This is a genomic window from Bacillus sp. CH_70 (genome assembly GCF_038007045.1).
GTDB lineage: Bacteria > Bacillota > Bacilli > Bacillales > Bacillaceae_G > Bacillus_A > Bacillus_A cereus.
The window spans coordinates 2,073,286-2,130,956 of the sequence record NZ_JBBOWL010000001.1 but is presented as its reverse complement, the minus strand read 5'-3'; the positions used below and the strand labels follow the sequence as shown (position 1 = coordinate 2,130,956).

Below are 57,671 nucleotides of genomic sequence, written 5' to 3'. Positions count from 1 at the left end.
TCTTAATTGCCAAATTAATAGAGTCATCTCTTGTAATGCTTCTTGTGATAATTCTCCAATATAACTTAACATCTCTTGCAATTCTCTATCTTGCGTCATATTCAGAGTACCTTTCGCTGTTAGCATAATAGAAAATAACAATTGTTTTACTGAATCATGTAAATCACGTGCAAGTCGATTTCTTTCCGCTACCACTACATATTTACGTTCTTTCTCAACTAACTGAATACGTTGTATTGTCGTTCCAATTTGAAATGCAATTGATTCTAATAATGCTAACTCTTCCTCTGAAAAGTGAGTCTTATGAGGCGCAGCCACATTTAGTAGACCAAATTTTTCTGATCCAGACCTAAGCGGAATTGTCGCATGATGTGTAACATCTTCTGTCTCTCCCCAATTACATTCAATTGCATCTTCTATTCGCTTACATTCAATAATATTAGTCGCTTTTTCTAATCTCCCATTCACAAACCGTTCTACACACCAACAGTTTCCTTCACACATCGGCTTCTTCTCTTGCCACGTAAGAGCCTCTGGTAAATTTTCGTCTACAAGCATGCTATGCTTTCCACTTTCATCAATAAAGAATATCCACCCTGTTTGTAAATTCATTACTTGTAACAATGTATGCAACACTTTTTCTAACATATCCTGCAAGTTTGTTGCTTCATTTAATAATTCAGCAATTTCTTTTAATGCTTCTAAACGATGCATCTCTTTTTCTTCAAAGTTCATTCTCATCACCAACTACAATTATAACATTAAGAAATTTCTAAATTCTATAAATAAAAAAGAACCAAATCTCTTCAGCCCTTTCTTTATATCAATCATTTTATTATTGTTATTCTATCCAATGTTGGAATCAGAATTTTTGTTAACAAACGATTCTACTTTAGCTGTCCGATAAAGATTTTCCACCATGGATATGCTGTAAATTTTCAGTAGTAACAACCATATTCGCTGCTGGCATTTGCACTTGATTCTTATGAAACATAGACATTAATTCAAATCTTACTTGTCTAGAAGTTTCAAAATAATCTTCTGGCTTTATTAAACCTGTAATACAAAATTCATAGCCAACATATTTCAAGTTAGGATTTAAGTCTGTAACACCGACGTATTTAAATGGTTCAACAGCGTCATCCTCTACTCTATAAAGAGTTTGATCCAATTTTTCATTGCATATAACACATACTTCTTCTAACAATTCCTTCACTCTTGTTGGATCTTCCTGATAACTTACCGTGATGCGTTCAATTACACGCATCCATCCTTTATTAAAATTTTGTATCGTTCTAATCTCTCCGTGCGGGATGGTAAGTAGTTTTCCTGACCATTCACGTATTTGCATAAAACGAATACTAATCTCTTCAATAGTTCCTGAATTTGTTCCGTTAAAAGTTACAAAATCACCAACTCGAAACTCTTTGTCCGCTAATCTTGCAAAGCCTAATATTACATCTTTTAGCATCTGTTGTGCTGCAAAACCGATGACAACTCCAGCTATCCCTGCACCTGCAATAATACTTTTTATATCTACAAATTGGCTAATTAAATATATGATAAGACTGATGATAATGATATATCTAAAAATAGATCGAATTACACTTTGAATCGTCTGCTCTACCTCTTCATCAAAAAAGCTTGATTTCCTAAAAAACCAATCAATAATACGGTTTATTACAAACGAAATAATGATTAAAACTAAAGCAAATAGTAAAAATCTTAAAAGTAAAAACTCCCTTACATAATTAAAAAATTCTTCAGTATACGTTAATAAACTCATCCATCCACTTCCTTAACTAATAAAAATTCTATACAAAGCTGCTATATTTTTAAAATTCATTAGACATTCTTCTATAAATATACCCTTTTTCATAACCTAAAGGGAGCTAGCAATTGAATTTTTTTATGACTTCACTTTAAGACTACACAACCCACCCTAATAAAAGGGAAATATTTACACGATATCGAATAGTTCATTTGAAAATATTATTACTCACGAGGGTTACAAGCAATGGGATATATTGAAGAACTAAGAGAAGTTGTTGGATCAAGACCGCTTAATTTAGCAGGCGTTGCGGTAGCTGTTTTCAATGAACAAGGACAAATACTACTACAACAAAGGTGAAATGGCATGTGGGGCGTTCCAGGAGGTTTTGTAGAACTTGGTGAATCTATAGAAGCAGCTGGAAGACGAGAAGTACTTGAAGAAACCGGAATCGAAATTGGTACACTTCAGCTAGCAACTGTGTTTTCAGGTAAAGAATGTTTTGTGAAATTACCGAACGGAGATGAATTTTACCCTATAACAATTGCTTACCTTTGCAAAGATATTACAGGTGGCTTGCTAAAAGCTGATGGAGTCGAATCATTACATGTACAATTTTTTAATGTAAATGAGCTACCACAAAATATTAGCCCATTCATAAAAAAATTAATTGAACAAAATGTCGTCTCAGTTTAAACGCAAAAAAGAGACCTTTTTAAAGGCCTCTTTTTCATTTCACTTCTGCATGTAAACAAGATTTAAAATGTCCAAGTGCAAATTCATGCCCTTGCGCATTAAAAGATGCAACTGCCTTTTCATAAACAACAATTTTAAATCCTTTATTATAAGCGTCTACTGCTGTGTGAAGAACACAAATATCAGTACAAACACCTACAAGATGAACTTCTTCTATTCCTCTTTCTCTTAACTTCATTTCTAAGTCGGTTCCTGCAAATGCACTATATCGTGTTTTATCCATGTAATATACATTTTCAGCATTTTTATATGTTTCGTATACATCTTGTAATTCCCCAAACAAATCTCTTCCACTTGTACCAGCTATATTATGGGGTGGGAATAATTTTGACTCTGGATGATATACATCATTTTTTTCATGTTTATCAATCGCAAAGACAACGTAATCTCCATTTTCAATATATTGCGTCGTTATATGTACAATTTCCTTCTCAATTTCTTGACCGGGTTTTCCGCAAGTTAAAGCACCTTTTTCCGCTACAAAATCATATGTATAATCAATATTAATAAGAGCTCGTTTCATAACTACTATCTCTCCTTCTTCTGTTTCACAGTAAACAATAGAAAATTTGTTATTACGACATCGTATGTACTATTCGACATTTCAAATGAAATACCTACATTTTTCTTGTAAAACTTACCTTAATTCGAGTTTATCATAAAGTGAAACTTTAATCATTGGAGAGTTTGTTCATCTCCAATGATTATTAGTTAAACCAATCGGACAGTTGATCTCCCACCTAATCTCCTCACATATACCGATTTTTAAGGCGAGGTCTTACTGCCCATTAATGCGGGATATAATAGATACACAATGGTAAAACAACTAGCTCCTATTACTAAGTCATGAATTTGGTAATTAAACGTAATTTGAATCACCTCTTGTATCGTAAACCAAATTACTGCCATCATTATACTAATCAAGACGATACGAATACACCGATTTACATCTTCAACCTCTTTCTCTGTCATAGTAGTAGCAAGTGATTTCTTCCTATTTAATCGTATTAGAAAACGAAACAAGTTATTTACTCTTGCACACTCTAGTCCAAATAAAAAAGCACACTACTTTTTTGAGTAATGTACTTTTTATTCTTATTAAGACGCAGGCTTTGTCTCAAATGTTGCTTGATTAAAACTAATAACCTTTCCTTTCGGGTCATTGTTTTCATACTGAACTGCAGTAATCGTATGACTACCTGTTTCAAGCGTCTTTTCTTTTAATTGTACTGTTGTCTGCGTTGTACTAGTTACTTGATGTCTATCTGTATACATTTGATCTACAAATATGAAGGTTTCTTTATCACTTTGAAAATTAGAAAGTTCTAATTCAACTTGCTGAATTAAAGTATCCTTTTTAATGAATACAGTCGGTATATTGCCATTTTCAGAAGTACCATCTGGAGTAATAACTTTTACTTTCCCTTCTCCAATTGACATTGCACCTTCAGGAAATACAACCATATTCTCATCACTTGCGTTTACAACTTGTTCTTCCTGTTTTGATTGCGCGTCCTCTTTTTCCTGTGGAGCACCGCAACCTACTAATAACAATACAGACAATCCAGTGATTATGAATTTTTTCAAAATTCATCCCCCCTGTCATTTGATTATAATTTATTATACAAAAATAACTTTTAAATTTTAAGACAACTTTTAAAACTTTTATGAACATATAGAAGCTTGCTCACGATTAATGTATCATACTTTCCTTAATAGAACATTAATTTTTTTTATGAAATAAATAGTAATTCCTTCTTATTTATCATTTTAGCCCAACAAATCGATATAATACCCGCTCAAAAATAAAAAGACATTGATATGTCCAATGTCTTTTCTATGTAGCACTTTAAAAAACAAATGTTGTGATTTCTTCTACTTCTTTTCTTGGAAGTTTTTTTGGCTTATCTTTCGGAAATCCTAGTGAAATAACCATATTTATTTGTTTTTCAGGCTCAATTTGTAAATATTGGCGCAGTTCATCTTGAGCTAGCAATACTGGCCCTGTCATTGGACAAGTACCAAGTCCCTTTGCATGTGCAGCTAACATTAAGTTTTGTGCCGCTAAACAGCTACTCTTAATCCCTTCTTCTTCCCAAACTGAATCTGGAACAAAAGCAATTGGATCAAATATCTTTTCACGGAACTTTGATTCATATGGTGTTGCCAAACATACGATTAATACTGGTGCCTCCGAGAAAGCTGTTGCATATGGTCCGAAAGAACGTGTAAGTAATTTCCCTGCTTTCTCTTCTCCATTTTCTGCTGCTTTTGCCGCAAGTTTATGTAATGCATCCCATGTCATTTGTTCAATTTCTTTGATCTTCTCTCGATTCATGATAACTAAGAATTCCCACGTTTGCGAATTCGTATCACTCGGTGCGTAACGCGCACAATCAATTATTTCTTTTATATCATTAGTAGATACTTCTTGATCTTTAAACTTTCTAACACTTCGTCTTCCGTGAATTACTTCTTTAAAATCTTCATAATTCATATATTAAATCCCCTTTTTACAGCGTTTTCAAAACTTGTCCTATGCTTGAATTATATCATGAAAAAAAGCCGGAAGAATACCAGCTTTTTTCTTCATGATTAATTTGTCACTTTAAACAAACGAATACTCTCTTCATATGCAGCTTGTAATTTTTTCGTAATTGGTCCTCTTTCACCAGCTCCAAACTGTTCATCACCAATTTGAACGACTGGGAATATTTCAAGTGGCGTCGCTGTAAAGAAGCACTCATCAGCTTCATATACTTCTTGTAATGAAAACTCTCGTTCTTCTACTTCGATATGTAACTCTGTCGCTAATGTAATCACGTAGTGACGTGTAATACCATGTAAAATAAAATGATCCGCTGGATGTGTAATTAACTTATTATTTTTCACGATAAAGAAATTGGAATGACACCCTTCAGTCACAATGCCATCCCGTACTAATATTGCTTCTTGATACCCTTGTTCATTTATTTTGTTTTTGATCATGATATTAGGAAGCAAATTTAAAGATTTTATATGGCAAAACTTCCACCTGATGTCCTCTTCTACTGTTACCTTAATCCCTGCCTCCATTGAAGCAACTGGTCTTGGGAACGAAACAAGATTTGCAAAATATGTCGGTTGTAAATCTGATTCATATACATGATTGCGCGGTTGTATACCTCTTGATATTTGTAAATATACATTCCCATCTTCTTGAAATTGATTTTTTTCAATCATTTGATATAACTCTTCTACTAATTCTTCCTTCGTAAATGGTGGAATTAGTTTTATTTCTACCATAGAGTTAAAGAATCGTTCTAAATGTAAATCTAATAAATGAGGCTTGCCATCGTATAGTCTAAATACTTCATAAATACCATCACCAAATTGGAAACCGCGCTCTTCTAATGCGACCATCGGCTGTTCTTCCTTCGTATTAATCATTCTCCCATTAAACAAGATCCAATCTTTATGAGTAGCTTTCATTCTTCCCCACTCCTTTATCACATGATTGATTTTATTGTACAACTTATGCCACCCCGAAAGAAGGAATTTTCTGTATTTTCACAAACAAAAAATACATCACTTCGTAAAAGTGATGTATTTTATCATTTATTTAAGGAAATATTTTTCAATATCATCTAACATAAGGTTCGCAGCTTTAATACCGCCTGCTGTATTCCAGATTACCTCATCTACTTGGAATACTTTATTATTTTTAGAAGCCTGTAGTTGCTTAAAGAGTGGATCTTCTGTCCATTCCTTTGCTAACGAATTTCCTTCATTATTCTTATCTGCATCTTTATCAGACGTGAAATAGAATAAGTAGTCTCCGTCCATATTTGGAATTTGCTCTTTTGTAATTCCTTTTATCGCAAAATCATCTTTATCTTGTAATGGTGGTCGTTTAAACCCAATATCATTTAACACAACTCCCGAGAATGAGTTTTTTTGATAAATACGAACATCACCTGGCACGAAACGAATAATAGAAACTTTAGAATTCAATTTATCGCCTAACTTCTCTTTCATTCCTTCAATACGTTTTTTATAATCATCAAGAGCTTTTTGCCCTTCTTTTTCTCTATTTACAGCTTTTGTATAAAGCGTAAAGTTTTCTTTCCAATCACCGCGTAATGTTTCTGCATAAACAGTTGGTGCGATTTCTTTTAGCTGATCATATATTTTTTCGTGACGCATTTTATTTCCGATAATTAAATCTGGCTTAAGCTTCATTACAGCCTCTAAATTAATATCACGTTCAGTTCCTACAACTTCCGTATTTTTTAACTCTTTCGCTACATGAGGATACCATTCATCACCAGCACGTGGTTTTGTAGTCCCCACTGGAGTTACGCCCACAGCTAGTAGAGCCTCTGCACCTTCATTCGTTAAAACAACAACTTTTTTAGGTGTACCATTTACTGTCGTTTCGCCCATTGCATGCTTTACCGTATATGAATCTTTTGCTTTCGCTGATATATCATTTTCCTTTTTCTCTTCTTTACTACATCCTGCAATTACAACCATGAGTATCATAATGCAGAACATAATTAGTTTTTTAGTATGTATCATATGTCCTCCCTAGATGAAATCGATTATCATTAACAATTAAAGATTAATGTATCCTACATACATTGTCAATGTATATCAGAAAACTTTTTTAATATATACTATTTAGATTCTATCCGCTTTTCTAATGTTTCTTTTTAAAACATAGTGCATAAGTATGAAAATAAATGTTGTTATTAAAATGCGTACCCTTGTTATACATAACAAAGATACGCATCCATATTGCATTATCATTTTAATTGCTAATATTGAGTATACTTAATATACGATGGATCATTATATACCCACTGCTTTCCACCAAGGTTTAACCAACCATTTTCATTTATATATACTAAATAAGATTCTGGAGAATTTAATTGGCGGATAACTGCAGATGTAGTTGATGGACCACTTCTTAAATTTACATTCATCCCTTGTATATATGCAACCCCAATCGGACTTCCATCACTATTACTTGTCTTTACAAAATTAATGTAAGAAGGATCATTATACACCCATTGTCCATTCCCCAAATCTAACCATCCGTTACTTTCCTGATATACAACGTAAGATTCTGGAGAATTTAATTGACGAATAACTGAGGAAGAAGTTGATGGACCATTTCTTAAATTTACATTTTTCCCAAGGATATAGGCGATTCCCTTCGTTTGAGGTGTCGGTTGTGGGTTAGGAGGTTGTGGATTTGGAGCTACTCCAAAAATAGCCGCTATTCCATTCGCATACGCTTGACTTAGATCTTCAATAAATTGTGGATTTTTTAATAAATTTGCATCAAACGTTGTATCAATAAAGGCAGTCTCAGTTAAAATTGCATCCATTGTGGTTTCTCTTAATACCGCATAATTTTCTTTTTTTGCTCCTCGATCACGAAGACCGTATTTTGTTAATACAGGATTTACTGCTGTATGCATCTTTTGTTGCTTTGCATATGCAGTGCTGCTGTTGGATAACGCATTATAAATATAGCTTTCAAAACCTGTACCCCCGCCGCTATTAATATGAAATGAAATAAAATAATCCGCACCAAAAGCATTGGCAATATTAGCACGTTCCGATAAAGAAATAAACACATCACTATCACGTGTCATTTTAATTGTAATTGGGTAATTTACCGTTAAAATGTCTCGAACGCGTCTAGCAATTTGAAGTGTTAAGTTTTTTTCTACTAAACCATTACCAACAGCACCAGAATCATATCCACCGTGCCCTGCGTCTATAACAAGTTTCATTTTATTGCCCCGCCCCTTTCTTGTAATATGTTTGCATTGCTACTCGTCCTATTTTATGTGAAATGTACAAGTTCTGTTACAATTACAAATAAAAAAAACGCCTTATGTAAGGCGTTTTCTATCATCTTGCTTTAACCAATTTAAAATAAATATATACGATTGATAGTGAACATAACGTATGCAAAATAAAATAAATAAAAGTGTTATTCCAGCACCACTATAAAGTAAACCGAACTTTAAAAAAACATTCACAAGTGGTGGAAAGTTCATTAGATTTTGTAATGTACTAAGCATACAAAACATAATGAAAAAGACAGGGACGTATTGTAATTCATACGGCTTTTTTTGCTTACTCATTCTTTTCCGAATGAGTATATGACATAATTCTGCTACTATAAAGCACCCTCCAATTAATACAAGACCAGAAGTCATCGTCATACATCCACCTGCCTTATATTTATTTTATCGCATAAGTAATCATCGTTATATTTTCTTTACATACTCTCCATCTTCTGAAGTAAAACCAAAACTCTCTATGAAAGACTTCGCCTTTTCTGTTAATTCCTCTTGTAGCACTTTTATTTCTTTCACATTTCTTTGTTTCATCATTTCTTCAAATGTAAAATACGTATTTGCACCATAACCGTAACCTTGGTAATCAAAATGAATAATTAGCTGTGATAAAACAGCTCGTTCCTCTTGAACACTATAATCTATTACACCAATATATGTATCATCAACTTTCACACAGTACTGTACCTTTTTCTCACCTAAACTATGCGATTTAAACATTTCTTTAACAACGCTTTCATTTTCTACATTAACTTTCTCAAACGTAATCATATGTTGTCCATCCTTTTACTATTATTGTATCAATAATACTTCCTATTTATGAAAAAAACCTTAAGACCGTATGCGATCTTAAGGTTTTTTTAATTAAACTAAGCTATACGCACGTTTTGTTTCTTCATGGAACTTATTCGTATCGTATTTATGCTCAACATAAATTTGGTGCCATACCATAAACGCAAGGACAGTCCAAATTTTACGGCTATAATCGCCTTTATCTGCACAATGTGCTTCCAGTAAGTTTAATACATACTGTTTGTCGATTAAATGCTCTGTTTTACTCTCGTTTATAATATTGATAGCCCAATCATGCATTTCGTCTTTTAACCAGTGACGAATTGGTACTGGGAATCCAAGTTTTTTACGATCTAATACGTGATCTGGAACGATTCCGCGTGCTGCTTCACGTAAAATAGCTTTCGTAGTTCCGTTAGCAATCTTAAATTCAGTTGGAATTTTAGATGCAACATCGAATACTTCTTTATCTAAGAACGGTACACGAAGTTCTAATGAGTTTGCCATTGTCATTTTATCAGCTTTTAATAAAATGTCACCACGTAACCATGTGAACATGTCAATGTACTGCATTTTGCTTACATCATCATAATCTTTAATCTCGTTATACAATGGTTTCGTGATATCCATATAGTTAACACTTTCATTGTAATACTTCATTAATTCAACTTTCTCTTCTTCACGGAAGATTTTCGCGTTTCCATAGTAACGCTCTTCAATTGGCGTACATCCACGCTCTAGGAAGCTCTTACCTTTAAATCCTTCTTTAAGAGCACCACTTAATGCTTTTAGAACGCTCTTACCTGGGCTAGGAATGTAAGAGAACATTTTTAGTGAGTTTGGCTCACGATAAATGTTATAACCACCAAATAGCTCGTCTGCACCTTCACCTGAAAGAACAACTGTTACATGCTTACGTGCTTCTTTTGCAACGAAGTACAATGGTACAGCTGCTGGATCTGCTAAAGGATCATCCATATGCCAAATGATTTTTGGGAACTCATCCATAAACTCTTTCGCTGAAATGAATACGTTATGGTTTTTAACGCCTAATTTCTCAGCAGTTTCTTTGGCAACATCAACTTCACTGAAACCACGTTGTTCAAAACCAATAGAGAATGTTAAAAGATTTGGATTCATTTCTCTTGCGATAGAAGCGATAATAGATGAATCGATACCACCAGATAAGAATGAACCTACTGGTACATCACTGCGCATATGCACTTTTACTGAATCGTATAACACATCACGAATTGCTTGGATATGCTCCTCTTTCGTTGCGCTTGAAGCATTGAAATAAGGTTTCCAGTAGCGATGGATCTCCATCTCTTTACCGATTTCTTTTACGAAATAATGACCAGGCTCGATTTTATTAACATCAATTGTTAATGTTTCTGGCTCTGGACCATATTGATACGTAAAGTAATGTTGTAGTGACGTTGGATTAACTCCTTTATCTTCCATCACATGCATAATACTTTTCTTCTCAGATGCGAAGAATGTAGTATCACCTTGTTGTGCGACGTATAAAGGTTTAATACCGAAGTGGTCACGTGCACCGAAAAGTTTCTTCTCTTCACGATCCCAAATCATAAATGCAAACATACCACGAAGATAGTCTACACATTTTTCTTTCATATGTGCATACAATGCAATGATAACTTCTGTATCAGATTGTGTTGCAAACGTTGCACCTTTTTCAAGTAACATTTCACGTAATTCTACATAGTTGTAAATTTCACCATTAAAAATAATTACATATCGATCATTTTCATAAGTTAGCGGCTGATGTCCTGCCTCTAAGTCAATGATACTTAAACGGCGGAAGCCAAATTGTACATGTTCATCACGAAAATATCCTTCGTCATCTGGACCACGGTGGAAAATCATCGTGTTCATATTTTCAAATTGATGTTTTTCTGTTTCTGAAAACTCTCTAGGGTTTTCACATAAACATCCTACAAAACCACACATACTTCTTACCCTCTTTCGGTTTTCATTCTGTTTCTATACTACTATATCAACCCTATTTATACTAGCATAATCAACTGAATATGGCGACCAAAAACTATAAAAAAATCACTCCATTTCACATTTTTAACAATTTTTTATGAAAACATGAAAACTAGGCACTCACCTTTCTCCGCTTTTGTCATATGATATTGCAAATTGATTTCTAGGAGGGAATACCATGAGTGAAGAAAAAAAAGATTCTTCTCGCCCACCGGTTCGTAATTACTTAAAGCAAATTGATGATTTCTTCGAGCAAACACCTCTTCGCAATGTAATCGCTGATTTAAATCATTTTTTCCAAAAAGGAAACCGTTTATTAACATTCCCTGTAGATTTATATGAAGTTGGTGAAGAACTCGTTGTTACAGCTGAACTACCAGGTATACAAAAAGAGCAAATTCAAATTGAAATACAAAGTGAATACTTAAAAGTCTCTGTAAAAGAAGAGATACTCGAAGAAGAAGAAGAAGAAACATCCCATAACTATTATCGCCGGGAACGTTCCATTTCAGAAGCATCAAGATTGATTAAGTTGCCGTATTCAATTAATAAAAAAGCAGCAAAAGCTTCTTATCAAAACGGCGTATTAGAAATTCGGGCGCCGAAACTTCCCCAACAACATGACATTTTATCCATAGACTAATGCAAAAAAATAAGGGTGCTATGCACCCTTATTTTTAATCCACTAATCGCTTCATATCACGTATAATGTCTTCGTATGGCGTATTACTAATGCCACTATACTTTTTCATTACTTTTCCGTTTTGATCAATTAAATAAAATGATGTACCATGCATGACCTGACCATTCTCCGGCTTATCTACAAGTGATTGGAAATTATCTTTTGAAAACTTCGTGATATCTTCTAACGAATATCCCGTTAATAAATTCCAGTTACTAGTATCCTCTGTAAACTTTTGAATAAAAGCTTTCAGATTTTCTGGTTTATCAAGGTCTGGATCTACACTAAATGAAACAAACTGAACGTCTATCTTCTCTTCTTTTGCCATCTTTTGCAGCTTGGCCATATTTGCAGTCATTGGTGGACAAACTGTTTGACAATTTGTGAACATAAAATCTGCAACCCAAACTTTCCCTTTTAAATCTTTTGTACCAAATTGCTTTCCATCTTGATTTGTAAATTGGAAAGTTTCTAAATCCCAATTTAATGGTTTACGAAGCTTTGAACCTGATTCACTACATCCAGCAAGTACAAAGAGACAAAATACAACCATAAGACCAATTATTTTTTGATAACGCTTCATTTATAAACCTCTTTTCTCTATCCTAAATTTAAATAGGTTATGTTTATAATAACAAAAGTTAACACTACGAGAAAATTGTTTACTACATTTGTTCACGAAATCGTACGAATTTACGTATGTTACTTCTTTATTTCAAGCGAATTACTAGACAAAATATATTTTTTTACTATTATTTCTATAAATAGAATTGATAAAACTAATTTTATTGTTACTTTTGTAAATATCTCTCCCTATTTTTTAACAATTCCTTAAACATTAATCCATGTTTTACACTGTATTCCTTAACAACATTTCGGTACAATACAAATACAACGATTGTAAATGAGGTGATGTTCATGGCAAAGCGCTATGAAAATATGGATAATGTTAGTACAAAAAAATCAATTCGCTCTTTTTTACGCTGGCGTAAAGAACGAAAGCAAAACAAAAAGGATTTTTCTTTCTTAGTAGAACAATCACCCGTTAAACAAAGTGCATTTTTGCAAAGTAATGTTGAAAAAACGACTATCACGTGGATTGGGCATTCTACTTTTCTTATCCAAACGAATGGACTTAATATATTAACAGATCCAGTATGGGCCAATAAATTAAAGCTAGTTACAAGACTTACAGAACCTGGACTCTCTATAGAAGCACTGCCTAAAATTGATATTGTCCTTATTTCACATGGTCATTATGATCATTTAGATTTTTCAACTCTTCGTCAGTTGAATGATGATGTTCTATATCTTGTACCTATCGGATTAAAAAAATTATTTACTCGTAAGAAATTTAAACATGTAGAAGAGTATAAATGGTGGGAAAGTACGATAATTAACGAAGTTTCTTTTCACTTCGTACCTGCTCAGCACTGGACGAGAAGATTCTTATTTGATATGAATACGTCTCACTGGGGCGGATGGATTATCGATAATGAAACGACTATGGAAACCATATATTTTTGTGGCGACAGTGGCTATTTCCAAGGTTTCAAAGAAATCGGTGAACGCTTTTTAATTGATATTGCTCTTATGCCCATTGGCGCTTATGAACCAGAATGGTTTATGAAAGTATCTCATGTTTCACCTGAAGAAGCTGTGCAAGCTTATTTAGATTTAAACGCTACGCATTTTATACCGATGCATTACGGAGCTTTTGCACTCGCCGATGAAACACCTCGTGAAGCAATAACTAGACTTCGAAATAATTGGAATTTGCGCATGTTACCATGGGAACAACTGCATGTACTCTTTTTAGGCCAAACTTTTATTTATAGTAACGCAACAAATGATAAGCAAGTAAATGAAAAAATTGAAACTTTACATGTGTAACGTAACGACTGATTTTCTATATCCAACATATAATATAGAAAATCCTATAATGAAATTTTAATCAGTGGGAGTTTCTTTATCCCCACTGATTATTAACCTTCACCAATCGGGCTTTTACGGACAGCCCGCCACCTAACCTCTTTGCTCCAGCTAAATTTTGAGGTGGGAGTTTTACTGTCCGCAAATAGCAGGATAAAGGGTGTTATCTATGAATGAATATTTACAGACTCGCTATATCATTAGCGGTAGTGCCTGTATAGCTCTTCTTATTTCTTACTTTCTATTTACATAAAAAAGCTACTTGAAATATATTTTCAAGTAGCTTTTTTATTACTCTGCTAAATACATAAATCCGATTGCACCTGGACCTGTATGAGTACTAATTATAGGCGTTGTATAGAAAATTTCTGATTGAGCAAACCCACTCACTTTTTCAACCGCCGCTTTCATACTTTCAGCTAAAGGAATTGCTTTCGCATGCGGAATTGCAACAGCCTTTACAACTTTTCCAGCTGTATCTTGCTCAAATAACTTAGCTAATGTTTTTACAATTTGGCCTTGGCTACGAACTTTCGTTACAGGATTATAAACACCATCTTCAAGACTAGCAATTGGCTTTATATTAAGCAGCGAACCGATAAACGCCTTTCCTTTACCGATACGTCCACCCTTCACTAAGTTTTCTAATGTATCTACTACTACATATAAACGAGTATTCTTTCTTACTTCATCTACACGTTTTAAAATTTCTTCTAGTGAGCGTCCTTCATTTGCCATTTTTGCAGCTTCAATCACTTGATATGCTAAAGCATGTGTAATAAATTGAGAATCAACAACTGTTACTTTTGTATCGGTCATTGATGCAGCACTATTTGCAGTTGCTACAGTACCACTCATTCCACTTGTCATATGAATGGAAAGTACTTCACTTCCATCTTCACCTAACTTGTCGTACATTTCTACAAATGTACCCATTGCAGGTTGTGATGTTTTTGGTAGTTCCTCTGATTTAATCATTTCTTCAATAAATTCATCTGGTTGTAGATCAACGCGATCTAAATATGTTTGTCCATTTACAGAGATTGATAATGGTAGAACATGAATGTCATACTTCTCGATTACCTCTTGTGATAAATCTGCCGTTGAATCTGTTACAATTTTAATTTTTTGCATATTATATTCTTCCCTTTCCAATACGCTCTCCTTGTTATTATACTAGTATTCCCACTGCTTTCAACAATTTGGAACGAAATTTCATCAAATTAATTATATTTTTATATCTAAAATGAAAAAGACAGAGCTCCTAACCCTGTCTCTACTCTATATCATGCATTTTTTTCAAGAGTATTTGTTTTATATACATTTAAATAATCATTCCACTTCAAACAATTTTGTAAATATTCACGGAAAGAATATGAAAATCTTGGATGTTTTTGTTTTTGAATTTTTGCAATAAATAATTGAAGACGAGACTGAATTAGAAACGATAATGGATGCTGTGCCTGTAGGACAGGGATTTCGAATATTTTAATACAATCCCCTGTTGAATGAGTGAAATAAAAACTTTTCGTAATCACAATATCAATCCTCTTTTTCATTGGATTTTTGAACTTCCTCTACTTTGCGCTGTAAGACGTTGTTTAAAGTGGAGTAAAATCAGACTTATATGATTTCTGTAGTCCTTATGGCTAGAAGATTTATACTCTATTCATCTCCACCTAATCCATCTTCCCGTCCTAAATATCTCTGAGACGGGAATCTCATTATCCATCAATTGTTTAATACATTTAGTATAAGCTTATAAAAGCGCAAAGTTTGTCTAAATTTTGGAGATTCTATAATTTTTTTCTTCTATATATTGTATACGTTTATAGCTATAGTATAACAAATAAATAAAAAAGTGCCTTTATAACGAGGCACTTTTCGACTGCATTTCTTCTCTTTTCTTTTTCCTCTTACTTACAACCTTTGATAAAGCAATACTTACTTCATAAATACAAATAAGCGGCACCGCAACTAAACTATGAGATAAAAAGTCAGGCGGTGATATACAAGATGCAATGATAATTAATGCTACGTAAGCATACCTTCTTATTTTTATTAAAAATTCCGCCGTAAGTATTCCAATACTAGTTAAAAACATTACAACGACTGGCAATTCAAAAATCACAGCAAATGGAACTGTTAAATTAAGTACAAAATGAAAATACTTTTCTGTCGTAAACATCGTATTAAACATTTCATTACCTATCGTAGTTAAAAAGTGAAATAGAAACGGCATTACAATAAAGTATCCAAAACATAAACCTGCGATAAATAATATAGACAATACCGGTATATACATTATTGTCATCTTTTGTTCATTTGGATGTAAACCCGGTTTTACAAATAACCAAATTTGTATAGCAGCAAAAGGAATTGTACAAACGATAGCAAATACTGTAGCAATCGAGAAAAAAATCCACAATACATCACTTGGACCGAGAACAGTTAATTTCATTGGTAAATCTTTTACAAGCCAAAAATAAATATCCTTTGTAAAAGTAAATCCAATAATTAAAAATAGTACAAAGGATAACACTGTATATATTACTCTTTTTCGAAGTTCAACAATATGTTCTACTACGCTCATTTCCCGATCTTCCATCTCGTTCACCACACTTTATTTATCCATTACAAGGAAAATACATTACAGTTTTTCTTTCTTTTCCTTTTCTTGAAATGCGTCATCTGTCAATTCTTTCGTTGATTTTTTAAACTCTTTTAACGTTTCCCCTAAAGCCTTCCCGATTTCCGGCAATTTTTTAGGTCCAAATAAAATGAGTACTGCTACTAAAATTAAAATTAACCCTGGAAAGCCAATATTTGAAAACATTTCCCCATCCCCTTTATTAGTAGTTTCCTTGTCCTACTATTACATAATTTTATTTTGTCAAAAAAGTTTGAAAACGTCAACAAATCCATTGCCTTTTGTCAAAAAAATTCAAAAATATAATCAATTATACAAATTTCATTTTCTATTGCTCTTGTGTATGATATGGTAAGGGAAATGACATATTATTTTATGATAGTAGAAAGGATTTGCATTATGACTGAAAAAATGACACGAATGACCCAATTTGTAAAAGAAGAAATTGCAAATGCAATTACACATGGTATCGGTGCCATTTTAAGCATCCCTGCCTTAATCATATTGATTATTCATGCTTCTAAGCACGGTACCGCATCAGCTGTAGTCGCATTTACTGTTTATGGTGTAAGCATGTTCTTACTGTACTTGTTTTCAACATTGCTACATAGCATTCATCATCCTAAAGTAGAAAAAATATTTACTATTTTAGATCATTCAGCCATTTACTTATTGATTGCTGGCACGTATACTCCTTTTCTACTTATTACACTTCGTGGCCCATTAGGATGGACGTTGCTTGCTATAATTTGGACACTTGCAATCGGAGGTATCGTCTTCAAAATCTTCTTTGTACGTCGCTTTATAAAGGCATCAACTTTATGTTACATCATTATGGGCTGGCTCATAATCGTTGCCATTAAACCACTTTATGAAAATCTAACTGGACATGGTTTTTCACTACTTTTAGCAGGTGGAATTTTATATTCTGTCGGAGCTATATTCTTCCTTTGGGAAAAGCTACCTTTCAACCATGCCATATGGCACCTGTTCGTTTTAGGTGGTAGTACGATGATGTTCTTCTGTGTACTCTTTTACGTCTTACCTACAGCATAATAAAAAAGGTTTCAGCTTACTATAAGCTGAAACCTTTTTTATTACTTATGTAATTGTGATGCGATAACTTCCTGTGTATGCTTCGTTAATTCTTTAATATCCATATTCGCATACTCTTCAGGTGTAATCGGCTTAGAAATTGTTACTGTTGCATGAGCTGACTTCATACGATTTCCATTCGCTTCAAACATCTTATATGTACCATCTAACGTTACAGGTAAAATTGCTACACCTGATTTTACTGCAAGATGGAAACTACCAGCCTTAAACTCTCCAACTTCGCCACCTTTACTTCTCGTTCCTTCTGGGAAAATTACGATAGAATGTCCATTCTTTAATAGTTCGATTCCATCTTTAATTGCTTTAAGAGATTGACGACGATCGCTACGATCCATAAATACACAATTCATAAGTTCCATCCAAGTTGGTACAACTGGGAACTTTTTAATCTCTGCTTTTGACACGAATCCAATTGGTTTATTTAAGTAACCTAGTAAAACAGGGATATCCATATTACTTTGGTGATTACTTACAACTAGTACCGGCTTGTCTTTCGGAACATTTTCAAGCCCTTTCACTTCTACTGTCCCTCCAGCTACACGTACCATTTTCTTACCAAACCAATTTGTCGTTTTATACACAGCATTATCTTTTTCTTTTGGCGCCATCGTATTTACTTGTCTTTTAAGACGCCACATTCTCGGTGTAATCGCAATTACAATTAAAATTAAATAAAAGATTTTAAAAAACGTTTGAATCATACAGAACCCCCACCTATTATCATTCCGACCTTCATTATACTAGACAAACGAAGGAAAAAGAAGAAAAAAAGTCCAAACAGCAAGTGTTTGGACTTTTTAAGCATTCTATATTAGAAACGTTTTGCTAATTCACGAGCATTAGCAATTGCCGCTTCTTTAATTTCTTGTGCTTTTTCAGGGTTTGCATTCATACCCTCAACTGCAATATAATCAGTATCATTTACACCGACAAATCCTAATACAGTTTTTAAATGATTGCGTCCGAAGTCTACAGCTGCGTATGCTCCTTCAGAATATACGCCACCTGTTGCTTGAATGTGAAGTGCTTTTTTACCTTCTAATAAGCCGACTGGACCATTTTCAGTATATTTGAATGTTTTACCTGCGATTGCTACGTTATCTAAGTATGCTTTTACTACTGGTGGATAGCTAAAGTTCCACATTGGAGTTACGAATACATAACGATCTGCATGCATAAATGTTTCTAAGTTTGTGTTCATTGCTGCTACTTTTTGTTGTTGAGCTTCCGTTAAAGTTTCAAAGCCTTCACCTGCTGCAAATTTACCCCAAGCAGCAAATACATCTGCATCGATTGCTGGTACAGTAGTATTGAATAGATCAATTGTTACAACTTCGTCTTGTGGATGCTCGTTTTTATAAGCCTCGATGAAAGCTTCCCCTACTGCCATTCCGAAAGAACCTTCTGCTGAATTTGGATTTGCTGTGATAAATAGTACTTTTGTCATTGTATTCTCTCCCTTTTTTCTCTTTATCTTCAATTCAAGATTTGTTTTTTAAAAGTTAATAACTTACCTTATGTAAGTATAATACAAAAAGTTTTATTCAATGTCAATAAAAAATAGCTACTTTTTTTTCGTAAGTTAATGATTTATTTTGTTTCTCTAAAATTTAGTATACAGATATTAAGACTTCTCATACAAAAAGGCTACCTCTATAAATTATAGAGATAGCCTTTTATTACATATTATTTTTGAAAAACATGTTTTACTTTTTCAGCTGGAATGTTACTTCCACCTCTACCTTTTACATCTTCAATCATCATTGTAATGACCATATCTGGCGAATTCAAATCAAATGCAGCGAACCAGCCTAGTTCTTTTCCTTCGGCTTCTTTAGATACTTTTAATTCCGCTGTACCTGTTTTTCCAGCAAGAGTCATTCCATCAATCTTAGCAATTTTCCCTGTACCATCCGGATCATTAATTACTTTCGTCATAGCAGTTTTTAATATATCCTGATTTCCTTTAGAAATTACATTTTCTTTCCAAGCTTTTGGTTGTTTATCTGTTTTAATAATATACGGTGATGGAATCGTTCCATCATTTACAATTGGCGCATACATTAAAGCTAAATGAAGAGGAGTCATTAATACTTGTCCTTGTCCATATCCTGTATCTGCCATTTGAATATCATTTTTAATACCGTCATTTGCAATTTTAGAAGCAGGGAATCCATATTCAATTGGTAGTTTCTCATCGAATCCGAATTTTTTCGCTTCACTCATAAACTTGTCTTTTCCGATTTTCAAAGCTTCTTGTGCGAAGTAAATATTATCCGAGTATTTCATCGCCTTATCAAAATCAATCGGATTTGCATCTTTCACACGCGTTACATAATAATTACCCCAAGAAGAATCTTTTGTCCATTTTAATCCTTCAATTTTCAACTCTTCTTTTGGATCGATTGTTTTCGTTTCAAGACCAATTGCAGCTGTAATTGGTTTAAATACAGAACCTGGTACCGATAATTGTGTAAAGCGATTCGTCATCGGTTTTTTCGGATCATTATTCCAAGCTTCGCGTTGCGCTTTCGATGTTCCTCGTGCAATTAAATTAGGATCATATGCTGGACTACTTACTAGTGCAATTGTTTCTCCACTTTTCGGATTGATTGCTGCACTTGAACCAGCTTCGCCCTTCATTTCATTATACGTTTTTTCTTGAACAGCACTATCAATAGTTAAAGTTACATTTTCTCCATCAACAGCATCTGTTTTTGCCAAGTTTTTAATTTCTTTTCCTTGCGCATCTTCTACAAAGACACGGCCACCTTTTTTACCGCGTAGCTTTTCCTCTAATACTTGCTCTAAACCAGCTTTACCAACTGGGTCATCAGCTTGATAGCCTTTCTTTTGTAGCGTTTTTAAATCTTCAGCATTTACCTTTCCAATATAACCAGTCAGATGAGCTGCCGCTTCCCCTAACGGATATGTACGAACATTTACAGGTTTTGTTGAAACACCTGGTAAATCAATGTACGTATTTTGCGTTGCCCCTTCAGGCAAAATTCCAATTGGTACGAGATACCCTGGTTTTACCCATTTAGCAGCTAATTTTTGATCAATTTCTTCTACAGACATATTTAATAACTTCGCTACTGTTTCTTTCGTTTGCGGAGCAGTATCGCCTAACTTTTCAGGAATCAATCCGATTTCAGAAGCTTTCCCATTCGTTGCAAGACCTTTTCCATTACGATCGTATATTTCACCACGTTTTGGCTGTGTTGTCTGCATACGCACTTTACTATCTTTCGTCATGCCAGGGAAAATAAAATCAGGAGTCCAATCTATTTTCCAAGATTCTTTATCTCCATCTTTTTCTTTCACCATTTTTGCTTCATGGCCAAAAGTAATTTTACCACCAACTGTATCCATGCTTACTTTAAAAGGAACAGGGCCTTCATCTTTTTTATCTTCTTTTACTTCCCCTGTTTCTACCTTTAAGTCTTTCACTTCGATACCAGAATAAATTTTTTCATATTTCTCAGTAAATTCTTTCTTTGAAATATCTTTTTTTGCATTTTTTGATAGTTGATCATACATATCTGCAAATTTTTGTTTATTCCACGCTTTTACATATGTATCAAACGCTTCTTGTGGTTTTTCTTCTTTACCACATCCAACTAAGATGAATGTTAAGCAAAGAAAAAGAATCCCCCATATCTTTCTCAATCGATTCTCCTCCTCTTTCTATATTAGTACTTTTGAAAATTTTAGCATTTTTACATGCTACCTATCATTATAGCACTATCGAATCTCATCTATAAACTTATATTGGTGAATATAAATAAAAAGATTGATGCGAATTCTCACATCAATCTTCTTTATTATTGTTGTTTCTCATATACGTGGTAATAATACGTATACGGGTTTTTTTCATCTGTTAAACCTTTTTCTACAAAAATCTCTTTCCAATTTGTCATATCCATTTCTGGGAAGAATGTATCTCCTTCAAATGCATAATGAATTTTTGTTATATACAACTTGTCTACGTATGGTAAAAAGAGATCGTAAATTTGCGCTCCGCCAAAAATAAAAATCTCTTCTTCATTTTTACATAGTTCGAATACTTCTTCTACAGAATGAACAACTTCACATCCTTCAACGTGATATCCTTCATTACGAGTTACAATAATATTACGTCTTCCAGGCAGCGGTCTACCAATCGCTTCATAGTTCTTTCTTCCCATAATAAGCGGGTGACCCATCGTTGTTTTCTTCACGTATTGTAATTCACTCGGTAAACGCCAAGGTAAATTATTATCTTTACCAATTACTCTATTTTCGTCCATTGCGACCATAAATGAAACAATCATTTTTTCATCTCCTCTACAATTATACTGCAACCGGTGCTTTAATTGCTGGATGCGGATCGTATCCTTCAATCGTTAAATCTTCCATTTCAAAATCGAAAACAGATTTCACATCTGGATTTAATGTAAGTTTCGGGAACGGACGTGGTTCACGTGCCAATTGCTTTTCTACTTGTTCAAAATGATTTGTATAAATGTGTGCATCACCAATTGTATGAACAAATTCCCCTACTTCAAGACCACATTCGTGTGCAATTAAATGTGTTAGTAGTGAATAACTTGCGATGTTAAATGGTATTCCAAGGAATATGTCACCACTTCTTTGATATAGCTGACAAGAAAGCTTTCCGTCCGCTACATAAAACTGGAATAATGTATGACAAGGGGGTAATGCCATACTTGGTACGTCTTCAGGATTCCAAGCAGAAACGATTAAACGACGTGAGTCTGGTGTTTTTTTAATCATTTCAATTACATCTTTTAATTGATCAAGTGTCTCACCAGCTGTCGTTTTCCAAGCTCGCCACTGTTTACCGTAAACGTCTCCTAAATAACCATATTTATTTGAGAAATCATCATCTTCTAAAACGTTCTTTTTAAACAATTCCATCTGCTCATCGTACTGTACTTTAAATTCTTCATCTTGTTGTGAGCGAAGACCAAAATCCGTCATGTCAGGACCAGTATACTCATCACTTTCTACCCAGCTCTTAAACGCCCATTCATTCCAAATATTATTATTATGCTGCAATAAATAGCGAATATTTGTATCACCTTTCATAAACCAAAGTAGTTCACTTGCTACAAGGCGAAATGGTACTCTTTTTGTCGTTAATAAAGGAAATCCTTTACTCAAATCAAAACGCATTTGATATCCAAATACAGATACAGTTCCTGTCCCTGTACGATCTTCTTTCTTCGTACCATGTTCCATTACATGGCGGCATAAATTTAAGTATTCATTTTCAGCATGTTTCATATGTAGGAAAACCTTCTTTCAATCTTATATGAAATTTATCATAACATGAAAAATGGTAAATTTAATAATCCTAATTAATAAAATTTCTTCCACTAATTCTTACAAAATTATTAACTTTCCAAATTTAAAAAGGTTTTCATTTTCTATTACCGAAAGTATAGTGCGGTAGAACAAAATTTATATTTGGAGGTTAGAAGTATGTCTAAAATTGAAACGCCTGTTATGACTTCTTTACAAACAGCGGTTGAAAAAATGATGAAGGATTTAAATGTTCCTGGTGCTGCTGTCGCTGTTATAAAAGACGGTGAAGTTATTATTTCAGAAGGTTTCGGCTATCGTAATATAGAAACAAAAGAGGCTGTTACACCGAATACTCGATTCGCAATCGGTTCCTCAACGAAAGCATTTGGCACACTTTCATTAAGCTTGTTAGCACAGCAAAAAAAGTTTAATTGGGATACCCCTATCCAGTCTTATATACCTAACTTTACTTTATCTGAACTACTTGCTAGCTCACAAGTTACAGGACGGGATTTAGCTTCTCATCGAACTGGAGTGAGTCGTCATGAGGCTCTTTGGTATAGTTCTTCCTTATCTCGAAAAGATCTCGTTGAAAAAATAAAACATTTACCACTTGATGCACCGTTCCGGACTGCATTTCTATATAACAACTTAATGTATGCAACAATTAGCTACATTGTTGAAAACATTACAAATCAAACGTGGGAGCAATACACTACAGAACATATTTTAGAACCTTTAAATATGAGACATACAAACTTCTCTGTTAACGATTCACAAACTACAGATGATTATGCTTTACCTTACATTGAAAATGACGGTGAAATAAAAGCAGTTCCATTCCGTAACATCGATACAGTTGGCGCTGCTGGGTGTATTAATTCCACAATTGAAGATATGGCAAATTGGGTACTTCTCCACTTAAATGAAGGAAAATTTGGAGATCATGAATTAATCTCCTCTGAATTATTACAACAAATGTATACACCACACAATTCAATTCCAGACCAACCGGTTTTATCACTCCCTGAATCTCCATTAAATAGTTACGGTCTTGGTTGGTTTATTAGCGCTTATCGTGGTAAAAAAGTGATTCATCATGGCGGTAATATCGATGGATTTTCAGCGCTTGTTTCATTTATACCAACAGAAAACATAGGCCTTGTCATTTTAACGAATGCTGGAGGAACATTACTTCCTACTTATCTCGCTAATCAAATTTATGACGAACTACTTGAATTAGAATCCATTGATTGGCATAAACGTGCTGTAGAAGATACTAAAAAAATGAAGGAAATGATGAAAGAAGCAACTGAATCCCTCCCTGAACAAATTAAAGAGACTACACCTTCGCACAAGTTAGAGGATTATACTGGTACTTTTGAACATCCTGCATACGGAACATTACAAGTATACAAACGAGATGATTCGTTATATGTACAATTTATGGAAATGGATATTCAATTAGGGCATCATCATTACGACATCTTCTCTACAAAAGTTGACTTATTCCAAATGAAAATGAGCTTATTATTCGCTTATGAAATGAATGTAAGTGGTGAATTCCCATCCCTTCAGTTACATGTACCTGCTATGTTAAGTACACAGCCGCTTACATTTAAGAAAATTAAATAAGTATTTTGATGGTAAAAAATAAAGGTAGGTGCGAATCACACCTACCTTTTCTATTTCATATCAATCTTATCTGGTTGAAACCAACTTGGTTTTGATAACTCAAAGTTTTTATGATCTTCCAATACAATAGTAAGACGCTCTAACGTATCATCCAACATATGTGGTGCTGCTCTTAATGTCCAGACAACTGATGAGAAAACTGTCATGCCAACGTACACCGCATATAATTTCCAGAACTCCTCTGGTATTCTCCTATTAAAGTATCCTTCTATTTGTCCGATTGAATACGGAATACTAATGTCCCTTGCAAATAGTGCAATTTTCACGAAATCATGCAGTGGATCGCCCCAGTCATAACCATTAAAATCAACTACACCTACATATTTCCCATCCCGTACAATTATATTTTCTAAATGAAAATCATCGTGTTGAAATCGATTTGGGCGATCCTTTACATACATTTCATTTTCATCTATAAACTTAATAATCTTATCATCATTTTTTATTTTTATTCCGCATGTTTTGTATGCTTCTATATATTTACTATGTTTTTTCATTGCTCTTTCATGCCATGGAAGTATATCATTAGGAGCTTCATATGTATGCATTTTTGCTAAATCTTTTCCTGCCTCTATGCCAATATCATATTGTTCTTTTGGTGAATACGTAGGCAATAGCTTCTTCGCATCTTCCCCTTCTAAATATGAAAAAATACTATAGCATACACCTTCTTCTTCCAATATACCTATTTCAATTGGCCTTTGTACCTGTACGTTACGTTTTACCATTTCATTTAAAATTTGAAACTCTATTTTCTTTCTTTCATACTCTTTTATATCTCCTGTCCGAAATAAATATTTTTCATTATTTGCATTCGTAATTACATATTTCTTATCTGGAGAGAAACCTTTAGAAATTTCTTCAATATTCGCTGCATCTTTTACAATTTGTATATTGTTTTGCCGTGCTGTAATTATCTTCATATCTATTCCCCTTATATTTCTGCATTTGGTGTATAGGCTACTTCTACAATAAATCCATTCGGATCGTAAAAATCAATCGTATAGTACCCTTCTGAATAATGATTCATTTCAATTAAACCACGTATTACCTTCACTTTCGTACTAGAAAGAAACTCTACTACTTCATCAACTACTTCTCTATGAATAGCTTGATAACAAATATGTCTAGGACCTAACGTCCTTACGATTTCCTCATCTACTTCTTTAAATTATATTTCACTTTCTCCCGTGCTATATGCTACTTCATTTAACTTTCTCCATCTAATTATCGGAAACAACTTATCATAATAAGAAATGGATTCCTCTAAATTTGCTACTCAAAATTCAATATGATGAATACACTCCTTGTACTACTTGCACAATTTCCATCGGCTTATGAACCATATAATCGGGTGCGTCTTTTTTCACTGTTTCAATAACATCATATCCCCAAGATACCCAAATTACATTCACCCCAGCCTTTTTACAAGCTGCTACATCTCGCTGTTCATCACCAATGTATAACATATCTTGCTCTGTTATCTTTTTCGATTTTAAAAATCTTTTTATCATTTTATCTTTACCAAACAAATTTTTAGAGCAATACACTTCTTGAATATTTTCGATACCATTATTGTGCAAAAACGCCCGAATATGCTCTTCTGAGTTAGATGATATGACCGCAATACCGTATCCTGTTTTATGTAGTTCATCTAATACATCCTTCATCCCATGAAATAAAACAAGATTTTTTATAGCAGGCTGATACAATTTATAAAATTCCAAAGCTAACATCGGTAATTTATACAGTGGTACATCGAGTTGTTTACATCTCTCTGTCATCGTTAATTTACGTAAATGTTCAATTTCGTCTTCCTTTACTGCTTTATACCCATGTTTTTCAGCAAGTTGATTATAAATCGGTACAAATATATTTTGTGAATCTACTAATGTGCCATCAAAGTCAAAAACAATATATTTTTGCATCTCCATACTCCTTTTGCTTCTTTTTTCTAAACCTATGTTATTCAACAACATAGTTGTCTGTCCCTTCTATAAAAATAAAAAAGAACAAGATTTTCTCTTGTTCTTTTTAAGACAACCATTTCGGCGGTACATTCGTATTCCAATAAATATTTCCTAACTCATGATGTCCAGAGTATCCATCATCAAAACGGTGATAATGGAAATTAAAATAATAACCATCTTGCGGCGGATGATCTCTTCTTACATGGAAACGCAATAAATCATTTCCTGATTTCGTATCGTAGACGTGAAAAATCTTTTCATTATTTCCACCAGCTGGTTTTTGAGAAATCGCTAATGATTGTAGTGAATCTTCTGGTACATCACTAGCAAGCTCAGCAATTGCCTCTTCAATTTTCGGTAATATTACATCTTTAAACTCATCTTCAATTACTGGACCAATTTTAGTACCAAACTTTTGCATCGACTGCTTTTCTGCTTCTTGCATTGCATAAGTAATAAAAGTATCGGTGGTTAACCTGTCATTCGTTTCTTCATATGTATAGGACGTGCTCTCCAAACTTTGTTGCCCAGCTGTGCTCGTAGGCTTGTCCGCAGCTTTGGCATTATCAAGTAATATGGAAGGAGGCGTCACTAAACCAAATGTAAATACGGTAATTAATGCGACTAAGGTTTTTCTAAACCAATTTGGCATTTATGTTCCCTCCCCTTTCACTCATTATTTTTTTATATAACGGTGGTTTCTTCTATTATACAAAATGATTGTAATTTTTGCACTTTACAATTTTGTTAACGTTCACATATTTTTCACTTGAATATGAAATTGTAAGGTTTCATACAATAAAAATACAACAATAATAAGGAGGCGATCAGATGACTTTAGATGTCATGTATTCCGCCGCAAGCATACTCGTTTTAGTATATTTTATTTATCAATGTGTTACAGACTAGAAAAAGAGCCGTCAATGGCTCTTTTTTAATGGTAAAAATACAATCCATACAATTAATAAAATAAAAATAATGCCACCAATCACAGCTGGCATTAAATAAAACTGGGCAAGTATAACTATTCCATACAAAAGTATTGCTGGTAGTAGTAAATAACGATTTGCCTTCCATCTTAACAAAAGTAAGTTCCCTTCATCACAATATAAATGAAGAAACATCTTATTCGTAAATTCATTCCAATAATCACGTGCATAGCGAGAAATTGCAACTACAGCAAATACGAGAACAATAGCTGCAATCCACCTAGGAGTCATAATTATACTTGCAGTACTGATACATACAATTTGAATATAAAATATTCGTGCAGTACTTGTACGGAAAAATTCTTTCAAAAAAGATTCGACAATACGAGAATCAGCTTTTTTTCCTAATAGTCTTTTAGAGTACGGAAACATCCACGGTTTTTTATTCGAACTACTCGGTTTAGCCGCATGACCACCAACTTGCATAATTCCGCTCGTCCAGCGCATGCTTTCCTCCTTTTCTTTCTCAATTTCTTTAAAAAAGAACTTTTTATAATTCATTTTCGCTTTTACTAATACACTACTTAAGAAAATTACTAAACCGATAAATAGAATTGAATAAAATGGATTTTTATAAATAAAAAATAAACTAATTCCAAAAAAGGACACGCTCATAGAAAATACTACATTTTTTACAATCCATAAAACCCATCGTTTCTCCGCATGTACATGAATAAATCTCGTTAACAACGACATCATAAATCGAAATATAGTAAAGAATACCCAAAATAATAGGACTTGTATCTCTGTTACTCCGATACTTTTCACCAACACCGGTAACATAATAACGACTAATATTATATTCGTTATCGCTATTCGAACAAATGTGTACATCATGCCATACTGGACTAATTTTTGCATATGTGTTGCATACGAAATTAAAAATAAACTATCCGCTTGCTCAAAAAATGAACGAACTCCTCTCGGATATGTTACTAGATAAAATGCGAGTAATCCTAATCCGAAATAAATCGTCTCTTCCGTTGATAATTCATTTATCCATAGTGACCTATAATAGATTCCCATAAATATAAGTGCTGGTATAATAATATATAATGCGACTGTCCAATCTGTTACCGAACGTATAGACTTCCACTTCCGCTGAAGCTCATGGCGTAATCTTTTATAAAATTGTTGTTTAATCATGTTGTTCACGCCTTACGATTACATCAAAGCAGTCTAGTAATGAGCTACCCGGCATTTCCGCTAACATTTGAATAGATTCTAAATGTCCATCTGCGACTAATGTACCTTGTGAAATGAGTAAAAATCTTTCACAAATTTTTTCAGCAGTATCCAATACGTGCGTACAAAGTAAAATTCCTGCTCCGCGCTCTTTTTCTTTATATAAATAACTTAAAAACTCTTTCGTAGCTACTGGATCTAAACCGATAAAGGGTTCATCAATGATATAAAAATCTGGCTCAGTTAAAAACGCCAATATTAGCATCGATTTTTGTTTCATACCTTTTGAAAACTTTGATAAATACTCATGTTTATGCTTATCCATTCGAAAAGTATGTAATAATTGTTCCGCTCGTTCTTCCCAGCTTCCCATTTCACTTCCACGAGCAGCCATTAATAATTCAATATGTTCCCAGAGCGTCAAGTAATCATAGTATGTTGGATGTTCTGGCACGTATGCATACGGATTTTTCTTTTCACCGAATGATATTTCACCGTCCATATTTACAAGTAATCCGAGCATCGTTTTTATCGTCGTACTCTTCCCAGCACCATTTGCTCCAATAAGAGCAACTAGTTCACCTTTTTCGATAGAAAAAGCTATATTATGAATTGTTTCTTCGCCTATTTCATATCCAGCTGAGCGGATATTTACTTCTAACATGTATTTCCCCTCTTTCCATTTCCAATACAATCAAGGAAAAGAATAACATATAACTATCTATATATCATTATAAAATATTTATTTTCATAGCAGGAAAAAACATTTTTTAACAGAATATTAAATGTTTGATTACATTTTATTGGAGTGGATAATATGTCTTTTCAAATTCGTGAAGCAACGATAGATGATATAGACGCACTTTGTTCTTTAACGAAAGAATTAAAAGGTTCCTCTATTTCCTATGAAGATATGAACAATCGATTACAATTCGTACAAATGAGTCCGTTTGATTTTTTATATGTTTACGAAGAAGAAGAAGAAGCTATATTTGGATTACTTGGATTTCGTATACGTGAAAATTTAGAAGATGTAACACGTTATGGAGAGATTTCAATTATTAGCGTCGATTCTAACATACGACGGAAAGGCATTGGACAAGTGTTGATGGATTATGCAGAGCAATTAGCAAAGAAACATAATTGCATTGGCACATGGCTAGTTAGTGGAACAAAAAGAGTAGAAGCTCATCCTTTTTACAAAAAATTAGGGTATGAAGTAAATGGCTACCGATTTGTAAAACATTTTTAAACTACTTATAATTGAAGGGACTATAACTATGACAAACATTAAAGCAATTTTCATTGATCGTGACGGTACAATTGGTGGTGACACTACAATACATTATCCAGGATCTTTTACATTATTTCCATTCACAAAAACATCCTTGCAAAAACTAAAAGCTAAAAATATAAAAATTTTCTCTTTCACAAATCAACCTGGTATCGCAGATGGAATAGCAACTGTAGCCGATTTTGTACAAGAATTAGAAGGCTTCGGTTTTGATGATATTTATGTATGTCCTCATAAACACGGTGATGGTTGTGAATGCCGTAAACCAAGTACAGGCATGCTGCTTAAAGCAGCAAAAAAACATGGGCTTGATTTAACACAATGTGCTGTAGTTGGTGATCGCTGGACTGATATTGTTGCAGGAGCAAAAGTAAATGCGACAACAATTCTAGTCCGAACAGGCGCTGGGTATGATGCTTTGCATACGTACCGAGACAAATGGGCACATATTGAACCAAACTACATTGCAGATAACTTTGAAGATGCAACAAACTGGGTTTTAAATCAACTATAATACAAATGAAGATTTTGATGCACTCAAAATAATTTAAAACATAGTTAAAATAGCCTTTTTGGCAAATAATTGTCTTCCACAAAACGGATTACCTCAAAAGGTAGCAAGTTCCCTTTTGATAAGCAAACATTGCAATTCAAATTTTATTTTTTATTAGTAACAGCAATTAACGTAAAGAAGGAATAGCTTAGTGGCTATCCCTTCTTTATTGACTTCTATTATTTACATTTGTTATCTTTTTTTATTGAGTATTCTCATCGTTTTTATACTCCAAAATATCCCCTGGCTGACACTCCAAAGCTTTACATATCGCTTCTAATGTTGAAAAACGAACCGCTTTTGCTTTCCCATTTTTCAAAATAGAAAGATTCGCCATCGTAATTCCAACCTTCTCCGAAAGTTCCGTTACACTCATCTTTCGTTTTGCTAACATGACGTCAATATTAATAATAATTGTCATATCCGCCACCTCAGACCGTCAAATCATTTTCTGATTTTATGTTAATTGCTTCTTGTAGAAGGCGTTGCAGAATAGCAGCAAAAACAGCAATAACGAGCGAAGCAAAAACGATAATGAGTCCCACTAACCCAATAGGAGGGTCCATTTTTTTCGCTATAAAATGAAAAAGTGGTAAACCTAATACATACAAACCACTGATTGTAACTGCACAGCGCTTTATATTCTTTAACGCCTTTACAGATAATTCCGAGAACGCTGTGTTCTCATCAATGTACTGTAAAAGATTGAAAGCCTGATAAAGAGCAACGTAAAAAGGCACAGCTGCTCCATACATCACAATGAAAACAAGATATTTTATCAGAGTAATATTAGGATACAAATTCGCTGCGAAATTCGCCATTTCCGGCACTAAAAATATGCATAAAGCAAGCACTGAAATTCCAGCAAGAAAAATAATTACTTTTAAGAACGTTGTTGAACTTCGTTTAAGATTCATTTACAAGACCTCACTTATTTAATGACAACATAATTTTATCACATCATTTATTGTTTAACAATAAATAAATATCGTTTTCGTTGTCGTGTTTTTTAATTTAGGCAAAAATAAAAAAGAATTTCTCATTACAAAGAAATTCTTTTTCTTGAAAATGCCTCTTTCAACTTAATTTTTTAAAACGTTAATTCGTAATGGAAATAACGATTATCTCTCAAATAACCATTTTCAGCATATAATCGTTGTGCTGATAAATTATCAATCTCTGTTTGCAATTTTACACCTTTTGCTCCATTCTCTAATGCGTATTCTTTAGCAGCTTCTAATAATTTTTTACCTGTTCCGGCTCCACGCTTCGCCGCTTGTACAAATAAATCATTTAAAATCCATAATTCTTTCATTGAAATGGAAGAAAATGATGGATATAGTTGTGTGAACCCAATATATTCGCCGTCTTCAACTGCTACGAAAATAACGGACTCTTTTTTCTCAATTCGATTTCGTAAAAATACTTTTGCACCTTCTAAATCAGAATCCTGCCTATAAAACATGCGATAGTTATTAAAAACTGATGCTAGTCCATCTAAATCTGCAATTGTTGCCTCATATATTCTCATTTTACTCCATTCCCCTTCCAATACTGTCTCATTATATCCGTTGCCCATTTAGGCTGGTGTATTTCTTCTTTCGGTATAAACTCTTTCATTATTGGTTTTATATCCAATATAGGAGTACCATTAATAGCATCTAATCCCTCAACAATAATTGATTTACCTTCTCTTTTGATCACCTTTACAATTGTTACACCTATGCGATTCGGGCGATTTTTTCCGCGCTGTGCAAAAATACCTACTTCAGGATAATCTTTATTATTTCTAGGATGTCTAGCAAAATACTGAATTTGCTCGTCAGTTACTTTATGAAAATAAAAAACAACTTCAATATGGGAAAAATCTTCAATCCCTTGTATACTTTCTTCTGCATACATTTCAGTTAAAGTTATACGGGATCTTACTTCTCCCCACTCATCATCTTTTATTTCCTTTCTTTCATTATGTACAAATGCGATTGGTTGAACTGAAAACATACGCATTCCCCCTTAAATGTAACCACTTACATTATAAAATATTTTCTGAATGTTTTCCAGATATATGAATTAAGTTTACATAATATAATTATAATCTATTTATCTAGAGCTACCTTGACTGCTTCAATTGCATGTATATGAGTCGTATCAAATATCGGGACAGATACGTTTTCTTGCTTTATTAATAACCCTATTTCTGTACAACCTAATATGATTCCCTGTGCTCCTTTTTGCACTAACTCTTCGATGACTCTTTTATAATATTCTCTAGATTGAGATACTATTTTTCCTAAACATAATTCTGTATATATTACTTTATTTATTTCTTTTCTATTTTTTTCTGATGGTACTATTACTTTTATATCATGCTCTTCAATACGTGACTTATAGAAATCTTGCTCCATTGTATATTTAGTTCCAAGCAGACCAACCTTTTGAATGTCTTTTCTTTTAATTGCTTTTGCAGTTGCATCGGCAATATGTAAGACTGGAATATCAATTTTCTCCTTTATTTTTCCAACTACCTTATGCATTGTATTTGTACAAATGATTATAAAGTCTGCTCCTCCCTTCTGTAATGAATACGCCGCATTCGCTAAAACTTCACCTGCTCCATTCCAATCTCCTCTAGACTGGAATCTTTCAATCTCTTCAAAGTCCACACTATTAATCAAACATTTTGCTGAATGTAGCCCTCCTAATCTCTTTTTTATTTCTTCATTAATAATTCGATAATATTCAGAAGTTGATTCCCAACTCATACCACCTATAAGACCTATCGTTTTCATACAAAACACCTACCTAAACTATTTTTATGAAACTAATAGCAATGTTTTATTATGTATATTATACATAATAAAACAAGACTTTAAGTTTGGAATATAAAGTCTTGTTTTAACGGAAAATATGGAAATATTAAAGAATAATTCTACTTTCATTTCCAAGGAAATTTTATAGAATATTCTGGAATTAACAATCTGATGTTTTTATAAATTCTTTATACTTATAATTAAAACACTCTCGATACAGCTCTTTGATTTCATCATATGATGGAACACGTGGGTTATTAGCTGGGCTACCACTTTCAATTGCATCTGATGCCATTTTAGAAATAGCATTTTCAAATTCAATTTCATCGATTCCGTATTCTTTTAAATTTGGAATACGAAGATCAAAGCAAAGTTTTTTTATTTCACCAAGCGTGTAGTCTGCTACTTCCTCATCAGAATTCGAATACAAATCCTTATTTAAACTACGTCCAATTTTTGCTAACCTTTTCATTGCACTTGTTTTTGTAAACTCTAACACTGTAGGTAATAGTATGGCATTTGATATTCCATGCGGTACATGAAATAATGCTCCCACTGGCCTTGACATTCCATGAACTAATGTAACTGATGCATTAGAAAATGCAATTCCAGCTTGTAAGGAAGCAATCATCATCGCTTCTCTTGCCTCCATATTACGTCCATCTTCATATGCTATACGTAAATATTTCATAATACTTTCAATAGCTGAAAGAGCTAGTACATCTGTAAGTGGTTGTGAAACTTTAGAAATATACGCTTCAATTGCATGACATAACGCATCTATTCCTGTTGCTGCCGTAATTTGTGGTGGTAATGAACTTGTCAAAACTGGATCTATAATTGCTACTTTCGGTATAAAACTAGGATGCTTCATCATCATTTTTACATCTGTTTTTTTATTCGTAATTACTGCTACACTTGTAACTTCCGATCCAGTACCAGAAGTTGTTGGAATTGCAATAAGTGGTAGTGGGTTGTTTTCTATTTCAATATCCTTTTGGACATAATCCTCAACTTCTCCACCATTTGTATATAAAACCGCTACTGCTTTCGCAGCATCAATACAACTTCCACCACCAATACCGATAATAAAATCACACTTTTCCTCTTTACAAAGAGATAACGCTTCTAACACGTGTATATTTGTAGGCTCAGCATCTACTTTATTATATGTACTAACAGTAATACTTTTCTTATTTAGTTGTTGTATACACTTTTCAACATATCCTAATTTCTCCATAATTGTATCAGTAACTATAAAAGCTCTTTTCCCTAACTTTTTTGATTGTTCCCCCAGTTTTTCAAGCGAATTCCTTCCATATAATACCGACTTTGGCATACGAAACTCAGAAACTTCTTGCAAGTACTCCACCCCTTCTTATCCTAATTAATATTTTATGATATAAATTATCGATTTGATGAATCTTTACGATTCGAATGTTTAATAGAGTCCTGTTAAAGTATAGAACACGATAACTAAAAATACAGCAACCGTTTTCAAAATTGTAATAGCAAATATATCTTTATAGGACTGTTTATGTGTTAATCCTGTTACTGTAAGAATAGTAATAATAGCCCCGTTATGCGGTAGTGTATCCATTCCTCCTGATGCCATTGATACGATACGGTGCATAACTTCTAATGGAATATCAAATTGATTGGCCGCTGCAATAAATTTATCTCCCATTGCACTTAATACTATTCCCATACCTCCTGATGCAGAGCCTGTAATTCCAGCTAAAATATTCGTCGTTACTGCACCATTCACTAACGGATTTGTGAAAGTAGCAGAGATACCATCTCTCATAATTGCGAAGCCTGGAAGTGCTGCAATGACACCACCGAATCCAAACTCAGCTCCTGTATTCATCGTTGCAAGTAGTGCTCCACCAATACTTGTATTCAATCCAGCTTGGAAACCTGTTACTACTCGCTTCCAATATAATAATAACGTTGTTAAGATCCCTATAATAAGTGCCAATTCTACAGACCAGATTCCTACTACTGCACTTAATTCTACTTTTCCAAATGCTTTCATACCAATTGCAGAAAAATCAAAACCGCTTGGATACCACTTCGGTATCATAATAGTAAACACTTTATTCATTACACCTACTAAAATAAGTGGTATAAATGCAATAAGTTGTTGTGCTCTTGTGATTTCAATGTTATTAATTAATGGCATATTTTTTTGTTCTAATTGCAAAGATGCTGCCATTTCAGTATTTCCATCATTAAAACCAAAATATCCTTCACCTGCTGCTTTTGCCTTCTTACGTCTACTCTCTAAATATAGTAAACCTAATGTAAGAACAAAAATTGCTCCTACAATCCCAAGTATCGGTGCAGCATAAATATCCGTTTTAAAAAATGTTGTAGGTATTACATTTTGAATTTGTGGTGATCCAGGTAGCGCATCCATTGTAAACGTTACTGCTCCAAGAACAATCGTTCCAGGGATTAAACGTTTTGGAATATTAGCTTGTCGAAACAACTTAGCTGCGAACGGATAAACAGCAAACACTACTACATACACACTAACACCACTATACGTTAAAATAGCCCCCATTAATACAATCGCTAATATAGTACGTTTTTCACCAACTAACTCAATAATCGTTTTTGCGATAGAATCTGCAATTCCTGACATTTCCACTACTTTTCCAAATATTGCTCCTAATAAAAACACAGGAAAATATAACTTTATAAATCCAACCATTTTCTCCATAAAGATATTAGAAAAGAAAGGTAATACATAACTAGGTTCTGTCAAAAATACTGCAAATAATGCAAATATCGGTGCGAATAGAATAACAGAAAAGCCTCTGTATGCTACGAACATAAGTAAACTTAGTGCTAATAATATAATAACTAACTCCAATTTTACCCCTCCATTAAACAGAATATTCTAAATTTTATTGATAAACTTCTACTAATCTTTTAATTCTGACATCCCTCCTCTTATTCATACAATTTTTTCATGCTAAAAATGTCTAATTATAAATATTCGATTACATATGAAAAATCCCTTTAAACAGAAACGAATTCCTCATCATACGTTATAAAGGGATTGCTAGCATCTATATTTACTAATTTATTAAACTTTTTTCTGCACAAAAATGATACAGTTCTTCAACATCTTTCACTATGTAAGTCGCACTAACTTCAGTCAGTTCTTTCTCACAGCCATAGCCATATAAAACACCAATTGAAGCAATTCCATTCTGATTCGCACCTATTATATCGTGCTTTCTATCACCAATCATTATCATTTCTTCTTTATTTAGTTCTTCATTTGTTTGTAAAATATGAGCAATTATTTCTTCTTTTTTTATTCTCGTACCATCTAAATTACTTCCAATGATATCTTCGAAATAATTCGTTAATTGAAAATGCTCTATAACTTGTTTCGCAAATACAGTGGGCTTTGAAGTAGCTACGAATATGCGATTTCCTGAACTTTTTAATTGTTGCAAGAGCTTCAGAATCCCCTCGTATACATTATTTTCAAACAATCCACGCTGCTTTAAATACTCACGGAAGTAAAAAACTGCACGTTCAACCTCTCCTTCACTCATATTATATCTCTCTACGAATGATTGCTGAATAGGAGGACCTATAAATGAATCTAACTCACTTATATGTACTTCTTCAATTCCTACTTTTTTTAACGCATACAAAACCGAATTTACAATCCCTTCTTTCGGATCCGTTAAAGTTCCATCTAAATCAAATAGAAATGTTTTATACATGTTTCATTCCTCCACTTAATTTGCTGTATAAATAACTGCTAACATCTCTTCCACTTCTCCCTATTATACTATCATTATCTATTTTTTCGAAAAATCAATTTCCATATGTCACATACTTTCAGTTACAAAATACGATAGATATGATAAAGTAAAAAAGTTACAATTATTTTAATAGAAACTGGTGAAACAAATGTCAATTACGTTAATTTTTATAATGGCTTTCACAATTGTAATCCACGCAGTTGAAACAAGCTCTTATAGTATTCGATTAGCGGGGGTTCGTTTAAAGAAGATTGCTGTCGCATTATCCGTCGTAGGAATCGTATTACTCATTTCAAGAACGTCAAACTTACTACAAGCCTTTTTACTTGGCGGGATTGTGGACGAAGCAAAACTAGATCCTTCTATTGATTTAGAGCATATTATACGTCTTGTACTATTATCTGCTTCTATCGGTACATTGCTTGCGATTATACTGTATCCAACTTTGACAAAACTATTTGGATATGTCATTCAAAACTTTGAAACAGACGGTTCTTTCATTCGAATGATGAAAACGAATAACATTCAAAAATTAAAGTACACAAAAAAATATGTCCGCTTTCCAAAGTTAGAAATGATTCATAGACTGCGTATCGGCGGTATTCCAAAGCGTATAATGCTTATTAACATGTTCGCTACTGCAATTTATACAGCGGGAGTTCTTTCCGCACTATATGCTTCTTTTTTAATTCCAGCTTTCGCAACAAAAGCCACTACAGCTTCTGGTCTTATTAATGGTTTTGCTACTATTTTATTAACAGTGCTACTAGATCCACGTATTGCTCTTTTAACAGAGCGAGCTCTTCAATCAGAAGAAGGTGCTGAAGCAATGAGTAAAATGTATGCTTGGCTAATGATTTCTAGACTTTTTGGTACATTACTAGCTCAACTGTTATTCATACCAGGTGCTTACTGGATCACATGGATTATAAAGCTTATGAATTAAATTTACTCTCTAAAAAAAAGCAGGTGAGATAACAAATGACTATACAAACAGAACAAGATATCATTCGCTTAATAGAAAACGACGAATGGATGATGAATGTATTACAAATGGCAAAATCACTAGAGCTACCTGATTGGTGGGTTTGTGCCGGCTTTGTTCGTTCTAAAATTTGGGATACTTTACATGACTACGAAATAAGAACAGATACGCCTGATGTAGATGTTATTTATTACGATTGTCTACATCAAGACGAAACATATGAAAAGTTATTAGAAACGAAACTAATGAATATGGATGCCACTATCCCTTGGTCAGTAAAAAATCAAGCTCGTATGCATGTAATGAATAGCATGCCGCCATATTCTTCTTCTGTTGATGCTATTTCTAAATTTCCTGAAACAGCAACAGCTTTAGGAGTTACACTTGATGAACTAAACAACGTCATATTAACAGCCCCATGTGGTATTGAAGATGTCCTTTCCTTACAAGTGAGACCAACAGCTCATTTTCTTGAATCGAAAGAACGATTACATATGTACAAAAACAGAGTTATAAAAAAGAATTGGCAAAGTAAGTGGCCTAACATCACAATCACATATCCAGAAATATAGAAAGGGTGCCTCTCATTTATAGAAGCACCCTTTTCTTCATTTCAAAAAATGTATGACTGTTTCTGCAAACCTATCTGCTTCCTCATAATGAGGTGAATGACCGCTCTCTTCAAATACGATATACTTGCCGTTTCGGGCATCTTTATTAAATGTTTTAATTTGTTCTTCACACGTTACTACATCATGTTTTCCTACAATTAATAACATTGGATTCTGTACTTCTTTTATTTTATATAATAATGATTTATGACATGCACCCTCTAATTTTAATCTATCAAAATGAATTTGAGAGCGATTTGAAAATACTTCCCACTCTTCATCGCTATATAAACTATAGTCTGTTTCATCTTCCTTAAAATTGTAAATCTCCATTCTTTTTTCTTCTAATTCAGCGCTTAATCTTATATAAGCTTCTAACAACTCTTCTGAACTAGCATAGCTAGATGAATAAGCAAAGCACTCTTTTGCTACTTCTTCTTTTTCATGCTTTTTTAATAAATATCCTGTTTTTTGTAATAAAGCTCTACTTGTTAATGCAAAGTCGAAAGTTGGTCCTTCAAATATTATTTTCTGTATTGAACTTGGATATGCCGAAGCATATAACAACGCTACATATCCACCGAAAGAATGTCCAATTACAGACCACTTTTCAATTTGTAATGCTTTTCTTAGTTCCTCAGCGTCTTCAACTAAATCAATTAGTCCAAAAGGTTCTTCTGAAATTACTTCTGAACGACAAACACCTCTTTGATCTATCATAATTACATATAGAGAATCTTTTAAACGTTCCGCTTGATGAAATGAAAAATCATAGCAACTCTCTCCTGGACCACCATGCAAGTATAAGACTGGCTTATTTTTAGGATTTCCATGCGTTTCAACGTATAGCTTTTTCCCTCTAATATTCATGTATTTCCCTGCTTCTATCAAATTTGCCTTTATGATCATCACCCTCTCTTTTTACTGAATATTATAACATTTAATGTTAAATAATCCCTATTACATTTAAGAAGACGATAATTATTGCAAGTGGTGCTACAAATCGAAGTAAAAATGCCCAACAAGTAAATACTTTCTTTCCATAATTTCCACCTACAAAAAACTCTGCTTCTAGTACCTTTTTCTCCATTTTGAATGAAACGAAAATACTAATAAATAGTGCACCAAGCGGCATTAATATATTACTAGATAAAAAGTCTACTGCATCAAAAATATTCTTTCCAAAAATCGTAATATCACTCCATACTCCAAATGATAACGCAGATGGTATACCTACTAAGAAAATACCGAAACCAATCATCCATGATAGTTTCGTTCTTCTTTCTTGTTCACCATTTGCTAATGCTGAAACAACTGTCTCTAGCAGAGAAAATGCCGATGTTAATGTCGCAAATGTAAATAGTGCAAGAAATACTGTTAAGAAAAATCCACCGAATGGAATTTGACTAAATACAGATGGTAATACGATAAATAGTAATCCAGGTCCTTCTGTCGGCTCCATTCCTAATGAAAATACGGCCGGAAAAATGGCAAGACCCGCAAATAAAGAAACAAATAAATTCAATCCAACAATTGTTATTGCTGATTTTGGTAAACTTTCTTTTTTATTTAAATAGGAACTATACGTAACCATAATTGAAATCCCGATACTAATTGCAAAGAATGATTGCCCCATTGCGAACAAAATACTTTCCGAAGTAATCTTTGAGAAATCTGGTTGTAAGAAAAACTTCACACCTTTCATTGCATCATCAAGTGTTAACGAACGAATAATAAGAGCGACAAATAAAACGAACAATGCTGGCAACATATATTTACTTGCTTTTTCAATTCCATTTTGTACACCTTTTGATACAACCCATATCGTAATGAACATAAAAGCGAAATGTCCTATAATCGCCCAAGTGGGATTTCCAATTGTTTCAGTAAATAATGCTCCGTAATTTTGTCCCGGAGTAATAAGTTGTCCCGTTACTCCTCTGAATAAATAAATTAACACCCATCCACCTACAACGCTATAAAACGAAAGTAGTATAAAACATGTTCCAACGCCAAGTCGTCCAATCCAGTGCCATCCTGTATTTGGCGCGATACTTTTAAATGCTCCAACCGCTTGTTTCTGTGTACTGCGACCAATCATAAATTCAGCTATAAGTAGCGGTAGCCCAATTAATACAGTAAATAATATAAAGATTAAAAAGAATGCTCCTCCCCCGCTTTTCCCAGCGATATAAGGAAACTTCCATATGGCACCAAGTCCAATTGCTGATCCGGCTGCTGCCATTATAAAACCTAATTTCGAAGTCCATTGCTCCGTCTGTTTCATCTCATTTTCCTCCTAATAAAATCATTTTATATAAATAATTAAATTTTATAGACCAATCCGAATAAACCCTCCATTTCTATTTCCATAAAATTAAAAAATGGCTCAACGTCTCTATATAAAGAGACGCTAAGCCATTTACTTAACGCGGTACCACCCTTATTGATTCCATTATGAATCCACCTTAGTAGTAATCGTTTGATTACAAACCTAATATCGAAGGTTAACCGTTAAGATTTACTAAGAATGTGATTCCGTTCCACCTTACTGCTCCTAGGCGAGTTCAGGATGTTATTTGACTATGTCGCACCAACCCATAGCTCTCTGTACAAATACATGACCTTACTACTCCTATTCAACACATTTTAATATTTAGAATATATTTTCTTTTGAAATTAATATGAAGTATATCGGTTATATTTGTAACTGTCAAGGGATATATTGATTTTTTTGTCGAAATGGTTCATATTGATAACTCACTTTCACTAAGCTTATTAGCAAAAGAAAGAGTCTATATTTTCACCTTTTCAAACGAACTATAAAAAAAGAATCTTCGCGATAGTCGCGAAGATTCTTTTTACGGTATAAGACGAGTACAATCTCTCGGAAAAGCACTCGCCTCTCGTACATTTGTTAATTCTAATAGTTTATATACAATCCTTTCTAACCCAATTCCGAAACCTCCATGCGGGGGACAACCGTATCGGAATGTATTTAAATAAGATTGAAATTTCTCTGGGTGCAATCCTTTTTCTTTAAACGAAGCGAGTAACATTTCATAATTATGAATTCGCTGTGCCCCTGACGTTATTTCTAACCCTTTATATAATAAGTCGAATGAATCAGTAATAGCTGGATTCTCTTTATTTTGCATCGTATACATCGGTCTCGCTTCTTTCGGATAATGTGTAATGAAAACAAATTCACTATTATATGTTTCCTTTACATATTTCCCTAGTAACTTTTCACCTTCTGTATCTAAATCCCCTACAGGAGATTCTTTACGATACTTACTTTTCAAAATTTCTTGTGCTTCTAACAATGTAATTTTAGGTATTTCAGTAATAACAGGTACTTCTATTTGTAATAGTTGTAGTTCTATTTCACATTTTTTCGCTACTTGTTGAAATATATATCGTAAAACATCCGTTTCTAGTTGCATCACTTCATAAAAATCATGAATAAATCCAAGTTCTACGTCTAACGAGATATATTCATTCAAATGACGGGAAGAGTTATGATGTTCCGCTCTATATACAGGTGCAATTTCAAAAACTCGTTCTAGTCCACCCGCTACCATCATTTGTTTGTAGAACTGTGGTGATTGTGCTAAATAAGCTTCTTTTTGGAAGTATGGAAGCTTAAAAACATTTGCTCCTCCTTCTGCCCCTTGTGAAACAATTTTCGGAGTAAATATACGTGTGAAATCGTTCTCTATTAGAAATTCACTAAAGCTCTGAACGAGTGTAGATTTCACTTTAAAAATCGCTGCAGTTCGCTCATGCCTTAATGATATTACCCGCTCATTAAGTAGTTGATCTAAGCCAACTTGTAACTTCTTTTTATTTATTTCAAATGGAAGTGGCTCTGCACCGTTTATTACTTTCACTTCATGAGCAAGTACTTCAACACCCAATTCCGTTTTCGACGTCTCGACTATCTCACCGATTACATGGACAACACTTTCTACATCAACTTTATATCCGGCCAATTCATTTTCTAATACACATTGAATTACTCCTGTTCTGTCCCGTAATAATAAAAAACTAACATTTCCAAGGTGCCGAATTTTTTTTACCCATCCTTGAAGTAATACAACCTTTCCACTTTGCTTTGTACATTCTTTTGTGAGTGAACGCTTCATTATTGAATCCATTATTTTTCCCTCCAGTAATTTTATATTTATTTACGTTATTGTTGTCATCGTCATCATCCACGGTCACTCACCCCCTTTCAAAGAATACAAAAATCCGCCCCTATAAATAGGGACGGATTTTTTTCCGCGGTACCACCCAAATTGTCATACTGACCATCTTAGCCCTGATAACGGTAGGTACCGTTTGCTTTTACTAACAATCACGTTCAAAGCAACGCTCACAGGTGTCTTTCCATCATGCGGTATCGCAACCTTCCCAGCAACCGGCTGCTCTCTGTAGACCTTTGCACCATGTACTTTTCCTAATCATCACTTTTTATATTTACAGAGTATTCTAACTCTTTATCCTATAAAATGCAAGCACTTTTAAATATATTTTGATTTTTCACATCCAGTTTTGTACAATCTCCTCTAAAGCCATTCCACGTGAACCTTTCAGTAAAACAACATCTTTTTTCGCTATAACTTTCAATACTTCCTCTGCTATTTTGGCTTTATTATCAAATGACTTTATTTTTCCTGTATGATAGTTCTTTCTTGCTTCTTCCGCTACAATTTTGGCTAACTCTCCATACGTAAATACATATTGAATGCTCTCCTCATTTAACATTTTACCAATTTCTCTATGATATGTTTCAGCTTTCTTGCCTAACTCCAACATATCCCCAATCACTATAATTTTTTTCATATAGGCATTTAATTTCTGCAACGTTTCAATTGCAGCCTTCATGGAGGAAGGACTGGCATTCCATGCATCGTTAATAATTGTAAAACCTGTTTTAGCGGTTAAAAACTGAAAGCGCATTTGTGTAATGTTTATTTGCTGCAATGCTTCTTGTATTTTTTCTATAGGGACTTTGTAAAATTGACCTACAGCGATTCCGACAATCGTATTAAAAATATTATGTTTTCCATGTAAGGGAACATCGTACTGTATTTTTGAATGATTTAATTTAAAATGAACACCATATTCATCTAATTGTACGTTCGTTGGAAACAAATCATTTGTATACTTTCCACCAAACGACTTACTTTCTATACCTAGCATATTAATATTTTGAGAAAGTAATGGCTCATCACCATTATATAAGAACAGTCCACCGTCATTTAATCCGTCTACAATTTCAAATTTAGCCTTCGCAATCTCTTCTCTTGATCCAAGCGTTTCTAAGTGTGACTGTCCAATCATTGTAATGATCGCTACATCTGGCTGTGCTATTTGTGCTAAGTTTCGAATTTGTCCCGTTTCGCTCATTCCCATTTCAAGTATTAACAACTCTGTATCCTGTTTCATTTCTAAAATCGTTAGTGGTAAACCAATTTGACTATTTAAATTTCCCTTCGTTTTATGCACACGATAAGTTGTACTTAATATCGTGCTTATTATATCTTTTACCATTGTCTTTCCATTACTACCAGTAATTCCGATAACTTTCACATTACTTGTCTTTCGGTAATATCGCGCTATTTTTTGCAGTGCAAGTAATGTGTCATCTACAAAAATAATCGGGATTCCTTTTGGAGGATCACCGTAAGACTTTTTCCATAAAGAAGCAGCCGCACCTTTTTTCCATCGCTTCTTTTACATAATCGTGTCCATCTTTCACCCTAATAATCGGAACAAACAAATTCCCTTTCGTAATTTTTTTAGAGTCAATACAGACGCCTTGCATCTCTATATAATGAAATGATTCTTGTAATCCTTCACCATTTACTATCTCTTCCAATTTATTTAATTGTAGTTGAATCAAATCGTCACCCTTTTCCATTTTTTACATAAAACCCAATTCATTTACGCATATTAATAAAAAATTTTATAGCGAGGTGTGTATATGCAAAAAGCAATTAGTTTCTTTCTCCTATTGTTTTGCCTAATTGTAGTAAACGAAACATACGCCTATTCACCAAAATCTTTACCAATCTCTCAAAACTCTGATCAATGGCAAGTGAATATTGATAAACCGAAAAAAACAAACAAGAATATGCTTCAAGCTAAAAAAGATGAATTTCAAACATATCATTTTTCAGTAAAGAATGTTGGGAATAGAGAGGTATATAACGTAAACGTCGAAGTATTCCGCAACGAACCAAATAAGAAAACGAAATATGAACTCTTTTCCCTAAAGGAAAGTCGTTTAGCAAGTGGAAAAACTGGATTTGAACACGCTAATTTACCTGTTGCTACAAAAGCGGATGAGGTTGATGTGATTATTACATGGCAAGAACACCCATTCCGATCGATGCGAAATGGTCAAAAAGTTGAATCTAGAAAATTTAAAGAGCATTTTGTTTTTAAAGAAGCTAAAAAGTAAATGGGATCCGGATATATTCACACTAACATTGATATAGCTTTATTTACTAGTACCAGTTCGTAAGCAAATTAAAAAGTCGTGGCTTAATGCCACGACTTTTTATATTAATTCGTACTAATGCCTCTCGCTGCCCAAATGCGATCGATATCAGCAGCATGTTGTCCGCCATATAAAAGAGCATCCGCTTGCTTAATCGCTTTTGCTCCATCACTGAATTTAGAGTTTGGTGTTAATGACCAGTGTGATTGTAAAATGATTTTCGTTGCTACATCACGGCCAAAAGCTTGTGCCATTTCGTATTGACCTTGAGCCCAAATTTCACCATCATCATGCACTTCATTCGTTATATCTTTCGGATATACTTTATTCGTATCTAATCGGCGTAAGCATGTTGGATCTGAACTAGAATAAGCTGTCGCATCCCATTCTCCAACACATGCTTTACCATATCCAGTAGTCGATACTGCATCTTCATATGTAGCACCTAAGAAGTCGCCAAATCCTTCTCCCATCGCTCCACCTTCTGCTGAACTACCAAAGCCAGGAACTTGGTTATCTTGAATCGAATGCCCATATTCATGTGCGATAATACCAGCATCTTCTGCATCATCAACACCGCCAGTACCGAAAGTTAAAGCTTTTGTTGATGGAGAATAGAATGAGTTATCATCAGTTGTACCATTAACATTCACTTTTATCGAACGGTTATTAATATTTTTAAAACCTAGACTTTGAATGTAACGTTGCAATGTGTCGATATGATAGTACGACATAACATCTTCAAAGCTATCATTTGCGCGTGTATAGTTAAATTGTAAATTCGTAGATTTTGTTTTCGCTTTTGAAGAAATCGTTACATATTCTCCAATTAAAAATCCTGTTCCATCTAAACCTTTTAACGTAACAGTTTTCAGTTGGTTCGTTAGAGCTGTTGAATCTACATCGTTATTATCTTTTAAGCCTACTTTACTACCGCTAGATACGACTGGGTTAGGTAAAAATACTTTTCCTGACCCTTCAGCTTTTCGGTTTATATCAACCTTTTTAATTAACTTTCCATTTTCTGCATCAATAAATGTTTCCCATGCACCAAATGGATTATTAGAATGGACTACAACTTTATATACTGGACGAGCAATTCCTTCTTCAACAATATATCCGAACTCTTTATCTGTAGGAGCCCATAAATTTTGCTCACTTGCTTCTCCAACATACGCCATTGATTTTTGTATTGCATCTTTTTCACTAATTTTTGTCGTTACTTCCTTCACACCTGTAACAGGCTGATAATCAGAAACAGCGAGTACTCCCTTTCCTTCTCCGTTAAGAGTAACTGTAATTTGTTTTGAGAATACAGGCGCACCGTTAACAACTTGTTGGAACCTAACATATGAAGCTACTGACGTTTCTGTTGTAGAAATATATTGCAAGTCTGAAAGGTCTGTTTTCAATCCATACTGCGCAGCATTTTCTTTTAAATATTCAGTTGCTTTTTTCTGTGGCGAATAAGCTTCTAACTTTACTTGCTGTTGTTTTTCCAATGCCGAAACCGTAGAAATTGTCCCCATTACTAACGGCACAGTCATTGCCATTGCCACCATTTTTTTATTAAACATAGAACCACTCCCCCTAATAAAGTAGCTCAACCTTATCCCATTACCACTAGGCAATCATTCCCCACAAAATGGGGGGATAAAAATTGAATCTACGAGTAATTCTCTATAAACACTTCTATTACCTTTTCATTTAGGGTAAGTGAAATTTTCTCAATATTTATGTGTAAATTGAACACAATACTTTAGAAATATATTTCTAAAGCAATCCCTTAACTCTTAAACTTTTTAAATGACTTTGTAAAAAATAGGCTACTTTTTACCTAACGATAGGTTGAAAAAAATATTAATGAATGATACGATTTATATAACCTTTTTTTAGGAGGCTTTATTATGAGCAAAAGTGAAGAAACACTCTCTTCAATTATGGAAGCAAGCTATCGACTGTTTGCCGGACATGGTATTACCAAAACGACTTATTCAATGATTGCTGAAGAAGTCGGAATTGCTAAACCGTCCATTTATTATTACTTTAAATCTAAAGATGCATTAATCGAATGTATTTTCACAGAATTATGTGCTGCGATGCAGTTTTCTTCCTTCTTCCATACAGAAGAGTTTACGAAAGAAAATTTTATTGAGAAATGCATTGAAATTGGATTCAAAATAATTGATGAACAGCAGAACGATCCTTATTTTAATCGTGTGTTGCAAGAATATGTATTACTATCTTCAAGAAATGATATGTACAAAGATCGATTACTAACTGTGCAAACAGAATATTTACAAGGATTTGAATCCCTCCTTACAAAAGCAAATGAGCTTCAATTGATTGAAAATAAAAATCTAGTTTCAAAAGCTCATATGTTAGCATTAGTGCTTGATAATGTCGGGAATTTTATGATGTTACATGTGGATATAGATTATAGACAAATATGGATGGAAGCTGTAAACAGTATTTTTGAAAGAAGGGATTGAATTGAATACTAAAAAACGAATTATCGGCTTAGACTTTGCTAGAGCTTTGGCGATGTTTGGTATGCTGCTTGTTAATTTTATGGTTATAACAGGTGCAGAAGGAAATGGTCCCCCATTTTTAATAACCTTCATGTCACTTTTTGAAGGTAGAGCTTCTGCCTTGTTTGTTATACTTGCTGGAATTGGCATATCTTTAATGACTAGATCCTCTGTTGCTAGAAATGAAAAAATAAAAATTTCTAATAGCCGAAAGATCATATGGAAACGGGCACTATTCTTATTTATTTTAGGATTACTTTTATACGTAATGGAGTGGACTGGGGATATATTACACTACTATGGTGTTTACCTTTTCGTTGCTGCCTTACTCATTACAGTCCGAAAAAAAGCATTACTCTTCTTATCTATTATTATCCTACTCTTGGCACAATCTCTTCAGCTTATTTTCAATGCTTTCGAAGGTTGGGGAGGCCCTACTCCATTTATAAACTATGTAGACTTCTGGACAGTTAACGGTTTTCTTCGCAATTTATTCTTTAATGGTTATCACCCTTTTTTCCCATGGTTTTCATTCTTCTTAATCGGTATGATAATTGGCAGATTAGATCTTCATAATAAAAAGATTAGAGATAGGTTGCTCTTGCTCGGTATTACATTCACCATACTGATAGAACTTTTATCAAAAGGGCTCACGTACTACTTCATTCCACACATTAGCAAAGCAACTGCTACATTTTTGTTTAATACAGGACCCATTTTACCAAATGTATTGTACATTTTATCTGCAACAGGATCTGCTATTGCTATATTAATACTTTGCCTCTATATCACTGAAAAATATGAAAATAATTGGTTTGTTACTTCCATTATACAAACAGGTCAATTAACATTAACTTATTATGTAAGTCATGTATTTATCGGGATTGGGACATTAATTCTATTCAATAGAATGGAACATCAAACACTACTTTTCGTTTTATTATTTGCTACTGTATTTTTCATTTTCAGTATTTTGTTTAGCGTATTATGGAGAAAGAAATTTTCTAGAGGACCTATCGAATGGATTATGAGGAAATTAGCTAGTTAATTTACCTCCATACGAAAAAGGAAGTTGGAATCATTCCAACTTCCTTTTTTCTTTAATTAGCTGCACTTAATTTAATTCTAAGTTTTGTTTCACCTAAAGAAAGTTCATCATCTTCGTTCGTTAAGTGACCAAATGTAAATTGTTTAACGAGTAAGTTTTCTTCCAATAAATCTTTATGGTTCGTTAACGTTCGTTGTAGTTCTTCTTCTGTATCGAGAATAACATTGACTCGTAAATTAACTGGTAAATTCAACTGTTTACGATATTCTTGAACCGCACGAATGAATTCACGCGCTACTCCTTCTTGTAACAATTCTTCCGTTACATTCGTATCTAACATAACTGTATATTGTCCGTTAGTCGTATTAGAGAATCCTGATTTTGCAACTTTTTCAACTAACACATCTTCAGCAGTTACAACTACTTCTTCTCCTGGTGTTGCTTCGTAAACTGCTCTTTCTGTTGATACAAAGTTTTGTACTTCTTCTTGTGATAATTTTTTTAGCCAACCATTCACTGCATTCACATTTTTACCGAATTTCGGCCCTGCTGTTTTAAAATTGAGCTTCAATTGATATGATGTGTATTTTGTTTCATCAAGTTCAACATGGAACGCTTTTACATTTAACTCATCCATAACGATATCACGATAAGATTCCCAATCCATATCATTCTCGTTATGCTCAAGTAATACAAGTTCTGCTAGCGGCTGTTTTACTTTTAAAGAATGCTGATTACGGTTACTTCTTCCAAGTTCAACAACTTGTAAAACAGCATCCATTTCCGCTTCTAATTTCGGCTGAAGTAGTGATTCATTTACAACTGGATAATCAGCTAAATGAACGCTACTTCCTTCTAAATTAAGATGAATGTCTTCCGCGACAAACGGTGTGAATGGTGCAATTAATTTACTAATTGTTACAAGTACTTCATGAAGTGTCTCATACGCAGCAGCTTTTTCAGCGTTCATACCAGATTCCCAGAAACGATTACGTGAGCGTCTTACATACCAGTTACTCACTTCATCTACAAGTGCTGCAATTTCACGAGCTGCATTCGTAAATTGATAATCATCAAGTGCTGTTCTCACTTTTTTCGTTGTACTATGCAATCTTGATAATACCCATTCGTCTAATTTCGTACGCTTTACATCATACATTTCTTTCGGGTTATACTCATCTAAATTCGCATATAAAACGTAGAAGCTATACACATTGACTAATGTATCTACAAATTTAGATTTCGCTTCCAGTACGGTTCTTTCAGAAAAACGCTTCGCATTCCACGGAGCACTATCAACAAGTAAAGCCCATCTTAGCGCATCTGCACCAAACTTATCTACTAAATCAACTGGATCTAGTGCATTCCCTTTACTTTTAGACATTTTCTGACCTTCTTCATCTAAAACATGCCCTAGTGATAACACTCGTTTATACGGTACTTTTCCTGTATACAGTGCTGAGACTGCTAATAAACTATAAAACCAGCCGCGTGTTTGATCAATTCCTTCTGCAATAACATCAGCTGGAAACTGCTCTTCAAATAACTCTTTATTTTCAAATGGGTAATGATATTGTGCAAATGGCATGGAACCACTATCAAACCAAACATCAATTACTTCTGGTGTACGATTCATTGTGCCTCCGCATTTTTCGCAGCGGACTTGAACTTCATCTACATAAGGCTTATGCAATTCTAAATCTTCCGGTGTTTCTTTCGTACTATGCTTTCTTAATTCGGCAATGCTTTTCGGCGCAAACTGATGATCACAACTTTCACATTCCCACACGTTTAATGGCGTTCCCCAATATCTATTTCGGCTAATATTCCAGTCCACCATATTTTCTAAAAACTTACCAAATCGTCCATGTTTCATATGATCCGGATACCAAGTAACTGAATCATTATTTTGTAAAAATGTATCTTTAATTGCAGTTGTTCGGATTAACCAACTTTCTCCTGCATAATAAAGTAGTGGTGAATCACAACGCCAGCAATGTGGGTAGCTATGTTCATATTTTTCTTTATGATATAGCAAACCTTCTTTCGCTAAATAACGAACAATGTCAACGTCACAATCTTTTACAAATTTACCTTTCAAAAATGGTACCGCTTCTGTATACTCACCTTTTTCATCTACAACGTGCAAGAATGACAATCCTTCACTTTGAACAACTCTATAATCGTCCTCTCCATATGCTGGAGCAATATGAACAAGTCCTGTACCACTATCTGCCGTTACAAAATCTGCTGCGATAACGCGGTAACCATTTGTAACTTCTTTCATCGGAAATGGCGCTGTATAAGATGTGTTTAATAATTCTTCGCCTTTATGAACAGATAATACTTCATAGTTTTCTTTTAATACTTCTTGTACACGTTCTTTCGCAACAATGTATACATGACTTTCTTGTTTTGCTTTAACATATTCCATATTTGGATGTACAGCAAGCGCAACATTTGCTGGAAGTGTCCAAGGCGTTGTTGTCCAGCCTAAGAAATACTCATTTTCACTATCTTTCACTTTAAACTTCACTGTTGCACTTAAATCTTTTACTGTTTTATACCCTTGTGCAACCTCATGTGAGCTCAATGAGGTTTGGCAGCTTGGGCAGTATGGTGAAACTCTATGTCCTTTATATAACAATCCTTTTTCATGGATCGTCCCCAAAATATGCCATACACTTTCGATATATGGATTCTCTAAAGTTACATATGGATCATCCATATCTACCCAATAACCAATACTTTCAGTGAATTCACGCCACTGCTTTTCATATGTGAAAACACTCTCTTTACACTTTTGAATAAATGGTTCAATACCATATTCTTCGATCTCATGTTTACCAGAAATACCAAGTTGCTTCTCAACACCTAGTTCTACAGGTAAACCGTGTGTATCCCATCCTGCTTTTCTTACTACTTTATAACCAGCCATCGTTTTATATCTTGCTACTAAATCTTTAATTGCCCGACCAAGTGCATGGCCGACGTGTGGTAAACCGTTCGCCGTTGGTGGTCCTTCATAAAACACAAACGATTGCGCGCCTTCTCGATTCTGAATTGATTGTTCAAAAATGCTTTGTTCGTTCCACTGCTTACGAATACGTATTTCTCTCCCTACAGCTGACTCTTTTACATCTACTTTCTTCATCTACAATCACTCCTTTGAATGTTTTAAAAGCACACAAAAAACCCGTCCCTATGAAGTAGGGACGGGTTTACCCGCGTTACCACCCTAATTCTATTAGCTTTTTCACTAATAGCGCTTAGCAACGTACTATCATACGTGTTCTTTGTAACGGTAGACATCCGTCCGGGCTTACTCACTTTCAGCCTCGGCTCCTCGGAGATGATTTTCAAATAACGTCTGCCCACCGGCTTTCAGCAATATACCGGCTCTCTGGAGAACAGTTCACTATTTTACTCTTTCTCGTCTTCAGATTTGTATACTTTGTTAAAAGTTATTTTATGCCATTTGACAACTAATTGTCAACTAATTCAAAATATATCCTTATCTTTTCCCCTATTCTTATACAATTACTTTTCAAATTCTCGCAATGCTGCTAAATTTTCATCATCCTCAATAAGTTCAGCAAAGAATCCCGATTCATCCTCACGAAGGACAATTTCAAGCTCTTCCTTCGCCTCTTCATTTCTATTTAACTGTGCTAAATAACAAGCACGATCATATCTTGCTAACAAATCATTTGCATCCATTGTTAATACTTCATTTGCTATTTTTTCTGCCTTTAGTGTTTGGCCGGCACCATGATATGAAGACGCTAAAGAAAGGAGAATTGCTGTTTCATTTGGATGATGTATAGAAGCATTTTCTAATAGATGAATTGCCTCTTCAAACCTTTCTTGACTTTGATACATTTCTCCTAAAGCAAGAAATGCTCTACTTACAAACGGTGTTTGCTCCGTTAATTGTAAGGTAATCTTTTCTGCTTTTCTTTCTTCCCCTGCTTTAAAGAATACTTGTGCTTGCAGAAGAAGAGTATCATAATCATCTGGTAGTTCTCGAACCATTTGCTTCGTTAATTCCAAAGCATCTCTTAACATATCTTCTTCCTCGCACTCAACGAAAAGATTTACAAGTTGCTTCGCTACTTCATAATCCCATCTATTTTCTAGTGACGTGTGCAGAATCTCTATTGCTTCTTTATTCATCTCTACATTCCCATAAAATAGCGCAAATCGCTGTGCTGCCATACTATTTTTCGGATTTAACTTTAAAGAGATTTCATATAAATCAATTATCATAGTAACCATTGAAATTTCTTTGGCACGATTTTTCATACGATAAAAAGCTCTCGTAATGATAGATCGTTTTGGCTGTTCATGCAGCTGACGTTCAATCCATATTTCCGTAACCGCAGCTGCAGCATACATGAATGCTGTACTTCTTTCTGCTTTTTTCACCTTTAACGTATGAAGAAAATCTCGTATGTTAGACAATTTTTTATGTTGCTCTACTGCTTTTACATAAACATCAAATATACGTTCATTATCAAAATCTTTTTGTATTACTTTCATTGCAACTTCAATTGCTTTTACATTTCTTTTTTTCACTAATACTTTTGCATAATGATATAGAACTTCTATATGCTCACCATCTAATTGTAGCGCGTATTCAATCTGTGCTTGTTCTTTATCTATTTCATTCATCGCTCCGTACACATATGCAATCGCATCTAAACGCCATATTTCAGGTACTTCTTCCTCTAATTGTTCTAGTTCAGTCAGCAATTCTTCCTGAAGATTCATATCTACTGAAAGCTGTGCCAAATATTCCATATTAATATGCAACGGCTCTTCCTTCATCGCCTGAACCATATGACTTTGTTCTTTAGAACGGTTTTCTTCTTTTTCGTATATTTCCGCAAGCTGTAAATGTACACCTACGAAATTCCCATCAAGCTCTAAACATGTTTCATACGCTTGTTTTGCTTCCGTCAATTGCCCTAATGCCATAAGTGTTTCACCAATTCGGTAATACGGTAATGCCGTTTCCTTTTGTTCTATCGCCTTATTATATCTTTTCATCGCTTGGCCGTACTGTCCAATAGATTCATATAAAATACCTGCATAACAACCGTACTCACTTACTTCATTACTTTCTTTGTGTAACGTTCTTAAAAACGCTATACCTCGTTGTACAAATTCCGTTCCTTTAATTCGATTCACATATTCATCTAACGCACTTGCTACATTATAATCACTTTTCTTTATACCATTTTCTAACTTAGATAGCGCTACTTTAAATCCTTCTTCATTTCCACCAAGTTCAATTTCAGCATCCCATAAAACCATTCCTGCATTCATGAGGAAATCTTGGCTCTTTTCAATTTGCTTCTCAAGACCAAGAATGTATTCTTTTGCTTCCTTGTATTGTTCTCTTGCCATATACACTTGTGTAAGTCCGAAGTGAGAATAAACATCCTCATCGTTTTCTTCTAAAGCACGCTTATACAATACTTCTGCTTCTTCCAAGCTATCATTTTGAAAATGATAGTCACCTAATTTTACGTAAAGAGGTGCTTTATCATCACAATTCTCAATACCGTTTAATAAAATTTCTTTCGTACTTTCCTCATCCTTCAAATCAGATTCGTATATTTCCGAAAGTTTCGTATAAATGTAAGGTGCATTACTATCCAAATGAATCGCTACTTTAAGCCCTTTTATTGCTAAATATAATTTTCCTAGTTGATGTGCACATCTCGCTCGTTCATACCATACATGTGCTTCATATTTATACTCTTTTAACAAGTCATTAAAGATTTCATATGCTTCTTCATATCTTTCTAAATCTATTAATATTAAACCGTGATTCGTTAAAGTGAACCTTTCAGGACTGCGCTCTAACGCAACTTGAGAGTATTGCAATGCTTTTTCAGATTGATCAATATACATATAGGATAAAGCGAGAAAACTCCAAGCAATAGGCTGATCTGCGTCTAATTGTAACGATGAACGAAAGCTTGAAATCGCTTCTATATAACTTTCCTGCTCAAAAGCATATCTTCCGTTTATTAAATGATATAATGCACGATTATTTTTCTTCTCAACGCTTGTCAGCATTTGCTCCGCTTTCTCTACTTCTTGAAGACGAATAAAACACTGTGCACCATGCAATTTAACAAAGTCCGAGTTCGGAAACTTTTCCATTAACTTATCGATACAATATAAAATAAATTCTTTATCTACTTCAACATCTAAGTGCTTTATCGTATATAGCCACGTATTTGGATTATCGCTCGTTTCTTTTAAAAATTGTACTAAGTTACTAATTCCCTCTTTGTCATGTTCATCTAAATGATCCGTAAGAGAAAAAATAGATTTAAAATAACGATTTTCTTCCTCATTTAGAAACGCTAGTTGCGCCTTCTTTTCTTTCGGAACAAACGTGATTGCTAAACAGCCTGTATAACGATATTTTTCTTGTAATTTACTATATTCTACAAGAACTGGTTCTATAAAGTTTGGATCTTGAACATAGAAAGCTTGCAATGTATCATCATATCCAGATAGAACTTGTACGTGTGAAGCATGCTCAATATCTATACTTAATAAAACAGGAATTCCTTCATCAATCAGTCTCTTATAATTCTCTTCATTCCCTTTAAAATAACGATATTCATAACCTAATTCTTCTAAATAAGAAACAGTATCTGAAAACTTCGATCCTGTCATATCAAAAATAAACTCTGCTATTTCATCTTGTGTACGTGTCTCTCCCCATATACGCAACATCATCTCTAAACTTGTCGGAACACAATAATTATCCTTTTGTACAATAGGAACTATCGGCAAGTGAACCTTTTTTCCATCCGGATTTTTTTCTAAATTATGATATAAAGATTCTTTTAAACTCTTTTCTTCTTTTAATAGCTTTTGTAAATCTGCAAATTTATTCATTTTGTACAGCGCTTCTGCACGTAAATGTACAAAGTAAGTGTTATAAGCATGATATGGCAGCTGAGTATTTATGTTATCTATTACCGCTAACATCTCTTCATATTGCTCTAAATCTAATAAATACTTTACCTTCTCAAAATGAAAATATGGTACTTGTGGGAACTTTACAATCGCATCATTAATTAACTGTATTGCACGTTTTTGTTCTCCTTTATTTGCATACAATTGTGATAATAAATAGGTAGATAACTCTTCACAATCTTCATGCTGCATGCCAGCAATAAATTGTTCTTCCGCTTTCTCCCATTCGCCTGTATGCATATAAACGTAGCCCCATTTATCAAACACTACGCGCGTACTATACTCCTCTGCTTTTTGCATATACATTAGCGCTTCTTCATTTCTTTTCATTTCTAAAAGACATCGTACTAAGGTAAAATATGTTTTCGCTAAAAAATCTGCATCTATTTCTTCTTTATTACTCTCTTCTAAAGTTTCTTTTAACAGCTGCTCTGCTTCAAGAATTTTTCGCTCATCAATTAGCTCATCACAATATAAAGAGAGCGTTCTCATATTTGGGAATTTTTTATAAGCGTAGCGAATGAGGAATGAACTGTATTGGTGCATAAGCCCTTCATCAGTAAGGCGAATTAATATGTCAAACTCCTTATGCGAAGGAATATTAGCAAGCCAATTCTTCACATAGGATAAAGTATTCGTTTCTTTTATATATGCAATTTCATTATTTATTTCCTGTAATCCATCTACAAATCTCTTGTCTTTTAAACAAGTTTCTAACTGCTTAAAATCTAGCATGCATTCACCTCGAATTTATATTTATACTGCTACTTGCTTAGATTTTACACACCATATAGTATGTATTCAACTAAAATCTCTTATAATGGATGGTATTAATTAATATTATTCAAATTTATAACAAAATATAGTAAAAATGATTGTTTTTCTCCGTATTTTGTTTAATTATATGGAATAACGTAACATGCGGTTTTAATCTTGTAGAAGCTGAAATTAGTACATAAAATTATATCAGCGATAATTCAAATATATCGGCGATTTTCAAATTATATCGACATTAAACGACGATCCTTATATATCATGACTTTTAACATACTATGTCACCAAATGTAATTTTCATATTCGGAGCGTATACTAAAGAAGAATGCACATGAAATATTTTAAAAAATCGTAGTTCAGCTTCATATTGAGCTAGCGCATCATCATATGTTAATCCTCTAGCCATTAAACGTTCTACAAATTGTTGCTTATCACCCGGATCACCTGCAATCCCCTCTTCTTTTAATGATTGATACAAATCGTTTTTATCATTGTGATGCATATTTGAATCTAAAAAGTTCACTTTATCGCTTACTCTACATTCAATATTTTTCACACCTAATTCACTTAAATATATCGGTATTTTCATACCAATATTTCCATCTTTTCCACTCCTCTGCGTGTCACTTTCAAATAAATTCTGCAAAATGCCTAGCTGGATAATTTCCGATTGGTTCTCTCCATCCAAAGTGTATGAAGACATATTTGATATCCAATGTGGTTCAAAACAGATTATTTTCCCGCCACTTTTAACTGAATGAATCATTTTTTGTAGCATCGTTTTTGGTGAACTCATATGTAATAAGAAGGCATGACAAATTGCTATATCGTATGTATCGTTCAATTCAATTTCTATAGCATCTCCCTCCAGAAATTCTGACTCGTACGGAAGTGAACGAAACAACTCTCTCGCTTCAGCTAATAATGTTTCTCCACTATCAATGCCTGTATACTTTGATCCTTCTGGAAGTAAAGGCATTAATAATAAGCCTAAATAACCATATCCACAACCATAATCAACAACATGGAC

At 33.9% G+C, this 57,671-nt stretch carries 53 protein-coding genes, 3 pseudogenes and 3 other annotated features (2 of these 59 only partly in view); of the genes and pseudogenes, 12 read left to right on the top strand and 44 right to left on the bottom strand.

Going from position 1 to position 57,671, the window contains the following annotated elements:
- Positions 1-714 carry the 5' portion of a two-component system sensor histidine kinase CasK gene (gene casK, locus N2V79_RS10970; RefSeq protein WP_170924974.1) on the bottom strand. It extends 384 nt beyond the left edge of the window, so 714 of the gene's 1,098 nt are visible here — the first part of the coding sequence; its start codon is at positions 712-714; the stop codon falls past the left edge of the window.
- Positions 715-892: 178 nt separating this feature from the next.
- Positions 893-1,786 (bottom strand): mechanosensitive ion channel family protein, encoded by an 894-nt coding sequence (locus N2V79_RS10965; protein WP_069355526.1) that lies wholly within the window; start codon positions 1,784-1,786, stop codon positions 893-895.
- A 231-nt stretch (positions 1,787-2,017) separates the two neighbouring features.
- On the opposite strand from N2V79_RS10965, the pseudogene N2V79_RS10960 reads away from it, so the two are divergent.
- Positions 2,018-2,467, top strand: a pseudogene (locus N2V79_RS10960) (NUDIX hydrolase).
- 34 nt (positions 2,468-2,501) lie between these two features.
- On the opposite strand, the gene N2V79_RS10955 reads toward N2V79_RS10960, so the two are convergent.
- The 10 genes from N2V79_RS10955 to asnB all read right to left on the bottom strand — a co-directional run bounded on the left by N2V79_RS10955 (position 2,502) and on the right by asnB (position 11,151).
- Entirely contained in the window at positions 2,502-3,050 is a 549-nt protein-coding gene (locus N2V79_RS10955; RefSeq protein ID WP_000816771.1) for a cysteine hydrolase family protein, read from the bottom strand.
- 242 nt (positions 3,051-3,292) lie between these two features.
- The gene (locus N2V79_RS10950) at positions 3,293-3,499 is read right to left on the bottom strand and encodes a hypothetical protein (RefSeq protein WP_015406474.1); all 207 of its coding nucleotides are present in this window, start codon (positions 3,497-3,499) and stop codon (positions 3,293-3,295) included.
- 126 nt (positions 3,500-3,625) lie between these two features.
- Positions 3,626-4,114, bottom strand: a complete 489-nt coding sequence (locus N2V79_RS10945) for a hypothetical protein (RefSeq protein WP_000713495.1) — start codon at positions 4,112-4,114, stop codon at positions 3,626-3,628.
- A gap of 262 nt (positions 4,115-4,376) precedes the next feature.
- The gene (locus N2V79_RS10940) at positions 4,377-5,024 is read right to left on the bottom strand and encodes a nitroreductase family protein (protein WP_001105280.1); all 648 of its coding nucleotides are present in this window, start codon (positions 5,022-5,024) and stop codon (positions 4,377-4,379) included.
- A gap of 98 nt (positions 5,025-5,122) precedes the next feature.
- Complete coding sequence (gene dat, locus N2V79_RS10935; protein ID WP_200458586.1) at positions 5,123-5,998, bottom strand: D-amino-acid transaminase; 876 nt, start codon at positions 5,996-5,998, stop codon at positions 5,123-5,125.
- Between the two features lie 126 nt (positions 5,999-6,124).
- Positions 6,125-7,087: an ABC transporter substrate-binding protein gene (locus N2V79_RS10930; RefSeq protein WP_053564604.1), complete on the bottom strand. Its 963-nt coding sequence runs from the start codon at positions 7,085-7,087 to the stop codon at positions 6,125-6,127.
- A gap of 239 nt (positions 7,088-7,326) precedes the next feature.
- Positions 7,327-8,313, bottom strand: coding sequence for an N-acetylmuramoyl-L-alanine amidase (locus N2V79_RS10925; protein WP_000779888.1), 987 nt, complete (start codon positions 8,311-8,313; stop codon positions 7,327-7,329).
- A 102-nt stretch (positions 8,314-8,415) separates the two neighbouring features.
- Positions 8,416-8,745 carry a hypothetical protein gene (locus N2V79_RS10920; RefSeq protein ID WP_053564605.1) on the bottom strand — a complete coding sequence of 110 codons (330 nt, stop codon included), beginning with the start codon at positions 8,743-8,745 and terminating at the stop codon, positions 8,416-8,418.
- A gap of 51 nt (positions 8,746-8,796) precedes the next feature.
- Positions 8,797-9,156 (bottom strand): GNAT family N-acetyltransferase, encoded by a 360-nt coding sequence (locus N2V79_RS10915; RefSeq protein WP_069355524.1) that lies wholly within the window; start codon positions 9,154-9,156, stop codon positions 8,797-8,799.
- 93 nt (positions 9,157-9,249) lie between these two features.
- Positions 9,250-11,151, bottom strand: coding sequence for an asparagine synthase (glutamine-hydrolyzing) (asnB, locus tag N2V79_RS10910; protein WP_000333826.1), 1,902 nt, complete (start codon positions 11,149-11,151; stop codon positions 9,250-9,252).
- Positions 11,152-11,368: 217 nt separating this feature from the next.
- On the opposite strand from asnB, the gene N2V79_RS10905 reads away from it, so the two are divergent.
- Positions 11,369-11,833 (top strand): Hsp20/alpha crystallin family protein, encoded by a 465-nt coding sequence (locus tag N2V79_RS10905; RefSeq protein WP_001288084.1) that lies wholly within the window; start codon positions 11,369-11,371, stop codon positions 11,831-11,833.
- 34 nt (positions 11,834-11,867) lie between these two features.
- On the opposite strand, the gene N2V79_RS10900 is transcribed toward N2V79_RS10905, so the two are convergent.
- Positions 11,868-12,455 carry an SCO family protein gene (locus N2V79_RS10900; protein WP_000833332.1) on the bottom strand — a complete coding sequence of 196 codons (588 nt, stop codon included), beginning with the start codon at positions 12,453-12,455 and terminating at the stop codon, positions 11,868-11,870.
- Between the two features lie 335 nt (positions 12,456-12,790).
- Between N2V79_RS10900 and N2V79_RS10895 the strand changes: the two genes are divergently transcribed.
- Positions 12,791-13,765 (top strand): MBL fold metallo-hydrolase, encoded by a 975-nt coding sequence (locus tag N2V79_RS10895; RefSeq protein WP_340719850.1) that lies wholly within the window; start codon positions 12,791-12,793, stop codon positions 13,763-13,765.
- 330 nt (positions 13,766-14,095) lie between these two features.
- Here N2V79_RS10895 and N2V79_RS10890 read toward each other — a convergent pair whose 3' ends face one another.
- The 4 genes from N2V79_RS10890 to N2V79_RS10875 all read right to left on the bottom strand — a co-directional run bounded on the left by N2V79_RS10890 (position 14,096) and on the right by N2V79_RS10875 (position 16,640).
- Positions 14,096-14,938 carry a DegV family protein gene (locus N2V79_RS10890; RefSeq protein WP_029948540.1) on the bottom strand — a complete coding sequence of 281 codons (843 nt, stop codon included), beginning with the start codon at positions 14,936-14,938 and terminating at the stop codon, positions 14,096-14,098.
- Positions 14,939-15,090: 152 nt separating this feature from the next.
- Positions 15,091-15,342, bottom strand: coding sequence for a DUF2535 family protein (locus N2V79_RS10885; protein ID WP_000629012.1), 252 nt, complete (start codon positions 15,340-15,342; stop codon positions 15,091-15,093).
- Positions 15,343-15,671: 329 nt separating this feature from the next.
- Complete coding sequence (gene tatC, locus N2V79_RS10880; protein ID WP_000390119.1) at positions 15,672-16,412, bottom strand: twin-arginine translocase subunit TatC; 741 nt, start codon at positions 16,410-16,412, stop codon at positions 15,672-15,674.
- Between the two features lie 42 nt (positions 16,413-16,454).
- Positions 16,455-16,640: a twin-arginine translocase TatA/TatE family subunit gene (locus tag N2V79_RS10875; protein WP_000492442.1), complete on the bottom strand. Its 186-nt coding sequence runs from the start codon at positions 16,638-16,640 to the stop codon at positions 16,455-16,457.
- Positions 16,641-16,853: 213 nt separating this feature from the next.
- On the opposite strand from N2V79_RS10875, the gene trhA reads away from it, so the two are divergent.
- Positions 16,854-17,510 (top strand): PAQR family membrane homeostasis protein TrhA, encoded by a 657-nt coding sequence (gene trhA / locus N2V79_RS10870; RefSeq protein ID WP_000136890.1) that lies wholly within the window; start codon positions 16,854-16,856, stop codon positions 17,508-17,510.
- Between the two features lie 41 nt (positions 17,511-17,551).
- On the opposite strand, the gene N2V79_RS10865 is transcribed toward trhA, so the two are convergent.
- The 5 genes from N2V79_RS10865 to N2V79_RS10845 form a co-directional block, all read right to left on the bottom strand.
- On the bottom strand, positions 17,552-18,271 hold the full coding sequence (locus N2V79_RS10865) for a lysophospholipid acyltransferase family protein (protein WP_000616582.1): 720 nt from the start codon (positions 18,269-18,271) through the stop codon (positions 17,552-17,554).
- A 110-nt stretch (positions 18,272-18,381) separates the two neighbouring features.
- On the bottom strand, positions 18,382-19,017 hold the full coding sequence (locus N2V79_RS10860; RefSeq protein WP_000170028.1) for an FMN-dependent NADH-azoreductase: 636 nt from the start codon (positions 19,015-19,017) through the stop codon (positions 18,382-18,384).
- Positions 19,018-19,256: 239 nt separating this feature from the next.
- Positions 19,257-21,242 (bottom strand): penicillin-binding protein 3, encoded by a 1,986-nt coding sequence (gene pbpC, locus N2V79_RS10855; RefSeq protein WP_340719849.1) that lies wholly within the window; start codon positions 21,240-21,242, stop codon positions 19,257-19,259.
- A 155-nt stretch (positions 21,243-21,397) separates the two neighbouring features.
- The gene (locus tag N2V79_RS10850) at positions 21,398-21,886 is read right to left on the bottom strand and encodes a dihydrofolate reductase (protein ID WP_000637207.1); all 489 of its coding nucleotides are present in this window, start codon (positions 21,884-21,886) and stop codon (positions 21,398-21,400) included.
- A gap of 19 nt (positions 21,887-21,905) precedes the next feature.
- Positions 21,906-22,862, bottom strand: coding sequence for a thymidylate synthase (locus tag N2V79_RS10845; RefSeq protein ID WP_000679600.1), 957 nt, complete (start codon positions 22,860-22,862; stop codon positions 21,906-21,908).
- A 198-nt stretch (positions 22,863-23,060) separates the two neighbouring features.
- Here N2V79_RS10845 and N2V79_RS10840 point away from each other — a divergent pair, with 198 nt between their 5' ends.
- On the top strand, positions 23,061-24,518 hold the full coding sequence (locus tag N2V79_RS10840; protein WP_106822137.1) for a serine hydrolase: 1,458 nt from the start codon (positions 23,061-23,063) through the stop codon (positions 24,516-24,518).
- A 50-nt stretch (positions 24,519-24,568) separates the two neighbouring features.
- On the opposite strand, the gene N2V79_RS10835 is transcribed toward N2V79_RS10840, so the two are convergent.
- The 6 genes and pseudogenes from N2V79_RS10835 to N2V79_RS10810 all read right to left on the bottom strand — a co-directional run bounded on the left by N2V79_RS10835 (position 24,569) and on the right by N2V79_RS10810 (position 29,386).
- Entirely contained in the window at positions 24,569-25,501 is a 933-nt protein-coding gene (locus N2V79_RS10835) for an aminoglycoside phosphotransferase family protein (protein WP_106822138.1), read from the bottom strand.
- An 11-nt stretch (positions 25,502-25,512) separates the two neighbouring features.
- Positions 25,513-25,836 (bottom strand): annotated as a pseudogene (locus N2V79_RS10830) (topoisomerase IV).
- A 28-nt stretch (positions 25,837-25,864) separates the two neighbouring features.
- Positions 25,865-26,506, bottom strand: a complete 642-nt coding sequence (locus tag N2V79_RS10825) for an HAD family hydrolase (protein WP_053564610.1) — start codon at positions 26,504-26,506, stop codon at positions 25,865-25,867.
- Between the two features lie 106 nt (positions 26,507-26,612).
- Positions 26,613-27,200: a YpjP family protein gene (locus tag N2V79_RS10820; RefSeq protein ID WP_001134421.1), complete on the bottom strand. Its 588-nt coding sequence runs from the start codon at positions 27,198-27,200 to the stop codon at positions 26,613-26,615.
- Positions 27,201-27,468: 268 nt separating this feature from the next.
- Positions 27,469-28,683: an ABC transporter permease gene (locus N2V79_RS10815; protein ID WP_340719848.1), complete on the bottom strand. Its 1,215-nt coding sequence runs from the start codon at positions 28,681-28,683 to the stop codon at positions 27,469-27,471.
- A complete protein-coding gene (locus tag N2V79_RS10810; RefSeq protein WP_053564612.1) occupies positions 28,676-29,386 on the bottom strand; it encodes an ABC transporter ATP-binding protein in 711 nt (236 codons plus the stop codon). The genes N2V79_RS10815 and N2V79_RS10810 overlap by 8 nt, the downstream gene beginning before the upstream one ends.
- Positions 29,387-29,539: 153 nt before the next feature.
- Here N2V79_RS10810 and N2V79_RS10805 point away from each other — a divergent pair, with 153 nt between their 5' ends.
- Both N2V79_RS10805 and N2V79_RS10800 read left to right on the top strand, forming a co-directional pair.
- Positions 29,540-29,974 (top strand): GNAT family N-acetyltransferase, encoded by a 435-nt coding sequence (locus N2V79_RS10805; protein WP_016081796.1) that lies wholly within the window; start codon positions 29,540-29,542, stop codon positions 29,972-29,974.
- A gap of 28 nt (positions 29,975-30,002) precedes the next feature.
- Positions 30,003-30,530, top strand: a complete 528-nt coding sequence (locus tag N2V79_RS10800) for an HAD-IIIA family hydrolase (protein WP_000181782.1) — start codon at positions 30,003-30,005, stop codon at positions 30,528-30,530.
- 241 nt (positions 30,531-30,771) lie between these two features.
- On the opposite strand, the gene N2V79_RS10795 is transcribed toward N2V79_RS10800, so the two are convergent.
- From N2V79_RS10795 to N2V79_RS10760, 8 genes are all read right to left on the bottom strand, one after another.
- Positions 30,772-30,990 carry a helix-turn-helix domain-containing protein gene (locus N2V79_RS10795; protein WP_000152534.1) on the bottom strand — a complete coding sequence of 73 codons (219 nt, stop codon included), beginning with the start codon at positions 30,988-30,990 and terminating at the stop codon, positions 30,772-30,774.
- Positions 30,991-31,000: 10 nt separating this feature from the next.
- On the bottom strand, positions 31,001-31,486 hold the full coding sequence (locus N2V79_RS10790) for a DUF2975 domain-containing protein (protein ID WP_053564614.1): 486 nt from the start codon (positions 31,484-31,486) through the stop codon (positions 31,001-31,003).
- 173 nt (positions 31,487-31,659) lie between these two features.
- Positions 31,660-32,100, bottom strand: a complete 441-nt coding sequence (locus N2V79_RS10785) for a GNAT family N-acetyltransferase (RefSeq protein WP_001223866.1) — start codon at positions 32,098-32,100, stop codon at positions 31,660-31,662.
- The gene (locus tag N2V79_RS10780; RefSeq protein WP_000493251.1) at positions 32,097-32,570 is read right to left on the bottom strand and encodes an SAM-dependent methyltransferase; all 474 of its coding nucleotides are present in this window, start codon (positions 32,568-32,570) and stop codon (positions 32,097-32,099) included. Before N2V79_RS10780 ends, N2V79_RS10785 begins: the two co-directional genes overlap by 4 nt.
- A gap of 95 nt (positions 32,571-32,665) precedes the next feature.
- Positions 32,666-33,358 carry an aspartate/glutamate racemase family protein gene (locus tag N2V79_RS10775; protein WP_088023266.1) on the bottom strand — a complete coding sequence of 231 codons (693 nt, stop codon included), beginning with the start codon at positions 33,356-33,358 and terminating at the stop codon, positions 32,666-32,668.
- 181 nt (positions 33,359-33,539) lie between these two features.
- On the bottom strand, positions 33,540-34,742 hold the full coding sequence (locus N2V79_RS10770; protein WP_071730087.1) for an iron-containing alcohol dehydrogenase: 1,203 nt from the start codon (positions 34,740-34,742) through the stop codon (positions 33,540-33,542).
- A gap of 78 nt (positions 34,743-34,820) precedes the next feature.
- Positions 34,821-36,260, bottom strand: a complete 1,440-nt coding sequence (locus N2V79_RS10765) for a GntP family permease (RefSeq protein ID WP_069355517.1) — start codon at positions 36,258-36,260, stop codon at positions 34,821-34,823.
- Positions 36,261-36,468: 208 nt separating this feature from the next.
- Positions 36,469-37,131, bottom strand: a complete 663-nt coding sequence (locus N2V79_RS10760; RefSeq protein ID WP_069355516.1) for an HAD family hydrolase — start codon at positions 37,129-37,131, stop codon at positions 36,469-36,471.
- 190 nt (positions 37,132-37,321) lie between these two features.
- Here N2V79_RS10760 and N2V79_RS10755 point away from each other — a divergent pair, with 190 nt between their 5' ends.
- Together N2V79_RS10755 and N2V79_RS10750 are read left to right on the top strand one after the other, a co-directional pair.
- Entirely contained in the window at positions 37,322-38,119 is a 798-nt protein-coding gene (locus N2V79_RS10755) for a lipid II flippase Amj family protein (RefSeq protein WP_000028911.1), read from the top strand.
- 35 nt (positions 38,120-38,154) lie between these two features.
- Positions 38,155-38,730, top strand: coding sequence for a nucleotidyltransferase family protein (locus N2V79_RS10750; RefSeq protein WP_098680261.1), 576 nt, complete (start codon positions 38,155-38,157; stop codon positions 38,728-38,730).
- Between the two features lie 36 nt (positions 38,731-38,766).
- On the opposite strand, the gene N2V79_RS10745 is transcribed toward N2V79_RS10750, so the two are convergent.
- The 4 genes and pseudogenes from N2V79_RS10745 to N2V79_RS10730 form a co-directional block, all read right to left on the bottom strand.
- The gene (locus N2V79_RS10745; RefSeq protein ID WP_340719847.1) at positions 38,767-39,678 is read right to left on the bottom strand and encodes an alpha/beta fold hydrolase; all 912 of its coding nucleotides are present in this window, start codon (positions 39,676-39,678) and stop codon (positions 38,767-38,769) included.
- A 37-nt stretch (positions 39,679-39,715) separates the two neighbouring features.
- Positions 39,716-41,056, bottom strand: coding sequence for a sodium-dependent transporter (locus N2V79_RS10740; RefSeq protein ID WP_340719846.1), 1,341 nt, complete (start codon positions 41,054-41,056; stop codon positions 39,716-39,718).
- A 116-nt stretch (positions 41,057-41,172) separates the two neighbouring features.
- Positions 41,173-41,421, bottom strand: a binding site (T-box leader).
- A 209-nt stretch (positions 41,422-41,630) separates the two neighbouring features.
- Positions 41,631-42,929 (bottom strand): aspartate--tRNA(Asn) ligase, encoded by a 1,299-nt coding sequence (aspS, locus tag N2V79_RS10735; protein ID WP_000377342.1) that lies wholly within the window; start codon positions 42,927-42,929, stop codon positions 41,631-41,633.
- A gap of 105 nt (positions 42,930-43,034) precedes the next feature.
- Positions 43,035-43,248: a binding site (T-box leader), on the bottom strand.
- A gap of 66 nt (positions 43,249-43,314) precedes the next feature.
- Positions 43,315-44,698: pseudogene (locus N2V79_RS10730) on the bottom strand (UDP-N-acetylmuramoyl-tripeptide--D-alanyl-D-alanine ligase).
- Positions 44,699-44,761: 63 nt separating this feature from the next.
- Between N2V79_RS10730 and N2V79_RS10725 the strand changes: the two are divergent.
- On the top strand, positions 44,762-45,241 hold the full coding sequence (locus tag N2V79_RS10725; RefSeq protein WP_340719844.1) for a hypothetical protein: 480 nt from the start codon (positions 44,762-44,764) through the stop codon (positions 45,239-45,241).
- Positions 45,242-45,345: 104 nt separating this feature from the next.
- On the opposite strand, the gene N2V79_RS10720 is transcribed toward N2V79_RS10725, so the two are convergent.
- The gene (locus tag N2V79_RS10720) at positions 45,346-46,857 is read right to left on the bottom strand and encodes a M36 family metallopeptidase (RefSeq protein WP_340719843.1); all 1,512 of its coding nucleotides are present in this window, start codon (positions 46,855-46,857) and stop codon (positions 45,346-45,348) included.
- Positions 46,858-47,187: 330 nt separating this feature from the next.
- On the opposite strand from N2V79_RS10720, the gene N2V79_RS10715 reads away from it, so the two are divergent.
- A complete protein-coding gene (locus tag N2V79_RS10715) occupies positions 47,188-47,772 on the top strand; it encodes a TetR/AcrR family transcriptional regulator (protein WP_000045218.1) in 585 nt (194 codons plus the stop codon).
- A gap of 1 nt (position 47,773) precedes the next feature.
- The gene (locus N2V79_RS10710) at positions 47,774-48,859 is read left to right on the top strand and encodes a DUF418 domain-containing protein (RefSeq protein WP_340719842.1); all 1,086 of its coding nucleotides are present in this window, start codon (positions 47,774-47,776) and stop codon (positions 48,857-48,859) included.
- 52 nt (positions 48,860-48,911) lie between these two features.
- On the opposite strand, the gene ileS is transcribed toward N2V79_RS10710, so the two are convergent.
- The 3 genes from ileS to N2V79_RS10695 all read right to left on the bottom strand — a co-directional run.
- Positions 48,912-52,013 carry an isoleucine--tRNA ligase gene (gene ileS / locus N2V79_RS10705; protein WP_340719841.1) on the bottom strand — a complete coding sequence of 1,034 codons (3,102 nt, stop codon included), beginning with the start codon at positions 52,011-52,013 and terminating at the stop codon, positions 48,912-48,914.
- A gap of 54 nt (positions 52,014-52,067) precedes the next feature.
- Positions 52,068-52,308: a binding site (T-box leader), on the bottom strand.
- 91 nt (positions 52,309-52,399) lie between these two features.
- On the bottom strand, positions 52,400-56,602 hold the full coding sequence (locus tag N2V79_RS10700; RefSeq protein ID WP_340719840.1) for a tetratricopeptide repeat protein: 4,203 nt from the start codon (positions 56,600-56,602) through the stop codon (positions 52,400-52,402).
- Positions 56,603-56,909: 307 nt separating this feature from the next.
- Positions 56,910-57,671, bottom strand: the 3' portion of a protein-coding gene (locus N2V79_RS10695) for a class I SAM-dependent methyltransferase (RefSeq protein ID WP_053564639.1). The gene runs 117 nt beyond the window's last position; the window shows 762 of its 879 coding nt (coding positions 118-879); its start codon lies off the right edge, out of view — the gene reads right to left on this strand; it ends in the stop codon at positions 56,910-56,912.

What these genes read in the sequence shown, in the direction of transcription:
- N2V79_RS10715 (WP_000045218.1), top strand. Translation starts at nt 47,188, where the DNA reads ATGAGCAAAAGTGAAGAAACACTCTCTTCAATTATGGAAGCAAGCTAT.
- N2V79_RS10725 (WP_340719844.1), top strand. Translation starts at nt 44,762, where the DNA reads ATGCAAAAAGCAATTAGTTTCTTTCTCCTATTGTTTTGCCTAATTGTA.
- N2V79_RS10785 (WP_001223866.1), bottom strand. Translation starts at nt 32,100, where the DNA reads ATGAGAATATATGAGGCAACAATTGCAGATTTAGATGGACTAGCATCA.
- N2V79_RS10800 (WP_000181782.1), top strand. Translation starts at nt 30,003, where the DNA reads ATGACAAACATTAAAGCAATTTTCATTGATCGTGACGGTACAATTGGT.
- N2V79_RS10955 (WP_000816771.1), bottom strand. Translation starts at nt 3,050, where the DNA reads ATGAAACGAGCTCTTATTAATATTGATTATACATATGATTTTGTAGCG.
- N2V79_RS10810 (WP_053564612.1), bottom strand. Translation starts at nt 29,386, where the DNA reads ATGTTAGAAGTAAATATCCGCTCAGCTGGATATGAAATAGGCGAAGAA.
- N2V79_RS10825 (WP_053564610.1), bottom strand. Translation starts at nt 26,506, where the DNA reads ATGCAAAAATATATTGTTTTTGACTTTGATGGCACATTAGTAGATTCA.
- N2V79_RS10930 (WP_053564604.1), bottom strand. Translation starts at nt 7,087, where the DNA reads ATGATACATACTAAAAAACTAATTATGTTCTGCATTATGATACTCATG.
- N2V79_RS10950 (WP_015406474.1), bottom strand. Translation starts at nt 3,499, where the DNA reads ATGACAGAGAAAGAGGTTGAAGATGTAAATCGGTGTATTCGTATCGTC.
- N2V79_RS10905 (WP_001288084.1), top strand. Translation starts at nt 11,369, where the DNA reads ATGAGTGAAGAAAAAAAAGATTCTTCTCGCCCACCGGTTCGTAATTAC.
- N2V79_RS10750 (WP_098680261.1), top strand. Translation starts at nt 38,155, where the DNA reads ATGACTATACAAACAGAACAAGATATCATTCGCTTAATAGAAAACGAC.
- N2V79_RS10920 (WP_053564605.1), bottom strand. Translation starts at nt 8,745, where the DNA reads ATGACTTCTGGTCTTGTATTAATTGGAGGGTGCTTTATAGTAGCAGAA.
- trhA (WP_000136890.1), top strand. Translation starts at nt 16,854, where the DNA reads ATGACTGAAAAAATGACACGAATGACCCAATTTGTAAAAGAAGAAATT.
- N2V79_RS10820 (WP_001134421.1), bottom strand. Translation starts at nt 27,200, where the DNA reads ATGCCAAATTGGTTTAGAAAAACCTTAGTCGCATTAATTACCGTATTT.
- tatC (WP_000390119.1), bottom strand. Translation starts at nt 16,412, where the DNA reads ATGGAAGATCGGGAAATGAGCGTAGTAGAACATATTGTTGAACTTCGA.
- N2V79_RS10915 (WP_069355524.1), bottom strand. Translation starts at nt 9,156, where the DNA reads ATGATTACGTTTGAGAAAGTTAATGTAGAAAATGAAAGCGTTGTTAAA.
- N2V79_RS10760 (WP_069355516.1), bottom strand. Translation starts at nt 37,131, where the DNA reads ATGTATAAAACATTTCTATTTGATTTAGATGGAACTTTAACGGATCCG.
- N2V79_RS10775 (WP_088023266.1), bottom strand. Translation starts at nt 33,358, where the DNA reads ATGAAAACGATAGGTCTTATAGGTGGTATGAGTTGGGAATCAACTTCT.
- N2V79_RS10790 (WP_053564614.1), bottom strand. Translation starts at nt 31,486, where the DNA reads ATGAATCTTAAACGAAGTTCAACAACGTTCTTAAAAGTAATTATTTTT.
- N2V79_RS10720 (WP_340719843.1), bottom strand. Translation starts at nt 46,857, where the DNA reads ATGTTTAATAAAAAAATGGTGGCAATGGCAATGACTGTGCCGTTAGTA.
- N2V79_RS10840 (WP_106822137.1), top strand. Translation starts at nt 23,061, where the DNA reads ATGTCTAAAATTGAAACGCCTGTTATGACTTCTTTACAAACAGCGGTT.
- dat (WP_200458586.1), bottom strand. Translation starts at nt 5,998, where the DNA reads ATGAAAGCTACTCATAAAGATTGGATCTTGTTTAATGGGAGAATGATT.
- N2V79_RS10860 (WP_000170028.1), bottom strand. Translation starts at nt 19,017, where the DNA reads ATGACAAAAGTACTATTTATCACAGCAAATCCAAATTCAGCAGAAGGT.
- N2V79_RS10895 (WP_340719850.1), top strand. Translation starts at nt 12,791, where the DNA reads ATGGCAAAGCGCTATGAAAATATGGATAATGTTAGTACAAAAAAATCA.
- N2V79_RS10890 (WP_029948540.1), bottom strand. Translation starts at nt 14,938, where the DNA reads ATGCAAAAAATTAAAATTGTAACAGATTCAACGGCAGATTTATCACAA.
- N2V79_RS10700 (WP_340719840.1), bottom strand. Translation starts at nt 56,602, where the DNA reads ATGCTAGATTTTAAGCAGTTAGAAACTTGTTTAAAAGACAAGAGATTT.
- ileS (WP_340719841.1), bottom strand. Translation starts at nt 52,013, where the DNA reads ATGAAGAAAGTAGATGTAAAAGAGTCAGCTGTAGGGAGAGAAATACGT.
- N2V79_RS10865 (WP_000616582.1), bottom strand. Translation starts at nt 18,271, where the DNA reads ATGATTCAAACGTTTTTTAAAATCTTTTATTTAATTTTAATTGTAATT.
- N2V79_RS10965 (WP_069355526.1), bottom strand. Translation starts at nt 1,786, where the DNA reads ATGAGTTTATTAACGTATACTGAAGAATTTTTTAATTATGTAAGGGAG.
- N2V79_RS10815 (WP_340719848.1), bottom strand. Translation starts at nt 28,683, where the DNA reads ATGATTAAACAACAATTTTATAAAAGATTACGCCATGAGCTTCAGCGG.
- N2V79_RS10845 (WP_000679600.1), bottom strand. Translation starts at nt 22,862, where the DNA reads ATGAAACATGCTGAAAATGAATACTTAAATTTATGCCGCCATGTAATG.
- N2V79_RS10780 (WP_000493251.1), bottom strand. Translation starts at nt 32,570, where the DNA reads ATGTTTTCAGTTCAACCAATCGCATTTGTACATAATGAAAGAAAGGAA.
- N2V79_RS10900 (WP_000833332.1), bottom strand. Translation starts at nt 12,455, where the DNA reads ATGAAGCGTTATCAAAAAATAATTGGTCTTATGGTTGTATTTTGTCTC.
- asnB (WP_000333826.1), bottom strand. Translation starts at nt 11,151, where the DNA reads ATGTGTGGTTTTGTAGGATGTTTATGTGAAAACCCTAGAGAGTTTTCA.
- N2V79_RS10795 (WP_000152534.1), bottom strand. Translation starts at nt 30,990, where the DNA reads ATGACAATTATTATTAATATTGACGTCATGTTAGCAAAACGAAAGATG.
- N2V79_RS10745 (WP_340719847.1), bottom strand. Translation starts at nt 39,678, where the DNA reads ATGATCATAAAGGCAAATTTGATAGAAGCAGGGAAATACATGAATATT.
- N2V79_RS10940 (WP_001105280.1), bottom strand. Translation starts at nt 5,024, where the DNA reads ATGAATTATGAAGATTTTAAAGAAGTAATTCACGGAAGACGAAGTGTT.
- N2V79_RS10755 (WP_000028911.1), top strand. Translation starts at nt 37,322, where the DNA reads ATGTCAATTACGTTAATTTTTATAATGGCTTTCACAATTGTAATCCAC.
- N2V79_RS10875 (WP_000492442.1), bottom strand. Translation starts at nt 16,640, where the DNA reads ATGTTTTCAAATATTGGCTTTCCAGGGTTAATTTTAATTTTAGTAGCA.
- N2V79_RS10740 (WP_340719846.1), bottom strand. Translation starts at nt 41,056, where the DNA reads ATGAAACAGACGGAGCAATGGACTTCGAAATTAGGTTTTATAATGGCA.
- aspS (WP_000377342.1), bottom strand. Translation starts at nt 42,929, where the DNA reads ATGGATTCAATAATGAAGCGTTCACTCACAAAAGAATGTACAAAGCAA.
- N2V79_RS10835 (WP_106822138.1), bottom strand. Translation starts at nt 25,501, where the DNA reads ATGAAGATAATTACAGCACGGCAAAACAATATACAAATTGTAAAAGAT.
- N2V79_RS10850 (WP_000637207.1), bottom strand. Translation starts at nt 21,886, where the DNA reads ATGATTGTTTCATTTATGGTCGCAATGGACGAAAATAGAGTAATTGGT.
- N2V79_RS10805 (WP_016081796.1), top strand. Translation starts at nt 29,540, where the DNA reads ATGTCTTTTCAAATTCGTGAAGCAACGATAGATGATATAGACGCACTT.
- N2V79_RS10925 (WP_000779888.1), bottom strand. Translation starts at nt 8,313, where the DNA reads ATGAAACTTGTTATAGACGCAGGGCACGGTGGATATGATTCTGGTGCT.